At 68.9% G+C, this 50,799-nt stretch carries 52 protein-coding genes; 27 read left to right on the top strand and 25 right to left on the bottom strand.

Annotated features, from left to right (window positions below; genetic code table 11):
- From DDF67_RS03760 to cckA, 5 genes are all read left to right on the top strand, one after another.
- Nucleotides 1–220 (top strand): transposase (locus DDF67_RS03760; protein WP_199229145.1); only part of this gene is annotated, 220 nt, incomplete at its 5' end.
- Nucleotides 221–376: 156 nt separating this feature from the next.
- Nucleotides 377–640 carry a flagellar biosynthesis protein FliQ gene (gene fliQ, locus DDF67_RS03755; protein ID WP_058349392.1) on the top strand — a complete coding sequence of 88 codons (264 nt, stop codon included), beginning with the start codon at nt 377–379 and terminating at the stop codon, nt 638–640.
- Nucleotides 641–653: 13 nt separating this feature from the next.
- Nucleotides 654–1,409 carry a flagellar biosynthetic protein FliR gene (gene fliR / locus DDF67_RS03750; protein ID WP_109099605.1) on the top strand — a complete coding sequence of 252 codons (756 nt, stop codon included), beginning with the start codon at nt 654–656 and terminating at the stop codon, nt 1,407–1,409.
- 9 nt (nt 1,410–1,418) lie between these two features.
- The gene (gene flhB, locus DDF67_RS03745; RefSeq protein ID WP_109099604.1) at nt 1,419–2,501 is read left to right on the top strand and encodes a flagellar biosynthesis protein FlhB; all 1,083 of its coding nucleotides are present in this window, start codon (nt 1,419–1,421) and stop codon (nt 2,499–2,501) included.
- Nucleotides 2,502–2,652: 151 nt separating this feature from the next.
- Entirely contained in the window at nt 2,653–4,716 is a 2,064-nt protein-coding gene (gene cckA, locus DDF67_RS03740) for a cell cycle histidine kinase CckA (protein WP_109099603.1), read from the top strand.
- A 267-nt stretch (nt 4,717–4,983) separates the two neighbouring features.
- On the opposite strand, the gene DDF67_RS03735 is transcribed toward cckA, so the two are convergent.
- Nucleotides 4,984–5,535, bottom strand: coding sequence for a GNAT family N-acetyltransferase (locus DDF67_RS03735; RefSeq protein ID WP_109099602.1), 552 nt, complete (start codon nt 5,533–5,535; stop codon nt 4,984–4,986).
- A gap of 72 nt (nt 5,536–5,607) precedes the next feature.
- Here DDF67_RS03735 and DDF67_RS03730 point away from each other — a divergent pair, with 72 nt between their 5' ends.
- Nucleotides 5,608–5,988, top strand: a complete 381-nt coding sequence (locus tag DDF67_RS03730) for a YybH family protein (protein ID WP_109099601.1) — start codon at nt 5,608–5,610, stop codon at nt 5,986–5,988.
- Between the two features lie 616 nt (nt 5,989–6,604).
- On the opposite strand, the gene DDF67_RS03725 is transcribed toward DDF67_RS03730, so the two are convergent.
- Together DDF67_RS03725 and DDF67_RS03720 are read right to left on the bottom strand one after the other, a co-directional pair.
- Nucleotides 6,605–7,234, bottom strand: coding sequence for a DUF998 domain-containing protein (locus DDF67_RS03725; protein ID WP_408608565.1), 630 nt, complete (start codon nt 7,232–7,234; stop codon nt 6,605–6,607).
- Nucleotides 7,235–7,301: 67 nt separating this feature from the next.
- Entirely contained in the window at nt 7,302–8,960 is a 1,659-nt protein-coding gene (locus tag DDF67_RS03720; RefSeq protein WP_109099600.1) for a M28 family peptidase, read from the bottom strand.
- A gap of 242 nt (nt 8,961–9,202) precedes the next feature.
- Between DDF67_RS03720 and DDF67_RS03715 the strand changes: the two genes are divergently transcribed.
- Entirely contained in the window at nt 9,203–9,424 is a 222-nt protein-coding gene (locus DDF67_RS03715) for a hypothetical protein (protein ID WP_109099599.1), read from the top strand.
- Nucleotides 9,425–9,549: 125 nt separating this feature from the next.
- Here the strand turns inward: DDF67_RS03715 and DDF67_RS03710 are convergent, their stop codons facing one another.
- Entirely contained in the window at nt 9,550–10,323 is a 774-nt protein-coding gene (locus DDF67_RS03710; RefSeq protein ID WP_109099598.1) for an anti-sigma factor, read from the bottom strand.
- The gene (locus tag DDF67_RS03705) at nt 10,320–10,820 is read right to left on the bottom strand and encodes a sigma-70 family RNA polymerase sigma factor (RefSeq protein ID WP_199229144.1); all 501 of its coding nucleotides are present in this window, start codon (nt 10,818–10,820) and stop codon (nt 10,320–10,322) included. The genes DDF67_RS03710 and DDF67_RS03705 overlap by 4 nt, the downstream gene beginning before the upstream one ends.
- 126 nt (nt 10,821–10,946) lie before the next feature.
- Between DDF67_RS03705 and DDF67_RS03700 the strand changes: the two genes are divergently transcribed.
- From DDF67_RS03700 to DDF67_RS03685, 3 genes are all read left to right on the top strand, one after another.
- The gene (locus tag DDF67_RS03700) at nt 10,947–12,215 is read left to right on the top strand and encodes a S8 family serine peptidase (RefSeq protein WP_109099596.1); all 1,269 of its coding nucleotides are present in this window, start codon (nt 10,947–10,949) and stop codon (nt 12,213–12,215) included.
- Nucleotides 12,216–12,314: 99 nt separating this feature from the next.
- Entirely contained in the window at nt 12,315–13,166 is an 852-nt protein-coding gene (locus tag DDF67_RS03690; RefSeq protein ID WP_146197948.1) for a hypothetical protein, read from the top strand.
- A 141-nt stretch (nt 13,167–13,307) separates the two neighbouring features.
- Complete coding sequence (locus DDF67_RS03685; protein WP_109099593.1) at nt 13,308–13,496, top strand: hypothetical protein; 189 nt, start codon at nt 13,308–13,310, stop codon at nt 13,494–13,496.
- A gap of 44 nt (nt 13,497–13,540) precedes the next feature.
- On the opposite strand, the gene rpoD is transcribed toward DDF67_RS03685, so the two are convergent.
- The 5 genes from rpoD to DDF67_RS03660 form a co-directional block, all read right to left on the bottom strand.
- On the bottom strand, nt 13,541–15,496 hold the full coding sequence (gene rpoD / locus DDF67_RS03680) for an RNA polymerase sigma factor RpoD (protein ID WP_109099592.1): 1,956 nt from the start codon (nt 15,494–15,496) through the stop codon (nt 13,541–13,543).
- 690 nt (nt 15,497–16,186) lie between these two features.
- Nucleotides 16,187–19,480: a carbamoyl-phosphate synthase large subunit gene (carB, locus tag DDF67_RS03675; protein WP_109099591.1), complete on the bottom strand. Its 3,294-nt coding sequence runs from the start codon at nt 19,478–19,480 to the stop codon at nt 16,187–16,189.
- A gap of 146 nt (nt 19,481–19,626) precedes the next feature.
- On the bottom strand, nt 19,627–19,956 hold the full coding sequence (locus DDF67_RS03670) for a hypothetical protein (RefSeq protein ID WP_109099590.1): 330 nt from the start codon (nt 19,954–19,956) through the stop codon (nt 19,627–19,629).
- Nucleotides 19,957–19,970: 14 nt separating this feature from the next.
- Nucleotides 19,971–21,155 carry a patatin-like phospholipase family protein gene (locus tag DDF67_RS03665; protein ID WP_109099589.1) on the bottom strand — a complete coding sequence of 395 codons (1,185 nt, stop codon included), beginning with the start codon at nt 21,153–21,155 and terminating at the stop codon, nt 19,971–19,973.
- 151 nt (nt 21,156–21,306) lie between these two features.
- On the bottom strand, nt 21,307–21,516 hold the full coding sequence (locus DDF67_RS03660; protein WP_101711207.1) for a cold-shock protein: 210 nt from the start codon (nt 21,514–21,516) through the stop codon (nt 21,307–21,309).
- Between the two features lie 278 nt (nt 21,517–21,794).
- On the opposite strand from DDF67_RS03660, the gene DDF67_RS03655 reads away from it, so the two are divergent.
- Both DDF67_RS03655 and DDF67_RS25685 read left to right on the top strand, forming a co-directional pair.
- Nucleotides 21,795–21,995, top strand: coding sequence for a hypothetical protein (locus DDF67_RS03655; protein ID WP_101711208.1), 201 nt, complete (start codon nt 21,795–21,797; stop codon nt 21,993–21,995).
- Between the two features lie 139 nt (nt 21,996–22,134).
- Complete coding sequence (locus DDF67_RS25685; protein WP_165832140.1) at nt 22,135–22,281, top strand: hypothetical protein; 147 nt, start codon at nt 22,135–22,137, stop codon at nt 22,279–22,281.
- A gap of 157 nt (nt 22,282–22,438) precedes the next feature.
- Here DDF67_RS25685 and DDF67_RS03650 read toward each other — a convergent pair whose 3' ends face one another.
- From DDF67_RS03650 to DDF67_RS03640, 3 genes are all read right to left on the bottom strand, one after another.
- Entirely contained in the window at nt 22,439–23,485 is a 1,047-nt protein-coding gene (locus DDF67_RS03650; protein ID WP_109099588.1) for an alpha/beta hydrolase-fold protein, read from the bottom strand.
- An 85-nt stretch (nt 23,486–23,570) separates the two neighbouring features.
- A complete protein-coding gene (gene pgsA, locus DDF67_RS03645) occupies nt 23,571–24,188 on the bottom strand; it encodes a CDP-diacylglycerol--glycerol-3-phosphate 3-phosphatidyltransferase (protein WP_109099587.1) in 618 nt (205 codons plus the stop codon).
- 70 nt (nt 24,189–24,258) lie between these two features.
- Entirely contained in the window at nt 24,259–24,927 is a 669-nt protein-coding gene (locus DDF67_RS03640; RefSeq protein WP_109099586.1) for a phytanoyl-CoA dioxygenase family protein, read from the bottom strand.
- Nucleotides 24,928–25,083: 156 nt separating this feature from the next.
- Here DDF67_RS03640 and DDF67_RS03635 point away from each other — a divergent pair, with 156 nt between their 5' ends.
- The 3 genes from DDF67_RS03635 to DDF67_RS03625 all read left to right on the top strand — a co-directional run bounded on the left by DDF67_RS03635 (nt 25,084) and on the right by DDF67_RS03625 (nt 29,119).
- Nucleotides 25,084–25,827, top strand: coding sequence for an SDR family NAD(P)-dependent oxidoreductase (locus DDF67_RS03635; protein ID WP_109099585.1), 744 nt, complete (start codon nt 25,084–25,086; stop codon nt 25,825–25,827).
- 177 nt (nt 25,828–26,004) lie between these two features.
- Nucleotides 26,005–27,282 (top strand): MFS transporter, encoded by a 1,278-nt coding sequence (locus DDF67_RS03630; RefSeq protein WP_109099584.1) that lies wholly within the window; start codon nt 26,005–26,007, stop codon nt 27,280–27,282.
- A gap of 160 nt (nt 27,283–27,442) precedes the next feature.
- Nucleotides 27,443–29,119, top strand: a complete 1,677-nt coding sequence (locus tag DDF67_RS03625) for a sensor histidine kinase (protein ID WP_109099583.1) — start codon at nt 27,443–27,445, stop codon at nt 29,117–29,119.
- Between the two features lie 46 nt (nt 29,120–29,165).
- Here DDF67_RS03625 and DDF67_RS03620 read toward each other — a convergent pair whose 3' ends face one another.
- The 4 genes from DDF67_RS03620 to DDF67_RS03605 form a co-directional block, all read right to left on the bottom strand.
- Nucleotides 29,166–30,506: a lipocalin-like domain-containing protein gene (locus tag DDF67_RS03620; protein ID WP_109099582.1), complete on the bottom strand. Its 1,341-nt coding sequence runs from the start codon at nt 30,504–30,506 to the stop codon at nt 29,166–29,168.
- A 141-nt stretch (nt 30,507–30,647) separates the two neighbouring features.
- Entirely contained in the window at nt 30,648–32,558 is a 1,911-nt protein-coding gene (gene uvrC / locus DDF67_RS03615; protein ID WP_109099581.1) for an excinuclease ABC subunit UvrC, read from the bottom strand.
- 29 nt (nt 32,559–32,587) lie between these two features.
- Entirely contained in the window at nt 32,588–32,869 is a 282-nt protein-coding gene (locus DDF67_RS03610) for a type II toxin-antitoxin system RelE/ParE family toxin (protein WP_109099580.1), read from the bottom strand.
- Nucleotides 32,870–32,872: 3 nt separating this feature from the next.
- The gene (locus DDF67_RS03605; protein ID WP_146197947.1) at nt 32,873–33,130 is read right to left on the bottom strand and encodes an antitoxin; all 258 of its coding nucleotides are present in this window, start codon (nt 33,128–33,130) and stop codon (nt 32,873–32,875) included.
- A 61-nt stretch (nt 33,131–33,191) separates the two neighbouring features.
- Between DDF67_RS03605 and DDF67_RS03600 the strand changes: the two genes are divergently transcribed.
- The 7 genes from DDF67_RS03600 (at nt 33,192) to DDF67_RS03570 (ending at nt 40,360) form a co-directional block, all read left to right on the top strand.
- Complete coding sequence (locus DDF67_RS03600; protein ID WP_109099578.1) at nt 33,192–33,812, top strand: TIGR02466 family protein; 621 nt, start codon at nt 33,192–33,194, stop codon at nt 33,810–33,812.
- A gap of 164 nt (nt 33,813–33,976) precedes the next feature.
- Entirely contained in the window at nt 33,977–36,049 is a 2,073-nt protein-coding gene (locus DDF67_RS03595) for a multicopper oxidase family protein (RefSeq protein ID WP_109099577.1), read from the top strand.
- An 86-nt stretch (nt 36,050–36,135) separates the two neighbouring features.
- On the top strand, nt 36,136–37,848 hold the full coding sequence (locus tag DDF67_RS03590) for a tyrosinase family protein (protein ID WP_109099576.1): 1,713 nt from the start codon (nt 36,136–36,138) through the stop codon (nt 37,846–37,848).
- Between the two features lie 27 nt (nt 37,849–37,875).
- Nucleotides 37,876–38,289 carry a hypothetical protein gene (locus tag DDF67_RS03585; RefSeq protein ID WP_109099575.1) on the top strand — a complete coding sequence of 138 codons (414 nt, stop codon included), beginning with the start codon at nt 37,876–37,878 and terminating at the stop codon, nt 38,287–38,289.
- Complete coding sequence (locus DDF67_RS03580; RefSeq protein WP_109099574.1) at nt 38,286–39,101, top strand: DJ-1/PfpI family protein; 816 nt, start codon at nt 38,286–38,288, stop codon at nt 39,099–39,101. The genes DDF67_RS03585 and DDF67_RS03580 overlap by 4 nt, the downstream gene beginning before the upstream one ends.
- Nucleotides 39,102–39,289: 188 nt before the next feature.
- Nucleotides 39,290–40,048, top strand: a complete 759-nt coding sequence (locus DDF67_RS03575) for a phosphocholine cytidylyltransferase family protein (protein WP_109099573.1) — start codon at nt 39,290–39,292, stop codon at nt 40,046–40,048.
- A gap of 81 nt (nt 40,049–40,129) precedes the next feature.
- Nucleotides 40,130–40,360, top strand: coding sequence for a hypothetical protein (locus tag DDF67_RS03570; protein WP_109099572.1), 231 nt, complete (start codon nt 40,130–40,132; stop codon nt 40,358–40,360).
- A gap of 24 nt (nt 40,361–40,384) precedes the next feature.
- Here DDF67_RS03570 and DDF67_RS03565 read toward each other — a convergent pair whose 3' ends face one another.
- From DDF67_RS03565 to DDF67_RS03555, 3 genes are all read right to left on the bottom strand, one after another.
- Nucleotides 40,385–40,756, bottom strand: coding sequence for a hypothetical protein (locus DDF67_RS03565; RefSeq protein ID WP_109099571.1), 372 nt, complete (start codon nt 40,754–40,756; stop codon nt 40,385–40,387).
- 240 nt (nt 40,757–40,996) lie between these two features.
- Nucleotides 40,997–41,917 carry a phosphodiester glycosidase family protein gene (locus tag DDF67_RS03560; protein ID WP_158277987.1) on the bottom strand — a complete coding sequence of 307 codons (921 nt, stop codon included), beginning with the start codon at nt 41,915–41,917 and terminating at the stop codon, nt 40,997–40,999.
- A gap of 134 nt (nt 41,918–42,051) precedes the next feature.
- On the bottom strand, nt 42,052–42,474 hold the full coding sequence (locus DDF67_RS03555) for an Rrf2 family transcriptional regulator (protein ID WP_109099569.1): 423 nt from the start codon (nt 42,472–42,474) through the stop codon (nt 42,052–42,054).
- Nucleotides 42,475–42,578: 104 nt separating this feature from the next.
- Here DDF67_RS03555 and DDF67_RS03550 point away from each other — a divergent pair, with 104 nt between their 5' ends.
- The 4 genes from DDF67_RS03550 (at nt 42,579) to DDF67_RS03535 (ending at nt 45,350) form a co-directional block, all read left to right on the top strand.
- Nucleotides 42,579–43,238, top strand: a complete 660-nt coding sequence (locus DDF67_RS03550; RefSeq protein WP_109099568.1) for a DUF1971 domain-containing protein — start codon at nt 42,579–42,581, stop codon at nt 43,236–43,238.
- A 33-nt stretch (nt 43,239–43,271) separates the two neighbouring features.
- Nucleotides 43,272–44,486, top strand: a complete 1,215-nt coding sequence (hmpA, locus tag DDF67_RS03545) for an NO-inducible flavohemoprotein (RefSeq protein WP_109099567.1) — start codon at nt 43,272–43,274, stop codon at nt 44,484–44,486.
- Between the two features lie 58 nt (nt 44,487–44,544).
- Entirely contained in the window at nt 44,545–45,027 is a 483-nt protein-coding gene (locus DDF67_RS03540) for a hypothetical protein (protein WP_109099566.1), read from the top strand.
- A gap of 98 nt (nt 45,028–45,125) precedes the next feature.
- On the top strand, nt 45,126–45,350 hold the full coding sequence (locus DDF67_RS03535) for a hexameric tyrosine-coordinated heme protein (RefSeq protein ID WP_109099565.1): 225 nt from the start codon (nt 45,126–45,128) through the stop codon (nt 45,348–45,350).
- A gap of 3 nt (nt 45,351–45,353) precedes the next feature.
- Here DDF67_RS03535 and DDF67_RS03530 read toward each other — a convergent pair whose 3' ends face one another.
- From DDF67_RS03530 to DDF67_RS03510, 5 genes are read right to left on the bottom strand one after another with little or no spacing between them, the layout of a single operon-like run.
- Nucleotides 45,354–46,115: a nucleotidyltransferase family protein gene (locus DDF67_RS03530; protein ID WP_109099564.1), complete on the bottom strand. Its 762-nt coding sequence runs from the start codon at nt 46,113–46,115 to the stop codon at nt 45,354–45,356.
- Nucleotides 46,112–47,266: a ceramide synthase gene (bcerS, locus tag DDF67_RS03525; protein WP_109099563.1), complete on the bottom strand. Its 1,155-nt coding sequence runs from the start codon at nt 47,264–47,266 to the stop codon at nt 46,112–46,114. Before bcerS ends, DDF67_RS03530 begins: the two co-directional genes overlap by 4 nt.
- Entirely contained in the window at nt 47,266–48,327 is a 1,062-nt protein-coding gene (locus DDF67_RS03520; protein WP_109099562.1) for an LptF/LptG family permease, read from the bottom strand. Before DDF67_RS03520 ends, bcerS begins: the two co-directional genes overlap by 1 nt.
- On the bottom strand, nt 48,324–49,508 hold the full coding sequence (locus tag DDF67_RS03515) for an LptF/LptG family permease (protein WP_109099606.1): 1,185 nt from the start codon (nt 49,506–49,508) through the stop codon (nt 48,324–48,326). Before DDF67_RS03515 ends, DDF67_RS03520 begins: the two co-directional genes overlap by 4 nt.
- A gap of 41 nt (nt 49,509–49,549) precedes the next feature.
- The gene (locus DDF67_RS03510; RefSeq protein ID WP_109099561.1) at nt 49,550–49,987 is read right to left on the bottom strand and encodes an HIT family protein; all 438 of its coding nucleotides are present in this window, start codon (nt 49,985–49,987) and stop codon (nt 49,550–49,552) included.
- 188 nt (nt 49,988–50,175) lie between these two features.
- Here DDF67_RS03510 and DDF67_RS03505 point away from each other — a divergent pair, with 188 nt between their 5' ends.
- Nucleotides 50,176–50,547, top strand: coding sequence for a DUF2141 domain-containing protein (locus tag DDF67_RS03505; RefSeq protein ID WP_233247533.1), 372 nt, complete (start codon nt 50,176–50,178; stop codon nt 50,545–50,547).
- Nucleotides 50,548–50,799: the final 252 nt, after the last annotated feature.

The following is a 50,799-nucleotide window of genomic DNA, read 5'->3' as shown; positions in this document are numbered from 1 at the left end:
AGCCATCCGCCAGGCCCACGCCCACCTGCTGTTCCTGCCGCCCTACAGTCCCGACCTCAATCCGATCGAGCAGGTCTTCGCAAAGCTCAAGACCCAGCTGCGCAAGGCCGATGAGCGCTCTATCGAGACTGTCTGGCGCCGCATCGGCTCCCTTCTCGACCTCTTCACCGCAGCCGAATGTGCAAACTACATCCGCCATGCTGGGTATGCGTCAATTTAAACCAAGCAGGCTCTAATGCGAGGCGCCGTTACGTCACCTCTGCGGCGCGGTGACGCACCGGGGGCATGTTAACAGTCCCTAACTCCCTGTTAACCATGTCGGGCGCAGGGTGCGCCTCACACCAAACCGACCAGAGCGTACGCAGAAAGCCCGTTCATGACCGGAGCCGAAGTCCTCGACGTGGGTCGCGACGCGATCTGGCTGACCCTGCAGCTTTGCGCGCCCGTGCTGATCGTCGGCCTGGTGGTCGGCGTCGCCATCGGCCTGTTCCAGGCCCTGACCCAGATCCAGGAAGCCACCCTGGTCTATGCGCCCAAGATCGTGGCCATCTTCATCTCGCTGCTGCTGTTCCTGCCGCTGATGGGCGCGCTGATGTCTGGCTTCATGCGCCAGATCGCCGCCCGCATCGCGGCGATGTAGGGAAGGGCGGGGCGTGGACAGCTTCGCGACGACCGCTCAGGTCTACGTCGCCGGTCTGGTCTTCGCCCGGATCGGGGCCATGGTCATGCTGATGCCCGGCATCGGCGAGCAGGCCGTGCCGCCGCGCATCCGCCTGGCCTTCGCCCTGCTGATCGCCGTCGTCCTGACCCCCGTGGTCGCCAAGACCGTCGGCCCGCTGCCCACCACGCTCGGCGGCCTCGCCGGCCAGGTGATCCACGAGATCCTGATCGGCCTGATGATCGGCGCGGTGCTGAAGCTGTTCATGAGCGCCCTGACCACGGCCGGCGAGATCATCTCGCTGCAGACCACCCTGTCGTTCGCCCAGACCACCAACCCGGCCGGCGCGCCGTCCAGCACCGCCATCGCCACCTTCCTGTCGATGCTGGGCCTGACCCTGGTCATGGCCACCGACCTGCATCACCTGTTCATCGGCGCCATGGCCAGGTCCTACGAACTCTTCCCGTTCACCAAGACCGTGCCGGTCAACGACGCCGCCGCCCTGGCCGTGCGCACGGTGGCGCAGAGCTTCATGCTCGGCGTCCAGCTGGCCGCGCCGGTCATCGTGTTCTCGATCGTCTTCAACCTGGCGACCGGCCTGGTGGGCCGGGTCATGCCCTCGTTCCAGATCTTCTTCGTCACCTCGCCGCTCAGCGTGATCCTGGGCCTTTCGCTGCTGGCCCTGTCCCTGGGCGGCATCGCCATGGTGTGGAGCGATCGCTATCGCGATCTGCTCGGCGTCTTCAACTAGGAGCGCACCATGGCCGGCGAAAGCGACGACGACTCGAAGACAGAAGAACCAACAGCCAAGAAACTTTCGGACGCCCGGAAGAAAGGCGACGTTCCCAAAAGTCAGGACTTCTCGCAGCTGGCCTCGCTGGCCGGGGCGTTCGGCGTCATCGCCATCGCCGGCGGCTGGCTGGCCCGCGACATGGTCCAGGCCCTGGTGCCTTTCATCGCCCACGCCGGCCAGATGGACGTCGAGGGCGGCGCCAACATGATCGCCCGCAAGGTGCTGCTGGCCGCCCTGCCGCCGCTGGTGCTGGTGATGGTCGTCTCGGGCCTGATGGGCGCAGCCGCCAATGTCGCCCAGTCGGGCTTCCTGTTCTCGGCCGAGAAGATGAAGCCCGACTTCAAGAAGCTCGACCCGATCAAGGGCCTGGGCCGGATCTTCGGGCCGGACGGCATGATGCAGTTCGCCAAGTCGGCCCTGAAGTTCCTGGTCACCGGCGTCATCGCCTGGTTCTTGCTCAAGCCCGACGCCAACATGGTGATCGGCCTGGTCGGCATGGACCCGGCCGCCATGCTCCCGCTGGCCGTGGACCTCTGCAAGAAGCTGTTCTGGGCCGTGCTGATCTTCCTGGTCGTCACCGCCGGCTTCGACTGGTTCTGGCAGCGCCTGCGCTTCAACAAGCGCATGCGGATGAGCCTCAAGGAGATCAAGGACGAGCACAAGGACAGCGACGGCGACCCGCACATCAAGGCCAAGCGCCGCCAGATCCAGATGCAGCGCTCGCGCCAGCGGATGATGCAGGCCGTGCCCCAGGCGACCGTCGTCGTCATGAACCCGACCCACTACGCCGTGGCGCTGAAGTACGAGCAGGGCGAGACCCCGGCCCCGATCTGCGTGGCCAAGGGCCTCGACGACCTCGCCCTGAAGATCCGCGCCGTGGCCGAGGAGGCGGGCGTCCACGTGCTGGAGGATCCGCCGCTGGCCCGCGCCCTCTACGCCGCCGTCGAGATCGACCAGCAGATCCCCGCCGAACACTTCGAGGCCGTCGCCAAGGTCATCGGCTTCGTGCTCGGCAACAAGCAGTCCAAGCGCCGCGCGTGGGCCGATTGATCCTTGTAGGGATCAGCCGGGAAATCACATTTCCGCCGTAGAATCAGCGACCTGCTTGATAAACGCGCTCTAGCGCCGCGTAAGGAGTATCCTTACCGGACGAATCGTCGGGCCTCTCTCCCGACCAGGTTGTAGAAGGATTTCGGTCGGCATGGCCGAGACGCCCGCGAAAGACATGACGGCCACCCGCCGCCGCGCCGACCCCCTGATCTGGGGCGCGGCCATTTTCTTCGTTCTAGCCGCAGGCTTCGCCACGGCGCCGGCCTTGCGCGCCGGCCCCGCCACCCTGGCGGGCCTGCTGCTGCTGGCCGGTGTTGCGGGCGTAGCGATCCTGGGCCTGGTGGCCATCCGCGCCTCTGCCGCGCACGACAACGGCGTCGACGTGGTCGACAGCTTCATCGACGCCCTGGGCGAGCCTGCGGCCCTTACCGCCGCCGACGGCCGCATCCTGGTCTCCAACCAGGCCTGGCGCGACACCCTGGGCGAGGCCCGGCGCCTGCCCAAGGACGCCTCGCTGTTCTCGGCCCTGGTCCGCGCCCGCAAGGGCGAGGCCGCCGAGGGCGTGGTCGTGGTCGCCGGCCAGGATCGCGTCGCCCTGGCCGCCCGCGTGGCCGGCGGTCGCCTGTTGGTCCGCCTGCCGGCCGTGGTCGAGCCCGTCGCCGCGCCCCTGCCGCCGGTTGCTCCCGTCGTCGCCCAGGCCGCCCCGCCGCCGCGCGCGCTCGACGCCTTCTCCGGCGCCTCGCCGTTCGGCGCGGCCCTGCTGGAGGGGCTGGACCCCTTCAACTCGAAGGTGCTGGAAGCCAATCCGGCCCTGTCGGCCATGGCCGGCGCGGTGCGTCCCGGCATGGCCCTTGGCGAGCTGATCGACCCGCCCTCGCGCGCCGAGGCCGAGACCCGGCTGGCCGAAGGCAAGGCCGGGCCGTTCGAGGTGCGCCTGGCCCGCGATCCCTCGCGCATCGCCCATCTCTACCTCTATCGCGCCGACGGCCGCCTCGTGGCCTATCTGATCGACGTCTCCGAGCAGAAGCAGATCGAGCTGCAGCTGGCCCAGGCCCAGAAGATGCAGGCCATCGGCCAGCTTGCCGGCGGCGTCGCCCACGACTTCAACAACCTGCTGACCGCCATCCAGCTGCGCCTGGACGAACTGCTGCACCGCCACCCGGTCGGCGATCCTTCCTACGAAGGCCTCAACGAGATCCGCCAGACCGGCGTGCGCGCCGCCGACCTCGTCCGCAAGCTGCTGGCCTTCTCGCGCAAGCAGACCGTCCAGCGCGAGGTGCTGGAGCTGGGCGAGCTGATCTCCGAGTTCGAGGTCCTGCTGCGCCGCCTGCTGCGCGAAGACGTCAAGCTGATCACCGACTACGGCCGCGACCTGCCGCAGGTGCGCGCCGACAAGAGCCAGCTCGAGACGGCGGTCATGAACCTTGCCGTCAATGCCCGCGACGCCGTGCGTGCGGCCAAGGGGGGCGGCGTCGTGCGCATCCGCACCGCCCGTCTCAACGAGGACGAGGCGCGCAGCCTGGGCTTCCCCGGCGCCGAGGGCGACCAGGCGTTCATCGAGGTCAGCGACGACGGCCCCGGCATCCCGCCCGAGGTCATGGGCAAGATCTTCGACCCGTTCTTCACCACCAAGCCGGTGGGCGAGGGCACGGGCCTGGGCCTGGCCACCGTCTACGGCATCGTCAAGCAGAGCGACGGCTGGATCCACGTCCATAGCCGTCCGGGCGAGGGCGCGGCCTTCCGCATCTTCCTGCCCGTCCACGAGCCGACCCCGGCCCAGGCCGCCGCCGCGGCCGTCGCGGTCGCCGAACCGCCCAAGCCCCGCGCCGCCCGCGACCTGTCGGGCGCCGGCCGCATCCTGTTCGTCGAGGACGAGGACGCCGTGCGCGGCGTCGCCGCCCGCCTGCTGCGCGCCCGCGGCTACGAGGTGCTCGAGGCCAGCGACGGCGAGGAGGCGCTGATCATCGCCGAGGAGAACGCCGGCCAGATCGACCTCTTGATCAGTGACGTCATCATGCCCGGCATCGACGGCCCGACCCTGCTGAAGAAGGCTCGCGGCTATCTGGGCAACGCCCCGGTGATGTTCATTTCCGGCTATGCCGAGGCCGAGTTCAGCGACCTGCTGGAAGGCGAGACGGGCGTGACCTTCCTGCCCAAGCCGATCGACATCAAGACCCTGGCCGAACGCGTCAAGCAGCAGTTGCAGGCGGCTTAAGAGGGCGGGGGAGCGAATGCTGCCCGCCTCGCCCTCTCTTCCGTAAAATCCCCGCGAAAGCGGGGACCCAGGCTTTTCGGAGTCCTCCAGGCTCGTCATCCCGGAAAGCGCGAAGCGCTTATCCGGGACCCAGGGGACTGGGCTCGGCGGATTGATTGAGCACCCGGGCGGTAGCCAATGCATTGCGGCGACCCCTGGGTCCCGGCTCTTCGCTGCGCTTCGGCCGGGATGACGACGGTTGACGGCGCTGAGAACCGCTAACCCCGCTCACCCCCGCCGCAGCAGCACCGTCGGGCTTTCCTTGTAGGTCGTCCGGGTTTCCTCGACGAAGCCGGTCCTGGCCGCCAGGGCCAGGGAGGGGGCGTTGTCGGGGTGGATGATGCAGACTACCGGGTCCTTACCCCACTGGCGCTCGCCCCAGGCCAGACCCGCGCTGACCGCCTCGGTTCCGAAGCCCTGGCCGTGCGACCAGCTAGCCAGCACCCAGCCCATCTCTGGCACGCCTTCGAACGAGGGCGCGATGTCGCGGTGGAAATCGGCGAAGCCGACCTCGCCCACATATCGCCCCGTCGCGGTCTCCCGCACCGCCCAATAGCCGTAGCCGAGCAGGGCCCACAGGCCCCGCGCCCGCAGCAGCCGCGCCCAGCTTTCCTCGCGAGTCGAGGCGCGGCCGCCGACATAGCGATAGACCTCCGGCTCGCACCACATGGCCACGCTGTCCTCGAAGTCCGAGGCTTGCGGCGGGCGCAGGGTCAGGCGAGGCGTCGCCAGGACGGGCAGGGAAGAGGCGCGGGCGGCGAGGTCGTCGAGCGGCGGCATCGGAGTCCGGGTTTGCTGAGGCGGGTCTGGCCAGCCTATATCCACCTTTGCAAAGAAGGGACCCGCCAGTTCATGATCGCGCCGCAGGACGCCGTCGCCGCCCGTCGCAAGCTCACCAACCGGCTGATCGCCGGCAAGGACGCTGGCCGCCTCGTCCCGTTCTTTAGCGCCGACGCCAAGGTGATCGCCGGCGACGGCTCGCTGCTGCTGGGCCGCGACCAGATTATCGAGGCCTTCGCCGCCCAGTTCGCCGACCGCGACTTCGTCTCCTACGCCCGCACCAGCGACCTGATCGAACTCGACGCCGACGGCGTCCGCGCCGCGGAACGCGGCCGCTGGATCGGAACCTGGAAAGGCGAGGGGGCGACCCAGAGCGGCGCCTACCTGGCCACCTGGCGCAAGGTCGCCGGCCAGTGGGTGATCGAGAACGAGCTGTTCGTGACCCTGGCCTAAGGGGGAAGGTTCCCTGGTTATGGGGATAGAGCAGCGTGGATCCCCGGCGTTCGGCGAAAAGTCCTGAACGTGATCAACACCTTGCAACTTTCTCATGCGCCTGGATCAGACGCGCTCAAACCCGCCGCATAATCATTGGGTCCCGTCGCAGGGAGAGGGCGCAAGGATCCGGCCCGACGCGGCGACGTGGATGCGATCGAGCGGGGCTGAAGGAGCGGCGTGAGCCGGGCCTGAAGGCTTAAATGAGGATGGGGGACGTAAACCCGTCCATCGGGAGCTTGCCTGACTAGGCTCCCGCCCGTCCAAGGGTTCGCGCCGCCATGCACGCCTGGCTGTCAAGAAACGGGGCGCATTGCATGGGGAAGGGGCACAGGGCGGAAGAGGCCCGCGCGCCCCGGCCTGAGGACAAACGATCGCGCGGGGCGTTCTGCTTCGTCGAAACGGTACTTAGAACAAACACATCCGGGCGAGGCCCGGACGCCCCGCGCCCTCTCCGATCACCATCGCAGCGAAAGCGCGAGGCTGCGAAGCCGTGCGTCCTTCGAGGCTCGCCTTCTGGGGGAGGTTCGTAGCGCCAGATCCTCCTTGAAGGGGAGGGAAGTTGGCCGCAAGCCGCCTAAGCCGTCGCCGGCTCCAGTTCCGCCGGCTTGGCCCGCCAGCCGCGTTCCAGGCTCCAGGCGGCGATGCCCAGCCACAGGAGGCCCAGGAACGCGTGCCCTCGCTGCCAGAAGCCGACGTCATTGCCCGTGCGCACGTTCCACACGCCCGTCAGCAGGGCCAGCACCAGCAGCAGGCCGAAGAACCAGCCCAGCGAAAAGTGCGCCAGCCGCCGGTAGCCAGGCTTGCCCCACAGGGCCCAGGCGGTGAACAGGGGAGCGAACTGGATGGCCAGGCCGACGCCGCAGGCCCTGTGCATCGGGTCGGGCCAGTGGAAGACGCCGGCGAACAAGGCCCCCAGGCCCGTCATGGCCACCCACAGCCCCGCGAAAGCCGAGACCTGCCGGCGGCCGCCCGCCTTCTCCAGCGCATGGGCGAAGCCGGCCCCGGCGAACAGGCCCGCCGCGCCGGCCAGCATCATGCCGAGGTTGAAGATTTCGGGGGTGGGGGCCGCCGGTCCGCCCAGCTCGCTGATGAACTGGGCGCCGGGGTCGAAGCCGGGGAACAGCTTCTGGGCCAGCCACACGTCGGCGACCATCGCCACAGGCGTGATCACGCCGAGCTTCAGGAGCGCGCCCACGCTGGCCACCAGATTCCCTCTCGATAAGGACGAAGGGGTAAAATCGGCTCCTCCGTCCCTTCGGTCAATGGGTCGCTCAGCGCGCGGCCGAGGACGGATGCCCCTTGGGCGCGAAGGTCGAGCCGAAGAAGTCGCCCGCGTTCCAGGTCGGGCGCTCGGCGGCGTCGGCCAGGTCGTGGGCGATCTCGTAGTTGACCCGGGCGAACCTGGCGGCGGCCTGGTAGTCGATCGGCTGCTTCAGGTCGTCATTGGGCTTGTGGTAATGCGTGGTCAGGAAGTCCTTGAAGGCCTTCTCGCCGCCGTTCTTGAAACCGGTCATCAGGAACACCGAGGGCACGCCTTGCTCGACGAAGCGATAGTGGTCGCTGCGGGTGAAGAGGCCTTCTTCCGGCATCGGATCGGGCGACAGGGCGATGTCGACGCGACCCGCGGCCCTGGCCACGATCGGACCGATGGACGAACGGTCGGCCCCGAACGCCACCACGTCGGTGAACGGATACAGCAGCACCGGCATGTCCAGATTGACGTCGGCGGCCAGGTCCGCCCTGGGGACGGTCGGATTGTGCGCGAAATATTCCGAGCCGATCAGGCCTTTTTCCTCGGCGGTGACGGCCAGCAGCAGGATAGAGCGCTTGGGCCGGTCCTTGGCCTGGATGAAGCCGCGGCCGACCTCCAGCAGGGTGGCGACGCCGCTCGCATTGTCCAGGGCGCCGTTATAGACCGCGTCCTCGCCGGGCTTGGGGTTCTCCCTGATCCCTTCGTGGTCGAGGTGGGCGCTGAGAACGATGGTCTGCGCCTTCAGCGTCGGATCCGAGCCCTCGATCAGGCCGGCGACGTTGCTGCTGCGACGCTGCTCGATCTGGCTCTTCAGGGCCAGGCTGGCGGACGTCGGCAGGGCGAAGCCCACGACCTTGCCGTCCGGAGTTTCGGCGGCCTCATAGGCGGCCTCCAGCCGCGTAGCGGCCGAGCCGAACAACTTCTGGCCGCCCTTGACGCTGATCGAGGCCAGGCCCGGGGCTGCGCCGCCGCGCACGAACGGCGCGCCCTCCGGGGTGCTCCAGGTCATGCGCCATTCACGGTTGCTGGCGACGCCACGCGCGAAGGGACGGCGCTTTTCGCTGGCGGGCGTGCCCAGGGTCAGCACGCCGATCGCGCCGCGCCGGGCCGCCTCGGCGCGCTTGACGCCGGCCGATCCGTAGTGGGCGCGTTCCTCGGTCTGGAAGCCCTTTGGCGCGCCCGACAGCACCACGACGATCTTGCCGGCCACGTCCAGGCCCGCGAAGTCGTCTCGGCCGCGCTCGGGGGCGCTGATCCCGTAGCCGACGAACACCAGCGGCGCGTTCAGGGCCAGTTCGGCCTTGTCGGCCTGAGGGCTGGGCAGGAAGTCCTCGCCATAGACCAGCCGGACCGTCCTGCCACGGCCCTCGACAACCTTGATCACGCCGTCGCTCGCCGGGCGGTACGCCACCAGCGGCACGGTCTGCAGATAGGATCCAGCGTCGCCGGCGGGCTTCAGGCCCAGCAGGGCGAACTGCGCGGCGACATAGTTGGCGGCCAGGTCGTAGCCGCGCGTGCCGGCCTCGCGGCCCTCCATCAGGTCGTCGGCCAGGAAGGCCATGTGCGCGCGGATCGCTTCGGGCGAGGGGACGAAGGCGTCCTTCGGAGCGGCGAGGGCGGGCTGGGCGACCAGCAGAAGGGCGGCGCTGAGGCAGGCGGCGCGACGCGACAGGGGCATTCTTACAGATTCCAGGCGCGGCGGATCCGCGGAGCCGGCGACCTTGCAGAGGGCTGGAGGGCTTGTCGAGCAAGCTCTGCTGGGGGGTGACGTTTTGTCCGCGATCAGAGTGGTCGCGCTGGTAACCTTAACGAGAAAAATTCTCTACATAATTGGGTAAGGTCGATGGAAATTCACCCTATTTATGAATATCCGCTTAACCGAACCCCGTCAGCTTCGCGATACGACAGGGGAAACGGTTCATGCAGGCCTTCTCGATCTCCGCCGCGGGCATGGGCGCCGCCGCCGGCCGCTTGGCCGCCAGCGCCCTGCGCGTGGGGAGCGATGCAGGCCTCAAGGCCAAGACGGATCTCGCCGCCGAGCGCGTCGAGCAGATCTCGGCGAAAACCGACTTCTCCGCCAACGCCGCGGTGCTTCGCACCGCCGACGCCATGACCGGCGTCCTGCTGGACCTTCTGGCCTAGCAGTCCTCCGGTCATTGTCCGCGCCCGCCTCGCGTCCCCCCCTGCGAAGGGCGCGGATACGCCGCCTCCTGGATTTTCCCCTAGTCTTTCCAGGAGGCGGCGACCCTATCCGCCTCCCGATCCACTCAGCGCCAGTTGCTCTTCAGGGCCTGGGCCTCGCCTGCGGCGTCCAGCGGGACGCCGGCGATCATGCCGTCGACCACGCTCATCACCGCGGCCGGCGTCTCCGAGGCGGCCTGGCGATACTCGCCGCCGGCGGGGGGCGTCGTCGCGGGCGAGGAGGCCAGCACCCGCCAGGCGCCGTCGGCTCGGCAGGCGACGCCCGCCTGGTCCTGGCCCTGAAAGGTGCGGCACCAGCGGCCGGCCTGGCTCTTGAAGGTCAAGCCGATCCGCACCGGGCCCTGGGCCTGCTGCGCGGACGCGCCGTCCTCCAGCGCCCGGGCCAGCGGGCCGACGGCCATGGGCGGCTCGGCGGCGCGGCCATCGGCGGTCGGCGGCGAGGGCAGGGCCAGGCGGCCGATCGCCAGGCCCGCCACCAGGCACGCGGCCATGGCCGCCCAGGCCGGCGGCTTGCGGAAGGCCGGCCGCCCCGCGATCGGCGTTGCGGGCCTGTGGACCTTGGCCTTGTCCTTCAACTTTTCCTTCGGCTTGGGCTGGGGGAAGGCGATCACCTCGGCCGGCTTGCTTCCGGCGCTGACCGAGGCTTTCAGGCCGGGTGGAACCGGCTCGCGCAGCACGCCCGCGTGGGCGCCCGACAGAAGTCGGCGCAGGTCGCGCTGGGCCTGGATCCTGGCGGCCAGGGCCGGGTCCTTGGTCATCGCCGCGGTGATCCTGGCCATGGCCTCGGGCGGCAGTTCGCCGTCCACATAGGCGAAGACCTCTTCGTCGCTCACGGTCATGGCCTGGCTCCTTGGTCGATCAGCGCGGCCTGGAGGGCCGTGCGGCCGCGTGCGAGGCGGCTGGTGAGAGTTCCCATCGGAATGTCGAGACTGTCGGCGGCTTCCTGGTAGGACAGGCCCTCGATCAGCACCAGGGCCACGGCGATCCGCTGGTCCTCGGGCAGGGCCTCCAGCGCCGCCTCGACGGCGGTCAGGGCCAGGCGACCGTCCAGAGACGGCGCGGCCGGGTCGGCGGCGTGCGCGCCGGCCTCGGGCGGCGCCAGGACGCGGCCATGCCGGGCGCGGCTTCTGCTTTCATCGATCCAGGCGTTACGCATGATCCGAAACATCCAGCTGTCTTGTCGCGTGCCCTCCCGCCACTGGTCGCGGCGCGCCAGGGCGCGTTCCACGGTCAGCTGCGTCAGGTCGTCGGCGTCGGCGGGATCCCGGGTCAGCACCCGCGCCATGCGGCGAAGCCGCGGCAGCAGGTCCAGCATGTCCTTCTGAAACGAATCCAAGGTCCGCCTACGTCGCCTAAGGGAAGAAACGCGCCGCTTCCGGCGTTTAATCCATGAACCGGATAATTATTCCACTCTGCGCGGGTTCCGGCCATCGTTCTCGCGCGGCAAGTTTCGGAGATCGCATTGCGGAAGAAAGTCCCCGCCCTGGTCGTCGCGGCCTGCGTCCTGGCTCTCGCGCCGGCGGCGGACGCCCAGTTGCTGCCAGGCGGCCTGCCGTCGCTGCCCAGCCGGCTGCCGGTGGTCTCCGACGTGGTCGACGGGGCCGAGGACCTGACGGCGCGGGCGACGCAGGGCGTGCGCGACCTGGCGAGGCTCGACCGGCTCGCGGCGCTTCTGCGCGCCAATCCGCGCGTGCTCGAGCCCGACGACCAGGGACGGCCGGTCGTGCGCGGCGAGGTGCTGGCCGTGTCGCCCAGCGCCGAGTCCTTGCAGCGCGTTCTTGCCGCCGGCTTCGTCGAGGCGCGACGCGAACGGGCCGGCGACCTGGGGATCGAGCTCGTGACCCTGACGCCGCCGCGCGGCATGGACGCTCGCGAGGCGGTGCGCCGGCTGCGGGCGCTGGATCCGTCCGGCGACTACGATTTCAATCACATCTACGCCGGCGCCGGCGTGGTGGAGATGGCGGGACAGGTCGCGACGGCTCCAGCCGTGGGCGCCGCAGAAGGCGCGCGGGTTGGGCTGGTCGATGGCGGCGTCGATACGGGGCATCCGGACCTTCGCGGCGTTTCCATCGACCAGCGCGGCTTCGCCAGGGGCGCGCCCAGGGCCGGGGCGCACGGCACGGCGGCGGCCTCGCTGATCACGGCTAGGGACTACGGCGCGGCCGGACCCGGCGCGCGGCTGTTGGCGGCCGACGTCTATGGCACGGGACCGACCGGGGGCTCGGCCTCGGCGATCGTCGGGGCCCTGGGCTGGATGAGCGCGGCCAAGGTCCCGGTGGTCAATGTCAGCCTGGTGGGACCCGACAACGCCGCGCTGCGGGCGGCGGTGAAGGCGCTGGTCGGCCAGGGCGTGCTGGTGGTGGCGGCGGTGGGCAACGACGGACCGGCTGCGCCGCCGCTCTATCCGGCCTCCTATCCGGGCGTGGTGGCGGTGACTGGGATCGACGGCAAGGGCAGGGCGCTGCCCGAGGCCAGCGCCAACGGCCAGGTGGCGTTCGCGGCCCTGGCCGCCGGCGTGCGGGCCGCCGCCCCAGGCGGACGCAAGGCCAGCCTGCGCGGCACCTCGTTCGCCGCGCCCGTGGTGGCCGGACGGCTGGCGCGGCTGACCACGACGCCGGATCCGGCCAAGGCCCGGGCGGCGGTGGCGGCTCTGGGACGTCAGGCCAGGGATCTGGGCGCGCCGGGGCCGGACAGGACGTTCGGCGCGGGGGAGGTCGACGCGGGTCGCTGAAAAAATTCGGCGGCGATGGAAGAAAGCCGGAGGCGGCGTCGTTGGACGGGTCAGGAGGCGAAAAAGACGCCCCGCGAAATGACCTCCAGGAGACGTCCCATGCGTAAGATCTCGTTTCTCGTCACCGCCGCTTCGGCCGCTGTCCTGCTGACCGCGCCGCTGGCCCAGGCCCAGATCCTGGGCGGCTCGGGCGGCGGCGGACTGACCGGCGGCCTCACGGGCGGCATGGGTGGGCTGGGTGGGCAGCTGGGCGGCGCCGGCGGCCTGGGCGGCGGCCTGACCGCACCCGACACCAGCGGCCTGGGCTCGAGCGTCCGCGGCGGCGCCAGCCGGATCCGCGACCGGGCCGGCGAGACGACCTCGACCGTGCGCGGCAAGGCCCGCGACGCCGCCGGCCGCATCCGCGGCGCCGCCGAAGGCGCGGCCTCGACGGCTCGTAACACCGCTTCGAGCACCAAGGCTGACGGCTCGGCCGAAGGTTCCGGCTCGGCTTCGGCGACAGCCGGCCAGCTGACCGGCGCACTGGCCGGTTCGGGCTCCGGCGCGGGTTCGGTCGGCATGCCCGATGCGAGCGGCCTGACCTCGACGGCCTCGGGTGCCGCCTCGAACGCTGCCACCCGCGCCCAGGGCGCCGCCGGTTCGGCGCGTGACCGGGCTGCGGGCGCGGCTGGCCGAGCGACCAGCATCGCCCGCAACGCCGCAGGTTCCGCCCGCGATGCGGCCGCCTCGACAGACGCGACCGGCGACGGCGCCCTGACCGGAGCCGGCTCGATCAGCCGCGACGGCACCTCGGGCTCGGCCAACGGTTCGGGCTCGTCCAGCGCCTCGACCAGCAAGGGCGGGGCCGGCCAATCCGGCTCGCTGGGCCTGTCGGGCTCGGCCTCGCGCAGCGGCGTCTCGGGTTCGGCGAACGGCGCCGGCTCGGCCGACGTCAAGACCGGCAACAACTAGGCCGGCTCGCTCCGTCGAACTGGGAGGGGCGGCTTCGGTCGCCCCTTTTTCCTCGCTCAAGAACAGCCGCCGAGCGAGGCCCTTGACGAACCTGCGATTCTTCGAGAATGTTGCCAATATGTTCCTGCATTGGAGGGGCCCATGGCCACGAATTCGGGTAACGGATTTCGGCGGGGCGCGGTGACGGCTCGCACCCAGTTTCAACATTCGAACGGCGACTGGCAGAAGCGCGACGAGCGCTCCGGCCGGTTCATGGAGCGAAAGTCCAGCGAGGGGGCGTTCAAGGGCGTGGCCAGAGAGCCGGACGGCCGCGACACGAAGAACAGCTGACAAGAAAAACGCCCCGATCCTGGATCGGGGCGTTTGTCGTTGGATCAGCTGTCGAGGAAGCTGCGGAGCTTGCGCGAGCGGCTCGGGTGCTTGAGCTTGCGCAGCGCCTTGGCCTCGATCTGACGGATGCGTTCGCGGGTCACCGAGAACTGCTGGCCGACTTCTTCCAGCGTGTGGTCGGTGTTCATGCCGATGCCGAAGCGCATGCGCAGCACGCGCTCTTCACGCGGGGTCAGGGAAGCGAGCACGCGGGTGGTGGTTTCCCGCAGGTTCGACTGGATGGCCGCGTCGATCGGCAGGACCGCGTTCTTGTCCTCGATGAAGTCGCCCAGGTGGCTGTCTTCCTCGTCGCCGATCGGCGTTTCGAGCGAGATCGGCTCCTTGGCGATCTTCAGGACCTTGCGCACCTTTTCCAGCGGCATGGCCAGCTTTTCGGCCAGCTCTTCCGGGGTCGGCTCGCGGCCGATCTCGTGCAGCATCTGGCGGCTGGTGCGGACGATCTTGTTGATCGTCTCGATCATGTGGACCGGGATGCGGATGGTCCGCGCCTGGTCGGCGATCGAGCGGGTGATGGCCTGACGGATCCACCAGGTGGCGTAGGTCGAGAACTTGTAGCCGCGGCGGTACTCGAACTTGTCGACGGCCTTCATCAGGCCGATGTTGCCTTCCTGGATCAGGTCCAGGAACTGCAGGCCGCGGTTGGTGTACTTCTTGGCGATCGAGATCACGAGGCGAAGGTTGGCCTCGACCATTTCCTTCTTGGCCTGACGGGCTTCGCGCTCGCCCTTCTGCACGGTCTGGACGATGCGGCGATAGTCGTCGATCGGCACGCCGGTCTCGGTGGCCAGGGCCGCGATCTCCTGACGGATATCGGAAACCGAGCTGGTGTCGTTCTCGACGAACTTGGTCCAGCGTACGCCCATGCCCTTCACCTGGTCGACCCAGGTGGGGTTCAGTTCGGAGCCGAAATAGGCCTTCAAGAACTCGGCGCGGCTGATGCCGTAGCTGTCGGCCAGGCGCAGCAGGCGGCCTTCCAGGCCGATCAGGCGCTTGTTGATCGCATAGAGCTGCTCGACCAGAGCCTCGATGCGGTTGTTGTTCAGCTTCAGCGTCTTGAGGTGCTGGATGATCGTCGCCGACAGGCCCTCATAAGCCTTGCGATCGGCGTCGCTCAGGTCCTCGCCCTTCAGGCGGCTGCCGACCAGCTTGTCCTGCAGCTTGCGGAAGGTCTCGAACTCGCTGGCGATGGCGTCGAGGATGGCCATGACGCCTTCGCGCAGTTCGCCTTCCATGGCGCTGACGGTCGGGCCGGCGCCGTCGTCGAAGTCGTCGTCATCCTCGCCTTCGCCCTCGGGCTTGGCTTCGCCGGCTTCGTCGTCGACGGGCTCGGCCGGACCTTCGTCGTCGTCGGCCGCGGGCTGGGCCGCGCCGCCGTTGATGGCGGCGTAGGTGCCTTCCAGGTCGATGACCTCACGCAGCAGGATGCGGCCGGTGGAGAGTTCCTCGCGCCACACCATGATGGCTTCGAAGGTCAGGGCGCTTTCGCACAGGCCGCGGATCATCGTGTCGCGGCCGGCCTCGATGCGCTTGGCGATGGCGATTTCGCCTTCGCGCGACAGCAGCTCGACCGAGCCCATCTCGCGCAGGTACATGCGCACGGGGTCATCGGTGCGGTCGTAGGCGGCCGGCTTGTCGCTGGTGATGACCGTGGTGTTCTCGTCGCGGGTGGCGACTTCGCCGCCCTCGGCGTTCTCGGCGTCTTCCTCGGCCTCGACGACGTTGACGCCCATCTCGCTGAGCATGGCCAGCGTGTCTTCGATGGCGTCGGGGCTGACTTCTTCCGAGGGCAGCACCTTATTCAGCTCGTCCATCGTGACGTAGCCGCGGGCTTTCGCCTGCTTGATGAACTTCTTGACGCCGGCATCGGTCAGGTCGAGCAGCGGGCCATCACCACCGGTGGCTTCGGGCGCTTCGGTCTCGGCCGTGGAATTGTTGCTCATCAAGCTCTCCGAAATCGGCGCCGGCCCCTTTGCGGCGGGGGACGGGCCGAGAATGCCTCAACATGTCTTGGCCTTCCGCGATCCTCGCGAGTTCGGGCCTTCGACTGCTTCCTCAAGGGTTAGGACCCCGCTGCGCAGGTGTTCCAGGTTACCAGCAGGATCGGCGAAAAAATTTTCGACGTTCTGTGAACTAACGCACGAAAAGCCACGGGGTAACGCTCCGCGCAAAGAGGAGCGGAGGGCGGCGGCTTCGAGCGCGGCGTTCATGAACGTCGATCTTTCGGACCGACGACCGCTGGGACCTGTCGCTGCGAGGATGACATCCTGTTTCAAGCAGGGCGCGCGCTGTGCGTTGGCGGCCCGATCGATGTCAAATCAGCTGCGTGGCAAATCCTTGAGTCGGCAAATGGCCGTGGGTGACGCCTGTGTCAAGATGGAGAGGGCGAGAAGGGGCGTTTCTTTGGGTTTGGGGGCTCTCAAGATGCTCCCCCTGAAGGGGGAGCTGTCGCGGAGCGACTGAGGGGGAAGTGCTTGCTGCCTTTGGGGAGGAACTGACCTCATCAGGAACTTCCCCCTCCGGCCCTCCGGGCTGCCTCTCCCTTCAGGGGGAGGATTTTCAAGGGCGGCCAACGAAAAAGCCGCCCGGATCGCTCCGGGCGGCTTTGACTGTCTCGAAAGGCGAGCCAGGACTTACGCGTAGCTTTGCAGCGGGCGCACTTCCAGGGCTTCGGCCGGGGCCGAGGAGATGGCCTGGGCGGCGGCGAGGGCGCCGGCGCTGGTGGTGTAGTAGGGCACCTTCATCATCAGCGCCGTGCGGCGGATATCGAAGCTGTCTTCCAGGGCCTGCTTGCCTTCGGTGGTGTTGAACACCAGCTGCACGCCGCCGTTCTTCATCACGTCGACGATGTTGGGGCGGCCTTCCAGCACCTTCTTGACCAGCTCGACCTCGACGCCTTGCTCGGCGAGGTAGGCGCGGGTGCCGACGGTGGAGATCACCTTGAAGCCGGCCTGCTGAAGCAAGCGAACCGGCTCGACGATCCACGGACGGTCGCTTTCCTTGACCGACACGAACGCCGTGCCGGCGGTCGGCAGCTTCACGCCGCCGCCCAGCTGGCTCTTGGCGAAGGCGCGGGCGAAGGCCGGGCCGAGGCCCGTTTCGCCCTCACGGATCCAGTCCAGGCCCATGACCTCGCCGGTCGAACGCATTTCCGGGCCGAGCACCGTGTCGACGCCAGCGAAGCGGGCGAACGGGAAGACGGCTTCCTTGACCGCGATGTGGTCGTAGGGCTCGTCCTTCAGGCCGAATTCGGAAAGCTTGGCGCCGGCCATCAGCTTGGCGGCGATGGCGGCCACCGGCTGCCCGATGGTCTTGGCCACGAACGGCACGGTGCGCGAGGCGCGCGGATTGACTTCCAGCACGTAGATGCGTGGGGCGTCGCTGTGCGGCTCCTCGATGGCGAACTGCACGTTCATCAGGCCGCGCACGTTGAGGGCCAGCGCCATCTGCACGGTCTGGCGCTTCAGTTCCTCGATGGTCTCGGCCTTCAGCGAGAAGGGCGGCATCGAGCACGCCGAGTCGCCCGAGTGGACGCCGGCTTCCTCGATGTGCTCCAGCACGCCGGCCACGAACACGCTTTCGCCGTCGCACAGGGCGTCGACGTCGACCTCGGTGGCGCGGCTCAGATAGTGATCGAGCAGGATCGGGTGCTCGAGCGAGATCTCGCCGGCGCCGGCGATGTAGCGCTCCATGGCCTCGTGATCGCGGATGATCTCCATCCCCCGCCCGCCCAGAACGTAGGACGGACGCATCACGAACGGGAAGCCGATCTTGTCGCCTTCGGCGCGGGCCTCGTCCCAGCTGCGGGCGATGGCGTTTTCCGGCTGGGCGATATCGAGTCCGTTCAGCAGTTGCTGGAAGCGCTCGCGGTCCTCGGCCAGGTCGATAGCGTCGGGGCTGGTGCCCAGGATCGGCACGCCGGCCTCTTCCAGGGCGTGGGCAAGCTTCAGCGGGGTCTGGCCGCCGAACTGGACGATGACGCCGGCCAGCTCGCCGTTGCTCATCTCGACATGCAGCAGCTCCAGCACGTCCTCAGCCGTCAGCGGCTCGAAATACAGGCGGTCGGAGGTGTCGTAGTCGGTCGAGACGGTCTCGGGATTGCAGTTGACCATGATCGACTCCACGCCGATCTGGTCGAGCGCGAAGGCGGCGTGGCAGCAGCAGTAGTCGAACTCGATGCCCTGGCCGATGCGGTTGGGACCCCCGCCCAGGATGACGGCCTTCCTGGCGCCCGACGGCTCGCTTTCGCACTCGGGGATCTGGCCCAGGGCGCCGAACTCGTAGGTCGAGTACATGTAGGGCGTCGAGGCCAGGAACTCGCCGGCGCAGCTGTCGATGCGCTTGAACACCGGGCGCACGTTCAGGGCCTGGCGAGCGGCGCGGACGGCCTTCTCGGTCGAGGCGGTCAGCTTGGCGAGACGCGCATCGGAGAAGCCCTGGGCCTTCAGTTCGCGGAAGCCTTGGGCGGTCTTGGGCAGGCCGCCTGCGCGCACCAGGCCCTCCTGGCGGACGATCTCGGCGATCTGGCGCAGGAACCACGGCTCGTACGAGCACGCGGCGTTGACCTCTTCCACGGTCAGGCCGTGGCGGAAGGCCTGGGCGATGACGCGCAGGCGGTCGGGGGTCGGCACGCCCAGGGCGCGGACGACGGCGGCCTTGCCGGTGTCGGGGTCGTCGGCGCCGTGGATCTCGACTTCATCGAAGCCGGCCAGGCCGGTTTCCAGGCCGCGCAGGGCCTTCTGGACGCTTTCCTTGAAGGTGCGGCCGATGGCCATCACCTCGCCGACCGACTTCATGGCCGTGGTCAGCAGGGGCTCGCTGCCCGGGTACTTCTCGAAGGCGAAGCGCGGGATCTTGGTGACGACGTAGTCGATCGACGGCTCGAACGAGGCCGGGGTCGCGCCGCCGGTGATGTCGTTCTGCAGTTCGTCGAGCGTGTAGCCGACGGCCAGGCGCGCGGCGACCTTGGCGATCGGGAAGCCGGTGGCCTTCGACGCCAGGGCCGAAGAGCGCGACACGCGCGGGTTCATCTCGATGACGACCATGCGGCCGTCGGCCGGGTTCAGGGCGAACTGGACGTTCGAACCGCCGGTCTCGACGCCGATCTCGCGCAGCACGGCGATCGAGGCCGCGCGCATCCACTGGTATTCCTTGTCCGTCAGGGTCAGGGCCGGGGCGACGGTGATCGAGTCGCCGGTGTGGACGCCCATCGGGTCGATGTTCTCGATCGAGCAGACGATGATGCAGTTGTCCGCGGTGTCGCGGACCACTTCCATCTCGTATTCCTTCCAGCCCAGCACGCTCTCTTCGATGAGCACCTCGGTGGTCGGCGACAGGTCCAGGCCGCGCTCGACGATCTCCTTGAACTCTTCGAGGTTGTAGGCGATGCCGCCGCCGGTGCCGGCCAGGGTGAAGGACGGACGGATGATCGCCGGCAGGCCGACGAAGTCGAGGCCTTCCATGGCCTCGTCCATGGTGTGGGCGGCCTTGGAGCGAGGGCTTTCGAGGCCCAGCTTGTCCATGGCGTCGCGGAACTTCTGGCGGTCCTCGGCCTTGTCGATGACCTCGGCCTTGGCGCCGATCATCTCGACGCCGAACTTCTTGAGGACGCCGGCTTCCTCGAGGGCGAGGGCGGTGTTCAGCGCGGTCTGGCCGCCCATGGTCGGGAGGAGGGCGTCGGGACGCTCCTTCTCGATGATCTTGGCGACCATGTCGGGAGTGATCGGCTCGATGTAGGTCGCGTCGGCCACGTCCGGATCGGTCATGATCGTGGCCGGGTTCGAGTTGACCAGGATGATCCGGTAGCCTTCGGCGCGCAGCGCCTTGCAGGCCTGGACGCCCGAATAGTCGAACTCGCAGGCTTGACCGATGACGATCGGGCCAGCGCCGATGATCAGGATCGAGGAGAGGTCGGTACGTTTGGGCATGGCTAACTCGCGCAAAGACACGGTCGCGCACATCCGCGCGCCCGCTGTCGACCATCTTGCAGGTTAAGCCGCCCCTTTAGAGACGGAGTCAGGCGGGCGCAACCCCAGAGTCGGGGAGACTGGAAAAGCGCTGTTAGCGGTGTGGCTTAGATGGCGGGCGCGAGGGCTGGCGCGGCCTCTGCGGTCACGGTGATGTAGCCCTCTACGAGGTAGATGTGCGACGCTCCCGGCCCCTCGGCGAGATGCCAGTGATTGACGTGGCCGGCGCTGGCGTTTTCGGCGAGTTCACGCAGGTCGGCTGTGCTCACGAAGCTGGCCACCCCGCTGAAGTCCAGGGTCATGGTCATACGTTCGGCGGCGTGAATAGGCTCGGGATAGACTTGGACGCGCAGGCGCACGGTCCTGGCGGCGAAATCGACTTCAAGGCTGTCGATCAGGGCGTCGTGGCCATCAGGGTAGGGGGTGGAGGGGGTCATTGCGGGCTGCGGCTTCAGCGTCCGCTCTTGGCGGGCGGCGCGGGGACGTGCGGAGGCTCGGCGGGGGCGGCCGCGACGCTCCAGGCCCAGCCGGCGACGGCGCGGTCGTAGCCCATGCGGAACAGGGCCTTGCGGTTGTCGGCGGCGAAGTCGAGACCCGAGGTGTCGGCCTCGGCGGCGTCGGGAATGGCGCTGTAGAACAGCTGGCCGCCGTTGCGCTGGGCGAAGCTGGCGCTGGCGGCCAGGTGGGTGCGGATCAGGGCCTTGCTCATGGTCTGCCACGAGCGGCCGACGATCGACAGGGCGCCGCCCTTGGTGAAGCCGAACACGCCGCCGATCTGGCCATTGACGACCACGAAGATCCGGCCGGGCTTGGCCGTGCCGCGATCGGCGGTCCATAGCAGCAGCGACTCCGGCGCGACGAAGAACGGGATGGTGACGCTGCCGTCGACATGCATCTCCGACAGCCGCCGGCCGTGGCCCTCGACCTGGATCAGGGAAGGCGGGAAGACGCCGGGAATGCTGGCCGAGGCCACCAGCACGTCGCGGAACAGCTCGCGCGAGGCCTCGTCGCCCTTGGAGGCGATGGCGCCCATGTCCCAGATCACCGTCTCCTCGGTGTCCAGGTTGGTGGTGGCGATCAGCAGGCGGCGTCCACGGCGGTGCTCGGCGGCGATGGCCTGCATCATGTTGGCGTCGGCGTACTTGTCGACGAGGCCGCTCAGCGCCCGGCTGTCATAGAAGCTGGGATGGAACAGCACGCCCAGGCCGCGCGGCTGCAGGATCCGGTCGGCGGCCTCGCCGGTATAGACCTCGGCCAGGCGCTCATCCCAGGTGGAGCCCAGGAATGCGAAGGGGGCGGTGAGCGCGCCCGTGGAGACGCCGGTGACGATGTCGAACTCGGGCCGTTCGCCGGTCTTGCTCCAGCCGGTGATGACGCCCGCGCCATAGGCGCCGTTGGAGCCGCCGCCCGACAGGGCCAGGACGTCGAATGTCTGCTGGTTGCGGGCGCGGGTGCGGGCGGCGTCTGCGAAGCGGATGCCGGCGGCGCCGTCGCTGGCGTTGAAACGAATGTCCGACAGGCCCGATGGCGGCGGCCCGGCGAGGTCGCTGGCCTTGAAGGCGTCGCGCGAGACCGAGCCGCAAGCGGTCAGGGCCAGCAGGGCGAGGGCGGCGAGGGCGAGGCGGATCGGACGCATGTGGGGCCGCAGGTGATCGAACGGCGCGAACCTAGGCTTGGCGGCCGGCGGCGTCCACCCAATGGCGCGCCCGAACAAAACAGGGCCCGAAAATGCAAAACGGGCCGGCGCGAGGCCGGCCCGTTCGCGGGTCGCTTGAACAGCGCGGCTTTTAGGCCGACTGCAGCTGGCCGGCCGAGACCTTGCCGCTGCGGCGGTCCTGTTCCAGCTCGTAGCTGACCTTCTGGCCTTCGTTCAGCGAGGTCATGCCGGCGCGCTCGACGGCCGAGATGTGAACGAAGACGTCGTTGCCGCCGTCGTCAGGCTGGATGAAGCCGAAGCCCTTGGTGCCGTTGAACCATTTCACGGTGCCGATAGCCATTGGGGTAGTCCTTTAGATCGTAGTGCAGGGCGCCTCGCGACGTAGGCCGAGAAGCGATCAATTTCGTTGGAGGTCGGAGGCTGGCCCGGCGCTTCTTCATCAAAGAAGCATGGAATAGCAGATCGAGCGGCAGCGAATTCGATGGGGAGCTTTTAGTCCGTCGCCAAATTACATGCAAGCGATATATCGGCATTTTATTTTTTGACCGCCAAGCATGACCTTTGAAGCTCTTCGGGCGTTGTGGTTATCGACATCGCTGAATTGAGTGGAACGTGGCCATGACGTTGATCGACCGTATCCCCAATCTGAAGGACGCCGAACTGGCGCAACTGCTGAACAACGTGCGCCGCCTGGATGTCAGCGGGACGCCGGAAGAACGTCGCCGCGCCGCCGAGGTTGCGCCGCACCTGGAGCGCGAGGCCTCGCGCCGGCGCGAGCGCGTGCTGATGGCGCGTCGCGCGGCGACCGCGCGCTTCTAAAAGGTCGGCGGCGAGCGCGCGCTTGTAGGAGGTCGGCGGCGACCGCGCGTTTCTGAGGAACCTTACGCATCGAAATCGTCTTGATCAGGTCGTTATTGCGAGTCAATCTCAATAGCGACCTTGAGTCCTGGAGGCGATCATGGTGTTGCGGATGACGGGGACGCGCTGGCTGGCCCTGATGATGCAGGCCGAGCGAGCCGGCGGTGAAGACCGGCCCGACAGCGAATGGCTGATGTACGGCCCTTCGGAAGAGGATGACGGCGAAGAGATCATCGCGGGGGAGTAGGACGTCTCTTCAGGAACCTCCCCCTGTGGGGGAGGCGATCGCGTAGCGATCGGTGGGGGAAGTCTTTGCGAACCTCTCCGCTCCCTACCAACTGAAAACGTCCCCCCACCGGCCTTCGGCCGCCTCCCCCATAGGAGGAGGTTCTTGAAGGCTCACCCTAATCGAACGCCAGCGTCCTGGCGAAGAAGGGCAGGGCGCGGGTTTCGACGCGGCCGCCCTGGGTCCAGTGCCGCTCGCCCCACCAGCCGCGGTACTCCTCGGCCTCGTTGGGCACGCCCAGCTCCTCCAGCAGGCCTGCGAAGGCGCGGTTGGAGACCACGTGGTCGGCGTTGCCGTCGAAGCGGCCCCAGTCGAACATCAGCCCGCGCAGGCGCTTGAGCTCGGCGGCGTGGACCAGCAGCAGGCGGTCGAGCAGGAAGGCGTTCTGCAGTTTCGCCGTCAGCACCGGATCGGTTGCGAGGGTCTCGCCATGACCGCTGGCGGGCAGGTCGACATAGAACGGGGGCTTGTCCGGATTGGGCAGGAAGGCCTGGTACATCCCCAGGAACACCCGCGAGAAGCCGTCGTCGCCCAGGTCGTCCAGCGACCTTGCACGAGCCAGCCGCTCGAAATTGGGACGCGAGTTCATGGTCTGCAGGCCAACGCCCGTGCCCACGGGGTGCAGGGCGTAGACCGAGCCGAACACGCCGGGCGCCACCATGGCCGTGCGGATCGCGCCATAGCCGCCCATGCGGTCGCCGAGCAGGCCGCGCGCCTCGGCGCGGGGCAGGGTGCGGAAGCGGCCGTCGACGGCGTCCACCAGATCCTTGGCCAGAAAGCCCGTCCAGTCGCCGGTCACCGGCGAGGTGGCGTAGAACGAGCTGCCGGCGGGCGTGGAGAAGTCGGCCGAGACTAGGATCAGCGGCGGGACCGTCCCAGCGGCGATCGCCCGGTCGAGCGCCGCCTTGGCGCCATCGCGCTCGAAGATAGCGCGGTGGCCGTCGAACAGGTTGGGCAGGAAGTAGACGACCGGATAGCGCCGGGTCCCGGCCCCGTAGCCGTCGGGCAGATAGGCCGTGACCTTGCGGACCGGCGAGACCCCGACCTTGGCGCCGTCGAAGCGTTTCGAGGCGACCTCGAAATCGACCAGCCGGCCCTCTGCCCGCGCGGCCAGCGGCGCGAGGGCGAGGAAAAGGACGAGACACGACCACAGCACGCCACGCATTGGCGCCGCTCCCCGCCTGACCTTGGGAGAACGATGTCGCTCTATGCGTGTGTCGGATTTACGGCGACGCTCAGGTTGGGTTGGTTCAGGCCAGGGCCTTGCGGGCGGCTTCCCAGTATTGGGCGCCGGTGATCAGGGTGACGATAGCGGCGATCCAGAGCAGGCCGTGGACGGCAAAGGAGACCGGCTCGATGAAGGCGGGGTCCTGCGGCAGGTCGAAGGCGCCCCAGGAGACCACGACCAGTTCGCCGCCGATGGCCACCAGTTGCAGGGTGGTCTTCCACTTGGCCAGAAGGGTGACGGGCAGCTTGATCCCCTTGCCGGCGCCGACCTCGCGCAGGGCGCTGACGGCGAATTCCCGGAACAGGATCAGGCCGGCGGGCAGGATGACCAGCGGGTTGGGACCCAGGGCCATCAGGCCCAGGAGGGCGCCGCAGACCAGGATCTTGTCACCGATGGGATCGAGGATCGCGCCCCAGATACTGACCGCGTCGAGCTTGCGGGCCAGCCAGCCGTCGAAGAAGTCGGTGATCGCGGCGATCGCGAAGGCCCAGAACGCCCAGCGCTGCAGCGAGAACTGCTGGTCGGCCGTCAGCTGTTCGCTGAACCACGGCACGCCGCCGGCGGCGGCCGCCAAGGCCACGAACATGAAGAGAGCGATGACCAGGCGGGCGGAGGTCAGGATGTTAGGCAGGGCTTTCATGGCGACGTTCTAACGCATGAGCGCGCCAGAGGGCTATGGCGCATGCGCTAGAACGGCCAAGCCTGTTGGCTTAGGGGGTGAAGACCTCGCCGTTGTCCATGCGCACGTTGCGGACGGCGCGATAGGCGTCCTCGCCGGCCCGGGCGCTTTCGGGCAGGAAGTTCAGCAGCAGCGAGCGCCGTCGTGCGCCCGAGACGTTGCGGGTGGCGCCGTGCAGCAGGTCGGCGTCGAACACCAAGATGTCGCCGGCGCCGCCCGCCAGGGTCAGGGACAAGGCCTCGTCTGGCTTGCCCAGATCGAGGGGGCGGGGGACGACCCGGGTGGCGCCGTTGGCCGGGCCATAGTCGTCGAGAAAGACCATTGCCGAGGCGGCGCGCAGGCCCGCGCCGTCGCGGTGCAGGGGTTGGTGGCCGCCGCCCGGCAGGGGCTCGCGGCCCTCGATCTGGGCCAGGAAGAAGGCGCCGCCCAGAATTTGCGCCGCCGTCGCCAGCAGGACCGGCAGTCGGCAGGTCTCGCGCACTGTCGGATCCAGGTCGACCAGGGCGTGGCGCCAGCCGGACGCCTTGGGGGCGACCCATTGCTCGCCGGTCCCGACGCCCGTGTCGAAGGCCGCGCGCAGCAGATCGCGCCAGGGCGCGGGCACGGCGCCGCGCAGCAGCAGATAGCCATCGCGTTCCAGAAGGACGGCCTGATCCGCGGCCAGCGAGCCGACCCTGGTCGGCGTCAAAGCGGTACTCATCGAGATTGCGTAGGGGTCAACCGCGAGGCTCGCAAGGACGATGCGCACGTAAGGCGTCACGGGAAAAATGGGCGGTGAGGGTGGTGGCGCTTGGGACCGTCCGGTCCCAAATAGGACACGGGGCGTACATTGTAACAGTGAGTGGAGTAGAGCCTCATGAGCACGGAATTCGCGAACAAGGTCGCCCTGGTCACCGGCGGCGCCTCGGGCATCGGCGAGGCGGTGGTGCGTGAACTGGCGGCCGGCGGCGCCAAGGTGGTGATCGCCGACTTCAACCTCGACGCGGCCCAGGCCCTGGCGAAGGAGGTCGGTTCGGCCAGCGCCTTCAAGGTGGACGTCGCTGATCCGGTGCAGGTCGAGGCCATGGTCAAGTTCGCGGTCGACACCTATGGCGCGCTGCACCTGGCGGTGAACAATGCCGGCATCGGCGGCCCCAACGTGCCGACGGCCGACTATCCGCTCGACCAGTGGAAGCGCGTGGTCGATGTCGACCTCAACAGCGTGCTCTACTCGATGAAGTACGAGATCCCGGCCCTGCTGGCGGCCGGCGGCGGCTCGATCGTCAACATGGCCTCGATCCTGGGCACGCACGGCTGGGCCGGCTCCAGCGCCTATGTCTCGTCCAAGCATGCGGTGGTCGGCATGACCAAGACCGCCGCCATCGAGTACGCCCCGCAGGGCGTGCGCATCAATGCGGTGGGCCCGGGCTTCATCGAGACCCCGCTGATCCACTCGGAGATGACCGACGAGGCCCGCGCCGGCCTGATCGGCCTGCACCCGGCAGGCCGCCTTGGCCGCCCGGAGGAGGTTTCTGCCCTGACCTGCTTCCTGCTGTCGGACCGCGCCTCGTTCATCACCGGCAGCTATCACTTGGTGGACGGGGGCTTCTCGGCCCGCTGAGGACGCCGCCCCGCCGTTGATGCGGCGGGGCAATCCTCTTCCTTGAAACGAGGTTCGCGCGAAGAAATCTCACTGGTTCGTGCGAATTTCCTGTTTGGATCGGGTGATTTTCTTCTCTCGGATGGTTGACGTGGCGGACGGGTGGAGCCAAGCCGTGGTCAAGTTTCCGAGGACGCCATGACCGCCAGCGCCGACCCGACCGCCAATTCCACCCGCCGCGTGCTGCTGGCCAGCCTGGTGGGCACGGCGGTGGAGTTCTACGACTTCTACATCTACGCCACGGCCGCCTCGCTGGTGTTCGGGCCGCTGTTCTTCCCGTCGCACTCGGCCTCGATGCAGCTTCTGGCCTCCTACGCCAGCCTGGCGGTGGCGTTCTTCGCCCGGCCGGTCGGCGCGATCGCCTTCGGCCACTTCGGCGACCGCATCGGCCGCAAGTCGACCCTGGTGGCGTCGCTGATGCTGATGGGCGGCTCGACCCTGCTGATCGCCTTCCTGCCCACCTACCAGATGGCCGGCTGGCTGGCGCCGGCGCTGCTGTGCGTGCTGCGGTTCGGCCAGGGCTTTGGTCTGGGCGGCGAGTGGGGCGGGGCGGCGCTGCTGGCGGTCGAGAACGCGCCTCCCGGCTGGAAGGCCCGTTTCGGCATGTTCCCACAGTTGGGCGCGCCGGTGGGCTTTATTGCCGCCAACGGCCTCTTCCTGATCCTGGGCCTGCTGCTGAGCGCCGAACAATTCATGGCCTGGGGCTGGCGCCTGCCGTTCCTGGCCAGCGCCGTGCTGGTGGGGCTTGGCCTGTGGGTGCGGCTGAAGCTGACCGAGACCCCGGCCTTCGCCGCCGCCCTGGCCCACGAGCCGCCGGCCGCGGCGCCGATCGCCGAACTGCTGAAGCGCCACTGGAAGGAAACCCTGGGCGGCACCTTCGCTGTGGTCTGCTGCTTCGCGCTCTTCTACCTGACCACGGCCTTCGCCCTTGGATACGGCGCCAAGACCCTGGGCTATGATCGCCAGCTGTTCCTAGGCGTGCAGCTGTTCGCCATCCTGTTCATGGCCGGCGGCATCGTCGTCTCGGGCTACTGGTCGGACGCCACGACGCCGCGCCGGGTGCTGATGGCCGGCTGCGCCATGACCGTGGCCGCCGGCGCGCTGCTGCCGGTGATGATGGGCGCCGGCTCGCTGGGCCTGATCTGCGCCTTCCTGTCTCTGGCCCTGTTCGCCATGGGCTTCGTCTATGGCCCGCTGGGCTCGTGGCTGCCCGAACTGTTCCCGACCCGCGTGCGCTACACCGGCGCCTCGATGGCCTTCAACATCGGCGGCATCATCGGCGGCGGGCTGACGCCCATGGCGGCCACCGCCCTGGCCGCCCAGGGCGGCCTGGCGCCGGTGGGGATCTACCTGGCGGTCGCCGCGGGGATCAGCTTTGTCGCCCTGGCGCTGCTGAAGACCCGCACCGACGCCTGAGGTTGACGCGTAACGTGGGTTTCTTACCGGGTGACAGCGCCGACGCATCGCGTAAGGTCGCGTCATCCGGGCAGGGGAGCAGGGGCATGGCGGGGCTGACGAACGGCGCGATCCTTGGGGCTGGCTGCAACCTCCTGGCGGCCGCCGCGTAAATCCGCCCATGGCGTCCAACTCTTCCGAGCCCCCGGCGACCTCGCACCGGGGCCTGCGCGGCTCGGTCCGCGGCCTGCTGGTGCTGCTGACCGTCAGCCTGCTGGCGCCCGCCCTAGCGGCGACCGGCCTGCTGCTCGAACGCTCCAACCGCCAGAACCGCGACCAGCTGGAAGAACAGCTGCTGGCCACCGCCCGGGCGCTGTCGGGCGCGGTCGACCGGCAGGTGGCCGAGGGCGTGGCCGTGGCCGAGACCCTGGCCACCGACCAGGCTCTGCTGAACGGCGACTGGAAGGCCTTCGACCTGCGGGCCCGGCGCGCCACGCTGAACCGTCCCGGCTGGGTGGTGGTGACGGCCGCCGACGGCCAGCAGCGGGTCAATACCCTGGCGCCCTGGGGCTCGGCCCTGCCCAAGACCCCGCCGCCGGCCTACATGGTCGCCGCCCGCGCGGCGGGCCGCACCCAGGTTTCGGACCTGCGCATGGGAGCCATGGCTCAGCGTCACGTGGTGACCGTGGGCGCGCCGGTCGACATCAAGGGCGAGCCCTATGTGGTGTCCTACGTGGTCGAGGCGGCCAGCTTCACCTCGGTGTTCCGCCAGCAGCGCGCGCCTGACCGCTGGGTGGCCACGATCCTGGACAACCAGCGCAAGGTGATCGCCCGCTCGGTGCGCAACGAGCGCTTCACCGGGGCCAGCGCCTCGCCCGACATGACCCGCAACCTCGCCCGCTCGAACGAGGGGGTCAGCAAGAGCGTGTCGCTCGACAACGTAAAGACCCGCGTGGCCTACACCCGCTCGCCGCGCACCGGCTGGACGCTGGTGGTGGCCATCCCCCGCGCCGACGTCGCGAAGGTCGGCGTGGCGGCGGCCTGGGGCACGGCGGCGATCTTTCCGCTGCTGCTGCTGCTGGGGGTGAGCATGGCGTTGTTCCTGGCCAACCGCATCAACCGCGAGGTCGTGGGCCTGGTGGAGGACGCCGGCGCGATCGGCGAGGGACGGCCGCTGGACGGCGGCAAGCGCGGCGGCCTGGCCGAGATCGCCGCGGTGCGCGAGGCCCTGGTCGCCGCCTCGCACGAGCTGGAGGCCCGCGAGGCGCGCCAGGCGGTGATGATCAACGAGCTGAACCACCGGGTGAAGAACAACCTGGCCACGGTGCAGTCGCTGGCCCGCCAGACCTTCGCCAAGCTCGACGCCGAGCAGGTGCGGATATTCACCGAGCGTCTGGTGGCGTTCTCGGCCGCGCACGATCTCCTGACCCGCACCGGCTGGAACGAGGCCGACCTGACCGACGTCGCGGCGATCTGCGTCAAGGCGCACGGCGAGGGCATCGACGCCTCGGGGCCCGGCGTGGCGCTCAGTCCGCACGTGGCGGTGTCGCTGTCGATGGTCCTGCACGAACTGGCGACCAACAGCGCCAAGTACGGCGCCCTGTCGGCGGCCGAGGGACGGGTGAACCTGCGCTGGAGCGTCGACCAGGACGCCCGCCAGCTGCGCCTGACCTGGAGCGAGAGCGGCGGCCCGGCGGTCAGTCAGCCCGAGCGTCTGGGCTTCGGGGCGCGGCTGATCGAGAACCTGACCCAGCGCGAGCTGAAGGGCCGCTCGCGCTTCGACTTCCGCGCCGACGGCCTGGTTTTCGAGGCGTGGCTGCCGCTGGCCTCGGTGCAGCGCTGGAGCAACGACTTCTAGACAGAAGGGCCGCGAAGGACCTTCGCCCTCCGCGGCCAGGGTCGCCTCAGAGCGCCTGTTCGATCCAGCCCGTGCCCGTGGCGGGCCTGCCCTGGAAGCTGCCTTCGGCCGAGGCGATCCCCTCGTAGATCGAGCCGGTGGGCAGCGGAAACTCCTGGTTGGCCACCAGGGCCTTGAAGTTCAGCACCGCGTCGAAGCCGGCGATGTCGAGCTGGTAGTCGAGATAGTAGGTCACCTTCGAGGCCGGGCTGGTCCACGGGCGTTCGGCGGTCATGACGCCGGGCGCGACGTACATCCGGCCTTCGGGATCCTGAAGGGTGACCTCGCAGGGCACCGGCTCGCCGGGCTTGGGCGGCGGGTTGCCGGCCGACAGCACATAGTGGTTCGACAGCGACCAGCCGTTGTCGAGCTGGGCGTTCTGGAGGATCCACTTCACCGGGTTCTGGGCTGTGCCGAAGAAGCCGTATTCGTGGTCCATCCAGGTCTTGCCCGTGACCTCGAAGATCTCGCCGTCGATGCTGATTGTGCCGGAGGCGGCGATGTTGGTCAGCGAGTAGTAGTAGTTGCCGGTCTGCAGGTGCGAGCCGCTGGCCGGCGGCAGGATCTGGGTGACGCCGGTGCCCCAGACCACGAAGGGCGCACCATTCTGCGACATGGTCAGGTCGAAGACGATCTCGGTGTCGGTGGCGTCGTCGGTCAGCTTGGTGACCACGGCCATGTTCTGTGTCGGGTCGCCCCAGGCGGCGTCCATGGTGATGTAGGTGTGGACCGCCTCGGCCATGGCGCCCGAGCCCTTGCCGTTGATGACGATGTGCGGCGGCGAGGTGTAGCCGCGGCCCGGATTGGTCAGCTGGATAGAGAGGATCGCGCCGGTGGTCGGGTCGACCAGCGGCCAGGCGATGGCCTGCGAGCCGCCGCCGCCGGTCACGGTTACGGTGGTGGCCACCGGATCGTAGCCCGAGCCGGGGCTGGTGACCTTGATCGCGGTCAGGCGGCTGTTGGGATCGCCCAGGCGCACGCGCCAGTCGCGGTTGACGTCGTGCTCGGCCCAGGTCGCCGGATCGTAGCCGGCCGGCGGGGTGAAGGTGGTGGTGCGCTGGTAGTGCTTCTGGGCCGCCACGTCGGTCAGCATGATCTGCGAGAAGCCAAAGCCCCGTCCCTGGAACGAGGCGGCGTTGATCTCGAAGCCGAACACCCGGTCGCCGGCCTTCAGCGTGCCGATGTGCCACCACCACTCGGTGGGGGCGTCGCGATGCAGGTAGTGATCGGCCGGCAGGCGGATCACCGACAGCTCGGACGGTATCGGCTTGGGCGCTTCGGTGTCGGCGCAGGCCGAGGCGAGCGGGCGCGCGAAGCCGCGGCCCCGCAGGAACGGCAGAATGGTCATGGCGATGTTTCCCCCGAACGGCTCCGGCGCGGCGCGTTGGTCGCGCCACGTGGCAGGTTGAATGCTTTTCCAGAGCGCCCTTAAGGTTGCGTTCGCAGAACGGTGTTGTCAATCGCGGCGGGCGCGTTTTGGGTAGGCGGGTCAGCCCTTGCGGAAGAAGGCGTGGATGCGCTCGGCCAGGGCCTGGCTGACGCCGTCGACCTTCACGAGGTCCTCGACGCCGGCCCGCCCGACGCCCTTGGCCGAGCCGAAGGCGTGCAGCAGGGCCTTCTTGCGGCCGGGACCGACGCCCTCGATCTCGTCGAGCGGGTTCTTCTTCAGATCCATGCTGCGGCGGGTGCGGTGGGCGCCGATGGCGAAGCGGTGGGCCTCGTCGCGCAGGCGCTGCAGGTAGTAGAGAACCGGCGACTTGGGCTCGAGCATGAACGGGGTCTGGCCGGGGATGAAGAACCGCTCCAGCCCGGCGTCGCGGTCGGGACCCTTGGCGACGCCGACGACGGCGATGTCGTCGACCCCGAGGTCGGCCATGATCTCCAGCGCCGCGTCCAACTGGCCCTTGCCGCCGTCGACGAGGACGAGGTCGGGACGGTTGGCGTCGTCGCCTTCCTCCTCCTCCTTGACCAGGCGGGCGAAGCGGCGGCGCAGCACCTCCTTCATCATGCCGTAGTCGTCGCCGGGCGTGAGCTCGGTGCTCTTGATGTTGAACTTGCGGTACTGGCCCTTCATGAAGCCTTCCGGCCCGGCCACGATCATGCCGCCCACGGCGTTGGTGCCCTGGATGTGGCTATTGTCGTAGACCTCGATCCGCTCGGGCGGGCCGTCCAGCTTGAAGGCTTCGCCGACGCCGATCAGCAGCTTGGTCTGGGCGCTGCCCTCGGCCATGCGGCGGCCCAGAGCCTCCTTGGCGTTGGTCAGGGCGTGGCCCACGAGATCGGCCTTCTCGCCGCGCTTGGGCACGGCGATCTCGACCTTGCGGCCGCTCTTCAGCGCGAAGGCCTCGGTCAGGAGCTGGGAGTCGGCCGGCTGGACGTTGGCCAGGATCAGGCGCGGGATCGGCTTGTCGTCGTAGAACTGGCCCAGGAACGCGGTGATGATCCGCTGCTCCTCGGTGACGCCTTCCTCTTCGTCCTCGGCCGCCCCGGTGATGCGGGGGAAGTAGGCGTGGTTGCCCCAGTTCTGGCCCGCCCGGAAGAAGAAGACCTGCACGCAGGCCTGTCCGCCCTCGACGTGCAGGGCGACGACGTCGGCCTCTTCCACGGTCTCGGGATTGATCTGGCTTTCCTGGGCGACGGCGGCGAGGGCGCGGATGCGGTCGCGCAGACGGGCGGCGCGCTCGAACTCAAGGTCTTCGGCCGCAGCCTCCATCTCCTTGGCCATCTGTCCCATGACCGCGCGCGACTTCCCCCTCAGGAAAGCCTCGGCCTGGTCGACCAGGGCGCCGTAGTCCTCCAGGCTGATCAGGCCGGTGCAGGGCGCTGCGCAGCGCTTGATCTGGTGCAGCATGCAAGGCCGGTCGCGCGTCTCGTAGACGCTGTCGCTGCAAGAGCGCAGCAGAAACGCCTTCTGCAGGGTGTTGAGCGTGCGGTTCACCGCCCAGGCGCTGGCGAACGGCCCGAAATAGTCGCCCTTGATCGCGTGGGCGCCGCGATGCTTGCGCAGCTGGGCCGCGTCGTGGTCGCGGCGGATCAGGATTTCGGGAAAGCTCTTGTCGTCGCGCAGCAGCACGTTGAAGCGCGGCTTTAGCTGCTTGATCAGGTTGATCTCGAGCAGCAGGGCGTCGGCTTCGGTGCGGGTGGTGACGAACTCCATGGCCCGGGTGGCGTCGACCATGTGGGCGATGCGGTTGGTGTGGAAGCGGCCTTGCGCGTACTGCACCACGCGCTTCTTGAGGCTTTTCGCCTTGCCGACGTACAGCACCTCGCCGGCGTCGCCGATCATCCGGTAGACGCCCGGCCCATCGGGCAGGCGCGTGACCTCGTCCTTGATCAGGGCGGCGCCGGAAAGCTTCGGCGGTTCGGCGGGGGAGGGGATGTCGGCGGTGGTGTCGGTCACGGAGGCAGATATAGGCGAGTCCGGCGGGTTCAGCGATCTTCCAGGCCGTGATGAATGCGCGCGATGATCACGCTGCTGACAGTCACGGAATAGGTGATCACGTAGCTCCAGGTGCGGAATGGCACGATCAATTCACGCAGTTCGCCAAAACCAGAATGCCGACCCCGTTCTGGAAATTCCTGCAAGCTGGAGATCGCTTGATCCAACGTGACGCCGAGATCCGCAGCATAAGAGGCGCTGTTCTTGATAAGCCAAGCCTCCAGGCGATCAAGATCGATCCCCGCGAGCCTGGAAAGCGCGATGCTGCGCACGGCTCAGCGCTGCTGGCCGAAATTTCGCAGTCTGGTTTGCGCCTGCTCCCAAGGAATGCCGCCGTCACGTTCGGTCTCATCGCAGATACGTTGCACTTCGCCCCAATAGGCTTCGTCGTGCTTGCGGGGATCGAGGCCGGTGAAGGCGTCGAGAAGCTGAGTAGCATACTCGTCCACGCTCTTGCCGAGGCCGTCCGACACCGCCCTCAGCCGCTCGGCGAGCGCCGCATTGATCTTCAGGGTGTGATCGCCGTCAGCCATGTTCCCATGATGTTCCATTCGTGGTTTGTCGTCAACGCGCTCGGGCGCTATGAGGCGCGCCATGACCAGCCGTTCGCTCTTCGTCACCCCGCTCTATGAAGCCTCCCTGTCCGGCGAGAAGGGGTTCGACGCCTTCATCGACGACCTGCACGACGCCTGCATCGCCGTGGCCGAGGACGACGAGGCCGGCCAGGCCTGGGCCGAGCGCAAGGGCTATCTGGGCTATACTTCCTACGCGTCGCTGGACGACCTGCCCCAGCGCGACAGCCTGTTCGCCGAGCTGAAGAAGAAGCTCGACAAGCACGCCGCCGCTTTCGCCAAGGACCTGCGCTTCGACTTGGCCGGCGGCAAGCTGGTGATGGACAGCTTCTGGATCAACATCCTGGATCCGGGCGGCCAGCACACCGGCCATATCCATCCTCACAGCGTGATTTCCGGCACGGTCTACGTGACCATTCCGCCCGGCGCCTCGGCCCTGAAATTCGAGGATCCGCGCCTGCCGATGATGATGGCCGCACCCACCCGCCTGGACGATGCGCCCGAGACCCTGCAGCCGTTCGTCTATGTGCAGCCCGAGCCGGGCACGATCCTGATGTGGGAGAGCTGGCTGCGCCACGAGGTGACGCCCAACCAGGCCGAGGAGCAGCGGATCAGCGTCAGCTTCAACTACGCCTGGCGCTGATGGGGCGTCGATAGGGGCGGCGTGTGCGAAATCGCACAAAAATTTAGCTTTCGCAGGGTTATCGCTTAGGTAGTATTCAGCCTCGGGGAACATTGTTCGGGGAGGCTGCGATGAGCGGTGCGTGTGGGCGCGTGCGCGACCGGCGCTTTAGGCGTTCGGCGGGGATGTCTACGGCCGGAGCGCTGGGGGTCGCCCTGGCCTTGCAGGCGGCGAGCGCCTCGGCTCAGGACCGGCTGGTCGACAATCCGCGTCTGCTGGGCGCGCCGATCGAGCAGGCGGTGCAGAATCCGTCCCTGAAGGCGACGACCCAGCTGCTGGCCATCACCGGCACGGCCTCGGGCGACCGGAGCTACGTCATCCCGCCGGCGACCACGCCAATCACGGGCGACCGGCGCCTGGCCCTGAACATCGTCTACACCGACGGCCAGCTCTACAACCCCGCCAACGGTCGCTACGACAAGGTCCACCTGCGCAGCTACAACGGCACCGACGTCTCGCCGACCACGCCCTATGTGGCGCCGACGATCCTGACGCGGCCGGGCGAGACGGTGCGGGTGGCGCTGGACAACCGGCTGCCGGCCGATCCCAGCTGCACCGACCCCAACTGGCTGATCAATGTGCCGCACTGCTACAATGGCACCAACCTGCACAGCCACGGCCTGTGGGTCAGCCCGACCGGCAACAGCGACAACGTGCTGCTGTCGATCAATCCTGGGGTGAAGTTCGAGTACGAATACAACATCCCGCGCGACCATCCGGCCGGCACCTTCTGGTATCACACCCATCGTCACGGCTCGACGGCGCTGCAGGTCTCCAGCGGCATGGCCGGAGCGCTGGTGATCAAGGGCGACCGCAAGCCGACGCCGGGCGCCAACGGCGACCTCGACACCCTGCTCTACAAGAACGGTGCGCCGATCCCGGAAAAGCTGCTGGTGTTCCAGCAGATCCAGTACGCGTGCCTCGACAAGAGCGGGAACATCAAGGTCAGGACCGACGCCAAGGGCAATGTGGTCGAGTGGGTCTGCGATCCTGGCGACACCGGCGTGATCGAGTTCTACAGCGACGCCAACGGCAACGGCTTTGGCCCCGGCAGCTGGGGCCAGTCGGGCCGCTACACCAGCATCAACGGCCAGGTGCTGGCCACCCTGCCGGCCAGGCAGGGCGAGCTGGCCCGCTGGCGGATGATCCACGCTGGCGTGCGCGACACCATCTCGCTGCAGTTCGTGAAGATGGCCGACGGCGGTCCGGCGGCCATGGAGCGCCTGGCGGCGGCCGACGGCCCGGCCTTCCAGAAGACCTACTGCATCGGCGATCCTGTGCCGTTCTACATCGTCGCCGACGACGGCCTGACCGACGCCCAGGCGCGCAAGACCACGGTCGCCACCCTGCAGCCTGGCTATCGCAACGACGTGCTGGTGGTTTTCCCCAAGGCGGGGAACTACTGCATGCTCGACGCCGACACCGCGCCCAGCGCGACGGTCAACAGCATCGCCGTCGGCACGCGCCTGCTGGGCAAGGTCAGCGTCTCGCCCGGCCAGGAGGTCAAGGATATCCCGGCCTTCGTCACCGGCGAGCTGGTGGCCGCGGCCAACGCCCAGATGCCGGCCGATGTGAAGGCCAGCGTCGTCGCCGACCTGAAGAACGGCCTGAAGCTGACCCGCTTCGTGCCGCACCCGACGATCACCGAAGCCGAAATCAAGGGCTCGGAGACCGAGAAGGTGCTTTTCAACATCGCCATCCCGGGCCAGAACACCAACATGCCGGTGCAGTTCGAGGTGGGGTCTCAGGACTACGCCCCGCGTCCCTATGCGCCCGATCGCGTCGACCGCACCCTGGTGCTGGGCACGGCCCAGGAGTGGGAGCTGCGCTCTGAGTTCGTCAGCCACCCGTTCCACATCCACGTGAACCCGTTCCAGATCGTCAAGATCCTGGATCCGACCGGCAAGGACGTCAGCGCGCCCGGCGCGGTCGACGACTTCGGCCCCGGCCCGCCCGACCCGCAGTATCCGGGCCTGAAGGGCGCGTGGAAGGACACCCTGTGGGTCAAGAGCGTGCAGAAGGCCGACAGCGGTCCGTACCTGCCCTACACCCTGATCGTCCGCACCCGCTACCAGCGCTACATCGGCGAGTACGTCCTGCACTGCCACATCCTCGACCACGAGGACCAGGGCATGATGCAGAACGTCCAGATCGTGCTGCCCGACGGCGCGGGCGGCGTGTCCCACGGCCACCACTGACGACCGCCCGGCGCGGCCTTTCGGGGCCGCGCCGGCGAGCCTTCCTGATCCCGAAATTCAATCCGAAAAAACAGAGAGTCCGCGCCATGACCCAGGATTCCGCCGGCCCCGGCCCGTTCTCCGCCCCGTCGCGCCGCGACCTGATGGCGGGCGGCGCCGCCGTCGTGGGCGCCATGGCCGCCGGCCAGGCCCTGGCCCAGCCGGCCGCACCGACCAAGGCCCGCTGGCGGCGCTGGAACGTCGCCAGCCCGGAAGGCAAGCGCGCCCTGGCCAGCTACGCCCGGGCCATCGACATCATGCTCAAGCTGCCGCCCGAGCATCCCTACAACTGGTACAACCACGCCCTGACCCACACGGTCGACTGCCCGCACGGCAACTGGTGGTTCGTGGTCTGGCACCGAGGCTATGTCGGCTGGTTCGAACAGGTCGTGCGTAAGCTCAGCGGCGACAACAGCTTCGCCTTCCCCTACTGGGACTGGACGGCCAGTCCGCAGGTGCCGGCCGAGATGTTCCAGGGCGTGCTCAACCCCAGCACCTATCCCGGCTACATCCAGAGCCTGGACGCCTTCAACCGCACCTTCGGCCCGGTGCTGGAGAAGTTCTGGGCCGGTCTCAGCAACGACCAGAACCAGCAACTGCTGATCCGCGGCCTGCGCTTCCCGGCCGATCTGCTGTTCGACATTGGACCCAAGGGCGGGCCGATGTTCTTCGCGCCGCCGAACTCGCGCGGCTCGACCCCGCAGCGACCGGGCTTCGACGACGTGACCAACCGCGCCGTCTCGTCCTGGATGCTCGACAACGCCCTGGCGCCGCGCGACTTCATCGGCTTCGCCAGCCCCAAGTCGCAGTTCCACAGCAGCATCACTGGCTTTGGCGTGATGGAAGGCCAGCCGCATAACAAGGTGCACAACTGCGTCGGCGGCATCTGGACCGACCCCAACGGCAACACGACCTTCGGCGACGGCTTCATGCAGTCCAACCTGTCGCCGGTGGACCCGCTGTTCTTCCTGCACCACGCCAATATCGACCGCATCTGGGACGTCTGGACGCGCAAGCAGCAGGGCTACGGCTATCCGACCCTGCCGGACGACAATCCCAACTACCTGAACCCGCGCGGGGATCTGGGCCAATGGCGGGCCGAGCCGTTCCTGTTCTTCCGCGACTCCGACGGCAAGCCGCTGCCGGCCGCCCAGCAGGTGGCCGGGGCCTACGAGACCATCGGCGCCTTCGACTACGACTATCAGCCGGGCTCGGGCGAGAACGTCGTGCCGCCGCCGCGTCCGGGGCGGCTGAAGGCGGCCGTCGCGGCCAAGCCGCAGCTGTTCGCCGGCAAGCTGAAGGCGCCCACCCCCGCCAGCCTGGCCTCGGGCGACGTCGCCGTGCCGCAGGCGCTGCTCAGCCAAGCGGCCAAGACGGGCGGGCCCAAGCTCTTGGCCACCCTGACGGTGGAGCTGCCGCCGTTCGAGCACGGCCACGATCTGGCGGTGGTGGTCAACACCCCCGAGAGCGAGGCGGTGGGCGTAAACTCGCCGGGCTTCGTCACCACCCTGTCGATGTTCGGCCAGCACCTGGTGACCCGGCCGGTGACCTTCACCGTGCCGATCTCGCCGCCGCTGGCCAAGCTGGCGACGGCCAAGGGGTTGACCGCCGCCGCGCCGAGCACGGGCCTGAACATCCGGCTGGTGCGCCTCAAGCCGCGGCTGCTGTCGAACGCCAACACGCCGCACGACCACGGCGCCCCGTCCGGCGCGACGCGGGCCGAGCCCGAACTGCTGGGCGTGGAAGTTCACGCCTACTAGAACCTGGCGCGTCGAGGGAGGAAGGCCATGACCCTGGCCGGCAAGTGGACCTATCGCAGCTATCTCAACAATCCCGAGCTGGTCGGCGACGACGCCCAGACCGCGCTCAGCCTGATCTTCGGCGAGGGGGTGTTCACCTTTGAGACCCCCAACCCGCGGGTCATACTGGGCACGCTCGACATGGGCGGCGGCTACGTGCTGGACCTGAAGGGCGCGGTTGATCCCGATTGCGATGGGCCGGCCACGATCGCGATCAAGGGCTTCGGCCGTGACGGTACGCCCACGGCGGGGTGGGAATACGACTACCATGGCTGGCCGGGCTACATGTGGCCCGACGGCGTGGATCAGGTCCCGTCGATCGTCGGAACCATCGTGCGGGCCAAGCCGCACAACGGCGAACCGGCCGGGGTGACGGCCTCCTTCATCGCGGTGTGGCAATGACAGGCCCTGGGACCGCCCCAGGGACCGCCCCGCCGCTTCCGCCCTTCACGGTGGGCATCGTCCTCTATCCCGGCGTCGACATCCTCGACGTCGCCGGGCCGCACGAGGTGTTCGCCTTCTTCGACGGCGAGGTGATCGGGCGGACCATCCAGGTGGCCACCGTGGCGGCGAGCACCGACCCGATCCAGACCTCGGGCGTGCTGAAGGTGGTGGCGCAGTACGCGTACGACGCCGCCCCTCACATCGACATGCTGTTCGTGCCCGGCGGCGGGAATGGCCTGCAGGACGCCATCGGCGACACGGCGCTGCTCGACTTCCTGAGCGATCGGGCGGGCAAGGCGCGCTACGTGGTTTCGGTCTGCACGGGCGGCCTGCTGCTGGCCTCGGCCGGCCTGCTGGACGGCTACAAGGCCACCACCCACTGGGGCTTCATCGAGTGCCTGAAGCTGTTTCCGAAGGTGACGGTGGTCAACGGCTGCCCGCGCTGGGTCAGGGACGGCAATCGCATCACCGGGGCGGGCATATCGTCCTCGATCGACGAGTCGCTTTTCATGGTCCAGACGATCGTCGCCGACCTGGCCGGCGGTCCGGATGCCGAAGAGAAGGCGCAGCTGGCTTCGCAGCAGGCGCAGCTGTCGATCCAGTACAATCCCGATCCGCCGTTCCCCGGCGGCGATCCATGCTCGGTCAGCTATGACGTGTTCGAGCCGGTGAACGCCGGGATGACCGGCTTCCGGGCGGCCCTGAACGAGGCGATCGAGGCGCGTCTGCATCCGGTGGCCAAGGCCTACAAGGCGACGGTCGAGGCCTGAGAAGGGGGAGGGGGCGCAAGCTTCCAGGGCGGGCGGATTGTCGCAAGCGGCGTTTTGCGGGACGCCGGACCTTGCCACGGCTATGGTCGCGCACAATTTGCGCTGATATGGCTCGTTTCGAGTCGTACTCTCGCCCTTTTTCACCCCCGTCTTCGCCGCCGTCTTCGCGGCGCGTCCGAGTTTTCGCCATGCAGTCGCCGGTCAAAGCCATCATCCTCAGCGCCGGACAGGGCAAGCGCCTGTCGCCGCTGACGGACACTCGTCCCAAGTGCCTGGTGGACCTGTCGGGCCGCTCGGTCCTGGAATGGCAGATCCGCCACCTGCACCGCGCCGGCGTCACCGAGGTGGTGGTCGTCATCGGCTTCGCCGCCGACGTGGTCGAGGCCGAGCTGGCCAAGCTGCGCCTGCCGGGCCTGACCCTGCGCACGATCTTCAACCCGTTCTACAGCGTCAGCGACAACCTGGCCTCGGTGTGGATGGCGCGCGGCGAGATGCAAGGCTCGTTCCTGTTGCTGAACGGCGACACCCTGTTCGAGCCGGCCATCGCCGAGCGCCTGCTGTCGGCCCCGTCGGCCCCCATCACGGTGACCATCGACCGCAAGGACGGCTACGACTCCGACGACATGAAGGTGCGTACCGAGGGCGATGCACTGCGCGAGATCGGCAAGACGATCACCGAGTACGACGCCGAGTCGATCGGCTTCCTGCGCTTCGAGCCGGAAGGCGCTGCGCTGTTCACCGACATCGTCGAGCGCTCTCTGCGCACGCCCGAGGGCCTGCGCCGTTGGTACCTGTCGGCCATCGACCAGATCGCCCGCGCCCACGACGCCGTGGCCGTGCGCTCGATCCAGGGCCTGGACTGGGCCGAGATGGACTTCCCCGAAGACTTGCCGAAGAACCGCGAGCTGGCCGCCCGTTGGGCCGTCGCCGAGGCGACCCCGGCCTGAGGCCGGGTCTCGCGGCCAAGCGGGGCGCTAGGAACGTCCCCGCGCCGGGCCGGGTTTGACTCTGCATCGACGGAGGAAACCATGCCCGAACAGCATCCGAACACCGAGCGCCATGGCGGTCCCGGCGCCAGCCACGAGGACCGCACGAAGCCGCGTCCCGACCCGACGGTGAAAGACCGCGACGATCCCGACCGCTACAGCCGCCACAGCAAGGTTTCGGGCGGGGGCGGCGAGCGCGACATGCACCACGCGCACGAGGACCGCCTGAAGGGCGGACCCCAGTCCGGCGACGCCGAGAGCTCGAAGACCTAGGAACAGGCGCCCGGCCGTTTCGGCTCACGTCCCACAGGACAGCATCGAATGGGTTGGGTCGTCGTGCAGGCCGGCGACCGAGATCTGCATCTCCAGACCGTCGGACAGGGTGCGTTCGCCCGACGGCGGCAGGGCGAAGCCGGCGTCGTTGGCGGCCTTCAGCACGGTTGCCTTGGGCGCGGCGAAGATCATGCCTTCATTGATCCAGTCGGTGTCGGCCTTAGCTACGCGGACGATCTGTGTGACCGGCAGGCCGCGCCATGTGCCGTTTACCGGGACCTGGACGATCTGCTCGCCCTGGTTTCCGCGGCGGATGGTGGGCGTCCCGAAGCGCGCGGCATAGGCCGGCGGGATCACCGGCTGGCCGAGCACGAGCTTTTTCCCGGTGGCGTCCATGCGATGCAGGCTGTCGAGAAACCGGCGATAGTCGGGGGCTTCCCGGCAGGTCGCCGGATCGGTGAAGGCGATGAAGCCATCGGCGTCGCCGGCGCGGCGGCCAGCGGTTTCGGCGCGGGCGGCTGGGCGCAGGCGGCGAGCGTCAGCAGGGCCGCGCCGGCCAGGAAAAGCGGGATTCGGGCAAGCATGGCCTCATGCTCGTCCAGCTTGCGGCGGGGTTCAAGCGCCCGCGGCCGGCGATCAGGGCTGGGCCGGGACGATGCGGACGCCGATCTGGTTGGCGACCGGCCGCTCGCGGCCCGGCACGCCGGTGTGGATCGGCGAGTTCAGCACGCGCGGACGGCCAAAGCCGTCGTCCACGGCCAGGGTGGTCGAGCCGCCGCCGTCCAGATTGATGGCGTCGGCCGCGCCCAGGTCGCGGAAGAAGGCGGTCAGCTCGACCAGGGTCGCGCCCTCGCTGATGACGGTCTGGCGGCCGTCGACCACCACGAGCCAGCCGGTGCGGCCATCGGCCGAAACGCCGAAGGCGGTGCGCGGATGGCGGTCGCGGGCATACTTGGGGCCGGCATTCTGGAACGACTGCTCGGCGCCGTCGACCAGCAGAACGGGGCCGGCCGCCACCGCGTCGACCACGTCCCAGCGGCAGGTCGCGCCGGAGCGGATTTCCACGAACGAGGGGTGGATGCAGAGGATGGCGTTGACCCGCGGATCCACCTCGGGGTCGTCGGGCGGGGCTACCTCGCGGCCGCCGACGATCACCTTGCCGACCGGATCGACGTGCTCGCCGGCATGGGGCGCGAAGTCGTCGCCGCCGGGCGAGCCGGCCTTGAAGGGCACGAAATAGCTGGCGTTGACGGCCAGCAGCGCGCCAGAGGCGGTCACGAACTCTGAGGTCGTGCGGGCGTGGTACTGGCCCGCGCCGTCATTGGGCGGCGAAACGAACAACTCGACCTTGGGGTCGGCCAGGTCCAGCTGGACCACGTGATAGACCTGCCGCAGCGGGTTCTCGCGGGTCTCGCTCCAGTAGGTCACGCCCGTCGACAGGACGCTGGAGGCGCTGCGGCTGAAGGCGGCCTTGGGCGAGGCGGGGATGTCGACGCTGGCGCAGGCCGACAGCAGCAGCAGGGCGCCCAGGGCGGCGGCGCGAAGGAATGACGGCACGAGACAGACTTCGAACAGGCGAAAACAAAGCCGCCGTCGGTCGCAAGGACGGCGGCGATGGCCGGCACATAGGTCTGGCGCGGGCCGCATGCAAAGCCGAACGCCGTGTTTTGTCGTTGTGTGGCCGGGGAGCCTCAGGCCCGCTGGGCGAAGAGCTGGCGCATCACCTCTGGCTGGCGCGAGATGTCGGCGACGCTGTAGCTGTCCAGCACGGCCAGGAAAGCCCGGGTCGCCTCGGCCAGCATCCGGGGCAGGCCGCAGCCCGGCGCGGCCACGCAAGCCGAGCAGTCGACGAGGTCGAAGCCGCCCTCGGTCTCGCGCACCAGGGCGCCGACATTGATCTGGTCGGCGGGGCGGGCCAACCGCAGGCCGCCGCCGCGTCCACGCAGCGTCTCGACGAAGCCGGCGGCCGCCAGCTGCTGCACCACCTTCATCAGATGGTTCTGCGAGATGTCGTAGGCGCGGGCGATCTCGGCGATCGAGGCCAGGCGGCCTTCCTGATTGGCCAGGTAGACGACCGTGCGCACCGCGTAGTCGGTGTATCGGGTGAGCTTCATCGGCTCCCCTTAAGGGTTCGGCGCGGCGGATAAATCATGCATTAAGATTGCATGTTTTTAGCCGCGAGAATAGATGCATTCCAGATGAATGAATTGAGGGCGTCATGTCCGCCAACCCTGTCTTCGATTTCGACGACACCGTCCTGCCGGCGCTGCTGACCAGCTTCTACGCAGCTGTGCGAGAGGATCCGCAGCTGGGTCCCGTCTTCGCGGACGCGATCGAGGATTGGGACGAACACCTCGACCGCCTGGCCGACTTCTGGTCGTCGGTGATGCGCGCCTCGGCTCGCTACAAGGGCAATCCGCTGGCCACGCACATGAAGCATGTCGAGCGCATCGAGCCCCAGATGTTCGATCGCTGGCTGGCCCTATGGCGCGAGGCGACGGATGCGTTCGTTCCGCCCCGGCACGCGGCGGAGCTGCAGGAGAAGGCCGCGCGCATGGCCCGCAACCTGAACGGCGCGCTGGAAAGCCGCCGGCCGGCGCCCGACGCGCCCTATCGCTCGACCCCGGTGTTCGACGAGACGACCCTGCCTGAGGGCCTGCGCCGCGATCATGGCACCCGGGCCGGCGTCTGGGGCGTGATCCGCCTGATCGAGGGGCGGCTGGTGCTGCACTACGACGACGCCGACGTCCCGTCGGTCGAGCTGAGCCCCGGCGTGCCGGGCTTGGTGCGGCCGCAACAGATCCATCGGGTCGAGCCGCTGGGGCCGATCCGCATGCAGGTGGACTTCTACGACCGCGAGCCGGCTCTGGCCGCCTGACGCCCCAAACCCTGTTTTCCAAGGAGCAAGACGATGCCCAAGCCGCTGAGCGCGGAGACGATCGCGTGCGTCAAGGCCACCGCCCCGGTGGTCGCCGCGCGCGCCACCGAAGTGACCAAGGCGATGTACGCCAGGCTGTTCCAGGACGATCACATCAAGGCTCTGTTCAACCATGCCAATCAGGCGACGGGTAAGCAGCATCACGCCCTGGCCGGCGCGATCGTCGGCTACGCCCTGAACATCGAGAACCTTGAGGTGCTGGGTCCGGCGGTCGAGCGCATGGCCCAGAAGCACGTCGGCTATCACGTGCTGCCCGAGCACTATCCCTACGTGGCCCGCGCCCTCCTGGGCGCGATCGTCGAGGTGCTGGGCGAGGAGACGGCCAACGCGGCGGTGCTGGCCGCCTGGGGCGAGGCCTACTGGTTCCTGGCCGGGCTGCTGCAGGAACGCGAGCACGCCATCCGCGACGCGATCGAGGCGACCGACGGCGGCTGGACCGGCTGGCGCACCTTCGAGATCGCCGAGCGCACGGTCGAGAGCGCGGTGATCACCTCGTTCGTGCTACGGCCGCGTGATGGCGGCAGGGTGCTGGCTCACAAGCCCGGCCAATACCTGACCCTGCGCCTTGCGACGCCCGACCAGGGCGAGATCCGCCGCAACTACACGATCTCGAACGCGCCCAACGCGACGGCCTATCGCATCTCGGTCAAGCGCGAGGAGGGCGGGCAGGGCGGTTCACGCTTCCTGCACGACCTGGCGCAGATCGGCACGAGGGTCGAGCTGACCCCGCCGGCGGGCGACTTCTTCCTTCCCGACACGCCCGAACGGCCGGTGGTGCTGCTGTCGGGCGGGGTGGGGCTGACGCCGATGGTCAGCATGCTGGAGACCATCGCCGACAAGCATCCGCAGTTGGAGACCGCCTTCGTGCACGGCGCGCTGGACGGCGCCAGCCACGCCATGGACAGCCACGTCCGGGCCCTGGCCAAGGCGCACGGCAAGACCTCGGTGGCGACCTTCTACGCCCGGCCCGCCGCCAATGACGAGGCCGGCCGCACCCACGACCACGACGGCCTGATCACCGTCGACTGGCTGAAAGCCAACACCCCGTTCGAAACCGCCGACTTCTTCCTGTGCGGACCCAAGCCGTTCCTGCGGGCCTTCGTCGGCGGGCTGTCGCGGGCCGGGGTGGCGTCCGAGCGGATCCACTTCGAGTTCTTCGGCCCGGCCGACGAGGCCCTGGCCGTCTGAGTGCGCGTGTTCCCCATCCCCTGAACCCGGCCGCTGAGCGGCCGAAGGAGCCTCTGTCATGGACTATGTCTCCACCACGACGCCGCTGACCTACGCCTTCTACGAAGGCCCGTCCTGGGAGCCGCCCGCGCCTCGCGAGCGGACGGCCCCGGCGGCGACCGAACCCATGCTGCGCACGCCTCAGGCGCCCGAGCCGTCGACGCCCGATCTGCCCAGGGCGGTGGGTTGGATGATCGTCGGCGCCTATGGCGCGATCCTGGGGGCGTTCGGCCTGGCCTTTCTGGGCGACGCGGAAGTGGGCCTGGTGCTGGGCGTCTGCGCGGCCTATCTCGCCGTCTATCTGGGCGTGCCGGCCGTGATCCTACGCATGGAGCCGAAGGCGGAAACCCGGCCAGACCTCGCCGACTTCCTGCGCCAGGGGCTCTCCACCTGGACCGGGCGCGTAAGCGCCGGTTCGGCCCTGGCCCAGATCCTGACCATCCCCGTGGCCCTGGCCGTCGCGGCGACGGGTCTTGGGATCATCGTGCGGCTCAGCGCCTGATCCTCCGACGCGATTGGATGGAACGGCGGAGCCTTTCGTCCAATCTTCGCGCCCGCCGGGCGGTCTAGCCTCGAGGCGCAACAACGCGAGCGACGCCGATGCCGACCTGGCTGCCCAGCCTGATCACCGCCACGCCCGAGGAGGGCTACGATCTCGCCGTCAAGCTCTCGCGGATGGCGGTCAAGAAAACCCAGCCTTCCGAAGAGATCCGTGCACGGCTGCGGGCGATCTACGAAGATGACGCGCAGGCGCTGGTGGCGGTCTCGCACGTGGTGGCCGTGAACTTCGCCACCGTGGCGGCGGCGAACGGGTACTGGCGCTAGGCTCTAGACCGTCTCGCCGACGATCTTGCGCACCAGGTCAAGGTCGGCGGGCTTGTCGACGTCGACGGCGGCCAGGCCGTCCCTGGCGCGTACGGCGGCGGCCCTGACGCCGGCCAGCAGGCCAAGGCGCGCTATGGCCTCGTCGAGGGTGAGCAGGCCCAGCAGGTATCGGACCAGCAGGCCCGGGCCGAGCATGGCGGCGATCTTCCACGGCTGCTTGCGGTTCTGCTCGACGCGACGCCAAAGGGCGATGGCGGGCAGGGCGGCTTCCGAGCGGAACAGGAAGAGGTTGCAGCCCGAGAAGCGGCCGTCGCGGAACTTCAGGTAGGTGCGCTTGGTGTCGGGGGCGGCGGCGCGCACGCGCTCCTCCGGGGCCAGCATCAGGGCCACGTCGGCGTCGGCCGGGGCGTCGGCCAGGAACTGGGTGATCCACTCGGGCTTCAGCAGCGCGTGGTCGACCGTGGTGATCAGCAGCGGGAAGCCCAGGCTCTCGGCGCCTTCGCGCACGCTCTGGCTGGGGCCTTCGGTCGAGGCGGCGATGGCGCGAACGCCGTCCGGCAAGGCCTCGACGATGGCCGCGTCCGACGTGGACACCCCGATCCCTTCCGCGCCCGCCGACTGCACGGCGCCGAGCACGCGATCGAGCAGCGTGCGACCCTGCAGCGTGATCAGGCCCTTGTGCGAGACCCCGGCATAGGCCGCGGCGCTGTCGATCTCACCGGGCCGCGAACCGGCCAGGACGAGGGCCTTGAAGCTCTGGGTCACAACGCCTTCTCGTAGATCCGGTAGGTCTTGTAGATCTCAGCGCCCAGCGACTCGGCGATGCGGCGCATGGGCATGTTCTCTTCCAGCACCCACGAGATCTCGAAGCGCTCGTAGCCGAGCGCGATGGCCGAGGTGCGGCCGGCGTGCATCATCTGGAATGGCAGCATGCGGCCGCGGATGCTGTCGGAGAACTTGCGCTTGACCCCCATCAGCGGGATGCGGGCCGACTTCACGCGCTTGACCTTCAGTCGCCAGAGCAGCTTGGCCCAGCCGAACGGCAGCAGCTTGCCGTCGAGGTCGGCGATGGCCTCGTTGACGTTGGGCAGGAACACCAGGAAGCCGGCCGCCTCGCCGTCGATCTCGGCGAACCAGGTCAGGCGCTTGTCGATCACGGCCTTCAGGGCCTTGGCCAGCTGGGCGGTCTCGGCCTCGGTGGTGGGGGTGAAGCCCCAGTTGTCCTTCCAGGCGTCGTTGAGGATCTCGGTCAGGGTGACCACTTCCTCGTCGTAGCGGCTCATGTCGAGCTGGCGCAGCACCACGCCATCGGCCGGCGGACGCTCGGCGCGGCGGCGCACGGCGGGCGGCAGGTCGGCCTGCATGGGGGCGTAGTAGGCGTAGACATCCTTGGCCTTGGCGTAGCCCTGCTGCTCGACGCGGCCGCCGGCATAGGCCGGATCATGGCCCATCATCACCATCGGCGGGGTGTCGAAGCCGTCGACCAGCAGGCCGACCTCCTCGTTGATCGACAGGTTGAACGGACCCATCGCGTGAGTGCGGCCGCGTTCGCGCAGCCAGGCCTCGGCCGTGCGCAGCAGGGCGGCGAAGACGTCGGCGTCGTCCTCGGCGGCGATCAGGCCGAAATGGCCGTCCAGGCGACCGGGGATCTTCTGCGGGGTCAGCTCGTCGATCTGGGCGCTGATCCGGCCCACGTCGCGGCCGCCGCGCACCGCCAGGAACAGTTGCACCTCGGCGTGCTGGAAGAACGGGTTGGTCTTGGGCGACAGGGCCTCTGTGCGCTCCAGCGCCAGCGGCGTGATCCAGCTCCGATCCTTGGCGTTCAGGCGCGCGGGCAGGGCGATGAAGCGCTTCAGCTCGTCGGGCGTGCGCACGGGCAGGACCGAGATCGCCTCGGCCGCGGAATCGAAAGGCATCATCCCTCCAGGGATACGAAGGCGCGCACGGCGAGGGCGGCGAAGACGATGGGGGCGGCCCAGGCGGCCAGGATCGGCGACAGCGAGCCGGATTCGCCCAGGGCCGACAGCAGGCCGTCGGCGACCAGAAACAGCAGGCCCGCGGCCAGGCCCGTGGTCAGCAGGACCGCGCCCTGGCCGCTGCGGAAGTTGGCCCAGGCCACCGGGGCGCTGAGCAACAGCATCACCAGCGCCGCCAGCGGTCCCGAGAAGGCCGTCTGCAGGCGGGTGGCGTAGAAGCTCTGCGGGCGGTCCGAGCCGCCGTTCTCCAGCGCCCGGCGGGCCGAGGCGGCCGAGGGGGCGGGAGCGTCGGCGAACAGCGCCTGCACGTCGGCAGGGCGCAGGGCCGTGGGCCAGGTGGCCGAGGCGGCGGTCATCGGCTCGACCCGATCGCCCAGATAGCGGGTGGTGACGGGGTTCTGGAGCCGCCAGGCGCCGTTCTGGAACTGGGCCGACGGGGCGACGACGCGCTCGGTCAGGGCGCCCGACTTGTCGCGGCGATAGATGGTCAGTTCGGTCAGGCGCGCGCCGTTGGCGGCCGCTTCCTTGGCGGTCACCAGGTCCTCGCCGGCGCGGAAGGTGCGGGCGGAGACGGGCTTGCGCTCGGCGACCGGCGTGGTGGCGGCCCACCAGGCGCTGAGCGTCGGGTCGGTGCGCGGAGAGACCACCTGGGCGCACAGGGCGTCGAGCGCCAGCACGGCGATCGCGACCGGCACGGCCATGGCGACGATGCGATAGCCAGAGATGCCGGCGGCGCGCATGGCGACCACGGCGTTCTCGCGGGCCAGCTGCGAGAAGGCGAACAGGCCGCCGGCCAGCACCGCCAGCGGCGCGACCTGCTGAAACAGGGCCGGGGCGCGCAGGGCGGCGTAGTAGGCGACCCCGCCGACGCCAAGGCCCCGGTCGAGGATGTCGGTGGTGACTTCCAGCAGGTCGAGGATCTGCAGGATGGCCATCAGGATCAGGACGGCGCCGAGAACGCGCGTGGCGACGGTGCGCAGAACGTAGAGCTGCAGCTTCATGCGGCGCGCTCCTTGCGCTGGAACGGCTTGAGGACGCGGCGGAACTGGGCGCTCATGGCCAGGACGAGGCGCGAGATCGGGGTGTCGCCGGGCCGCGTGCGGCTGCCGACGAACAGCCAGACGGCCAGGCCCGTGAAGATCAGGAACGGCAGGCCGACGGCGGGCAACGAGGCGATGCGGCCCGACTCGGCGAGGCTTTGGCCCAGCAGCAGGCTGTGCTGGAAGGCCAGCAGCAGCACCCCGGCCAGCAGCAGGCCCGGCGCGCGATTGCCGCGCTTGGCGGCCAGGCCCAGCGGGAAGGCCAGCAGCGGCAGGAACGGCAGGAAGGCGGCGCGGGCGAGACGTCCATAGAACTCGGCCATCAGGGTGGCCTTGGGCACGACCGGATTGGGCGACCTGGCCTGATGCAGCAGTTCGCCCAGGGTCAGCTCGCGCTCGTCGCCGCCGCGGGCCCGCAGCAGGCTGGCGGCGGCCTTCAGCGGGGCCTCGGTGGTCAGGTCGTCGAAGGCCAGGCTGCGGTAGTTTCCGCGCGCGTCGCTGCCGATGCGGCGGCCTGACTTCAGGCGCATGGTCACGGTCTTGCCGTCGGCCGAAACTTGCAGCGTGGCGCTGGCGGCGGTGATCAGTTCCTCGTGGCCGGCCGCGTCGGGACGGCGGATGAAGACGCGGGTCAGGCGCTGGCCGGCGAGGTCGGCGCTGTCGGCGGTCATCAGCGAGCCGTCGTCGTCGATGAAGGCCCCGCCCGAAAGGCGGCCGTTCCAGCCGGCGTTGACGGCCGCGTGCATCACGGCGCGATAGGCGTAGCGGCTGTAGGGCTGGACGTAGCCGAACACCGCGACGCTGAAGAGGCTGAGCGCCAGGCCGATGCAGACGAAAGGCGCGGCGATACGCTCCAGCGACTGGCCGCCGGCCAGCAGGGCGTCGATCTCCGAGCCGTCCGACAGCTTGCTGATGACGATGAACAGGGCGACGAAGAACGCCACCGGCAAGGCCAGGCCCAGATAATGCGGCAGCAGGTTCAGGGCCAACTGGGTGACGTAGTCGAAGCGGGCGGCGCTTTGCGACAGGAGGTCGAGCAGGCGCAGCACGCGCTCGAGCAGCAGGGCGACCACGGTCAGGCCCAGGCATCCGGCCAGCGGCCAGCCCAGCAGGCGCAGCAGGTAGCGGTCGATCAGGCCCATGACCGTCAGCCGCCGCGCGTCGAACTTCTTCTTCAGCTTGCTCACGCGGCGGACCACGCGGCAGCGAAATCGTTGGCGAGGCGCTCGACGGCGTCGTCGTCCAGCGCCACGGCCGAGCCGAGCGCCGGGGCGGCGGGCCAGCCGGCGTCAGGGAAGCTCTGTCCCTCGTGCTGGCGCGCGCCCTCGTAGCGGGGCAGGACGTGGAAGTGGACGTCGCGGTCGATCATCATCAGCATCAGATAGTTGATCTTCTCGTAGGCGACCTTGGCCTTCAGCAGGCGCTCGATCCCGGCCACGGCCAGGCGCATGTCGGCGAAGGCCTCGGGGCTAAGATCCGAGAACGCCTGCACGGGTTCCTTGCATACCAGGACGAGAGACCCGAAAGTCGGCTGCTTGGGACGTACAAGGAGCAACCAGTGGTCGGTTTCGGCCACTTTCGAGCGTGGGTAGCCGAATGCGAGGGCTGTGGGGTTGGGCATGCGGCAACCGATACTTCAGGCGAGTCTGCGGGCGCTGATCGCGTCGGGGCGACAATAGGGACACGGCCTTTTACATGGAAGCACGAACCGTTCTTCCAGGCCTTGCGGCGCTAGGGACGCTGCTGGGCTTGCTGGGGATGGCGACGCCGGCGGCGGCGAAGCAGGATTGCGTGGGGCGGGACACCGGCGTGAGGCTGACCGTCGAGGTCGGCCGGCTGAAGTCCGAGTCGGGCGAGGTGACGGTCACGGTCTATCCGTCCGACCCGAGTCGCTTCCTGGCGCCGCGCGGCAAGCTGCTGCGCCTGCGGGTGCCGGCCAGCGCGCCGACCACCGAGGCCTGCTTCAACCTGCCGAAGGCCGACATCTATGCGGTGGCCGTCTATCACGACGCCAACGGCAACCACGACTTCGACCGCAACGCCGTGGGCGTGCCGACCGAGGGCTACGGCTTTTCGAACGATGCGCCCTCGCGTTTCGGCGTGCCGTCGTTCGACTCCGCGCGGATCAATGTGAAGTCCGGCGAGAACACGATCCGGGTGCGGATGCGCTACGGGAAGTAGGTTGGCGCGCGAAATCCTCCCCCAGAAGGGGGAGGTGGCCCGAAGGGCCGGAGGGGGAAGTCCCTTCCGAGGTCGGTTCGGTCGCGAAGGCGGCTGTCACGTCCCCCTCCGTCGGCTGCGCCGACACCTCCCCTTCAGGGGTGTTCAGACCGGAGACATCCGAAACAGGTGTGCCGGGACATCCGTGACGGTTTCAGGATAGCGCGTCGGGTGCGCGCAGGTCGATGGAGGCGACGCGGGTGGTTCTGAAGA

Origin of the sequence: Caulobacter endophyticus, assembly GCF_003116815.1 — a bacterium.
GTDB lineage: Bacteria > Pseudomonadota > Alphaproteobacteria > Caulobacterales > Caulobacteraceae > Caulobacter > Caulobacter endophyticus.
The sequence above is the reverse complement of the archived record's forward strand: the minus strand, read 5'-3'. Positions and strand labels throughout refer to the sequence as shown.

Excerpts from the sequence above, each read along its gene's own strand:
- cckA (WP_109099603.1), top strand. The coding sequence starts at position 2,653 with ATGGCCGAGACGCCCGCGAAAGACATGACGGCCACCCGCCGCCGCGCC.
- hmpA (WP_109099567.1), top strand. The coding sequence starts at position 43,272 with ATGCCCAAGCCGCTGAGCGCGGAGACGATCGCGTGCGTCAAGGCCACC.
- DDF67_RS03710 (WP_109099598.1), bottom strand. The coding sequence starts at position 10,323 with ATGACCGTGAGCGACGAAGAGGTCTTCGCCTATGTGGACGGCGAACTG.
- DDF67_RS03660 (WP_101711207.1), bottom strand. The coding sequence starts at position 21,516 with ATGGCTATCGGCACCGTGAAATGGTTCAACGGCACCAAGGGCTTCGGC.
- DDF67_RS03735 (WP_109099602.1), bottom strand. The coding sequence starts at position 5,535 with ATGCCGCCGCTCGACGACCTCGCCGCCCGCGCCTCTTCCCTGCCCGTC.
- DDF67_RS03605 (WP_146197947.1), bottom strand. The coding sequence starts at position 33,130 with ATGGCTGACGGCGATCACACCCTGAAGATCAATGCGGCGCTCGCCGAG.
- DDF67_RS03585 (WP_109099575.1), top strand. The coding sequence starts at position 37,876 with ATGACCCTGGCCGGCAAGTGGACCTATCGCAGCTATCTCAACAATCCC.
- DDF67_RS03690 (WP_146197948.1), top strand. The coding sequence starts at position 12,315 with ATGCGTAAGATCTCGTTTCTCGTCACCGCCGCTTCGGCCGCTGTCCTG.
- DDF67_RS03655 (WP_101711208.1), top strand. The coding sequence starts at position 21,795 with ATGACGTTGATCGACCGTATCCCCAATCTGAAGGACGCCGAACTGGCG.
- DDF67_RS03635 (WP_109099585.1), top strand. The coding sequence starts at position 25,084 with ATGAGCACGGAATTCGCGAACAAGGTCGCCCTGGTCACCGGCGGCGCC.
- DDF67_RS03630 (WP_109099584.1), top strand. The coding sequence starts at position 26,005 with ATGACCGCCAGCGCCGACCCGACCGCCAATTCCACCCGCCGCGTGCTG.
- DDF67_RS03720 (WP_109099600.1), bottom strand. The coding sequence starts at position 8,960 with ATGCCCCTGTCGCGTCGCGCCGCCTGCCTCAGCGCCGCCCTTCTGCTG.
- DDF67_RS03730 (WP_109099601.1), top strand. The coding sequence starts at position 5,608 with ATGATCGCGCCGCAGGACGCCGTCGCCGCCCGTCGCAAGCTCACCAAC.
- DDF67_RS03510 (WP_109099561.1), bottom strand. The coding sequence starts at position 49,987 with ATGCCCAACCCCACAGCCCTCGCATTCGGCTACCCACGCTCGAAAGTG.
- DDF67_RS03665 (WP_109099589.1), bottom strand. The coding sequence starts at position 21,155 with ATGCGTCCGATCCGCCTCGCCCTCGCCGCCCTCGCCCTGCTGGCCCTG.
- DDF67_RS03625 (WP_109099583.1), top strand. The coding sequence starts at position 27,443 with ATGGCGTCCAACTCTTCCGAGCCCCCGGCGACCTCGCACCGGGGCCTG.
- DDF67_RS03565 (WP_109099571.1), bottom strand. The coding sequence starts at position 40,756 with ATGGACGCCACCGGGAAAAAGCTCGTGCTCGGCCAGCCGGTGATCCCG.
- DDF67_RS03685 (WP_109099593.1), top strand. The coding sequence starts at position 13,308 with ATGGCCACGAATTCGGGTAACGGATTTCGGCGGGGCGCGGTGACGGCT.
- DDF67_RS03595 (WP_109099577.1), top strand. The coding sequence starts at position 33,977 with ATGTCTACGGCCGGAGCGCTGGGGGTCGCCCTGGCCTTGCAGGCGGCG.
- DDF67_RS03570 (WP_109099572.1), top strand. The coding sequence starts at position 40,130 with ATGCCCGAACAGCATCCGAACACCGAGCGCCATGGCGGTCCCGGCGCC.
- DDF67_RS03515 (WP_109099606.1), bottom strand. The coding sequence starts at position 49,508 with ATGGGCCTGATCGACCGCTACCTGCTGCGCCTGCTGGGCTGGCCGCTG.
- DDF67_RS03520 (WP_109099562.1), bottom strand. The coding sequence starts at position 48,327 with ATGAAGCTGCAGCTCTACGTTCTGCGCACCGTCGCCACGCGCGTTCTC.
- pgsA (WP_109099587.1), bottom strand. The coding sequence starts at position 24,188 with ATGAAAGCCCTGCCTAACATCCTGACCTCCGCCCGCCTGGTCATCGCT.
- rpoD (WP_109099592.1), bottom strand. The coding sequence starts at position 15,496 with ATGAGCAACAATTCCACGGCCGAGACCGAAGCGCCCGAAGCCACCGGT.
- carB (WP_109099591.1), bottom strand. The coding sequence starts at position 19,480 with ATGCCCAAACGTACCGACCTCTCCTCGATCCTGATCATCGGCGCTGGC.
- flhB (WP_109099604.1), top strand. The coding sequence starts at position 1,419 with ATGGCCGGCGAAAGCGACGACGACTCGAAGACAGAAGAACCAACAGCC.
- bcerS (WP_109099563.1), bottom strand. The coding sequence starts at position 47,266 with ATGCCTTTCGATTCCGCGGCCGAGGCGATCTCGGTCCTGCCCGTGCGC.
- fliQ (WP_058349392.1), top strand. The coding sequence starts at position 377 with ATGACCGGAGCCGAAGTCCTCGACGTGGGTCGCGACGCGATCTGGCTG.
- DDF67_RS03575 (WP_109099573.1), top strand. The coding sequence starts at position 39,290 with ATGCAGTCGCCGGTCAAAGCCATCATCCTCAGCGCCGGACAGGGCAAG.
- DDF67_RS03535 (WP_109099565.1), top strand. The coding sequence starts at position 45,126 with ATGCCGACCTGGCTGCCCAGCCTGATCACCGCCACGCCCGAGGAGGGC.
- DDF67_RS03640 (WP_109099586.1), bottom strand. The coding sequence starts at position 24,927 with ATGAGTACCGCTTTGACGCCGACCAGGGTCGGCTCGCTGGCCGCGGAT.
- DDF67_RS03555 (WP_109099569.1), bottom strand. The coding sequence starts at position 42,474 with ATGAAGCTCACCCGATACACCGACTACGCGGTGCGCACGGTCGTCTAC.
- DDF67_RS03550 (WP_109099568.1), top strand. The coding sequence starts at position 42,579 with ATGTCCGCCAACCCTGTCTTCGATTTCGACGACACCGTCCTGCCGGCG.
- DDF67_RS03650 (WP_109099588.1), bottom strand. The coding sequence starts at position 23,485 with ATGCGTGGCGTGCTGTGGTCGTGTCTCGTCCTTTTCCTCGCCCTCGCG.
- DDF67_RS25685 (WP_165832140.1), top strand. The coding sequence starts at position 22,135 with ATGGTGTTGCGGATGACGGGGACGCGCTGGCTGGCCCTGATGATGCAG.
- DDF67_RS03715 (WP_109099599.1), top strand. The coding sequence starts at position 9,203 with ATGCAGGCCTTCTCGATCTCCGCCGCGGGCATGGGCGCCGCCGCCGGC.
- DDF67_RS03590 (WP_109099576.1), top strand. The coding sequence starts at position 36,136 with ATGACCCAGGATTCCGCCGGCCCCGGCCCGTTCTCCGCCCCGTCGCGC.
- DDF67_RS03600 (WP_109099578.1), top strand. The coding sequence starts at position 33,192 with ATGACCAGCCGTTCGCTCTTCGTCACCCCGCTCTATGAAGCCTCCCTG.
- DDF67_RS03540 (WP_109099566.1), top strand. The coding sequence starts at position 44,545 with ATGGACTATGTCTCCACCACGACGCCGCTGACCTACGCCTTCTACGAA.
- DDF67_RS03620 (WP_109099582.1), bottom strand. The coding sequence starts at position 30,506 with ATGACCATTCTGCCGTTCCTGCGGGGCCGCGGCTTCGCGCGCCCGCTC.
- DDF67_RS03670 (WP_109099590.1), bottom strand. The coding sequence starts at position 19,956 with ATGACCCCCTCCACCCCCTACCCTGATGGCCACGACGCCCTGATCGAC.
- DDF67_RS03580 (WP_109099574.1), top strand. The coding sequence starts at position 38,286 with ATGACAGGCCCTGGGACCGCCCCAGGGACCGCCCCGCCGCTTCCGCCC.